Raw genomic sequence first — 56,878 nt, forward strand, 5'->3', positions numbered from 1 at the left:
ACCGGCTGGTGGAGAAGGGCCGCATGACCGCCGCGGAGCGCGACGCGGCACGCGGCCGGCTGGCCGCCGCGTCGGCGATCGAGGACCTGGCGGGCGTGTCGCTGGTCGTCGAGGCGATCCTGGAGGAGCTCGGCGCCAAGCAGCAGCTCTTCACCGCTCTGGAGAGCGTGGTCGCCGAGGACTGCCTGCTGGCCACCAACACCTCCTCCCTGTCGGTCACCGCGGTGGGCGGCGCCTTGCGCCGGCCGGGCCGTCTGGTGGGTCTGCACTTCTTCAACCCCGCTCCGCTGCTCCCCCTGGTGGAGGTGGTCTCCGGCGCCGCCACCGACGAGGCGGCCGCCCGGATCGCGTACGACACCGCCGCGGCGTGGGGCAAGACGCCGGTGCGCTGCACCGACACCCCCGGCTTCATCGTCAACCGTGTCGCGCGCCCCTTCTACGCCGAGGCGTTCCGCCTGTACGAGGAGCGGGCCGCGGACCCGGCCACCATTGACGCGGTGCTGCGGGAGAGCGGCGGCTTCCGCATGGGGCCCTTCGAACTGACCGACCTGATCGGCCAGGACGTGAACGAGGCCGTCACGCGGTCGGTGTGGGATTCCTTCTTCCAGGACCCGAGGTTCACCCCGTCCCTGGCGCAGCGCCGCCTGGTGGAGTCCGGGCGGCTGGGCCGCAAGGCGGGGCACGGCTGGTACGACCACACGCCGGGCGCGACGCCGCCCGCCCCCCACACGGCCGGGCCCGAGAAGCCGCCCTCCAAGGTGACCGTGCGCATCGGCGCGTCCGGGCCGGCCGCTCAGCTGCCCGCACTGATCGCGGAGGCGGGCATCGAGGTGGTGGCCGGCGACTTCTCCGATCCCTTTGACGCCTATGTGGAGCTGCCCGGGGGCGGGCAGCTCTACCTGGCCAACGGCGTCCCGGCCACGCCGGACCACCTGGAGACGGACGACGCCGGCGACTGGGTGCAGTTCGACCTGGCGCTGGACTACCGCGTCGCCACCCGCGTCGCCATCGCTCCGGCCGACACGGCCCGCCCGGAGACGGTGCGGGCCGCGATCGGGCTGTTCCAGGCGCTGGGCAAGACGGTCAGTGTCATCGACGACGCACCGGGCATGATCGTCAGCCGCACCGTGGCGATGCTCGTGGATTTCGCCGCCGAGGCGGTCGCCCGAGGTGTCGCCTCGCCGCAGGACATCGACGCCGCGATGCGGTTGGGCGTGAACTACCCGCGCGGACCGCTGGCGTGGGGGGACGAACTGGGCCTGGGGTGGGTCGCCGAGGTGCTGCACAATCTGCACCAGGCCTGTCCCACCGGCCGTTACGCGCCGTCCCGCCTGCTGAACCGCCGCGCGGCGGCCGAGGGGAGATTGCTCTAATCATGACCATGGCACAGCGCGACACCCCCGCCCCCAAACGGGACACCTACACCCCGGACTCGCTGCTCGCCGTCGCTGTGCAGATCTTCAACGACCGCGGCTACGACGGCACGTCCATGGAGCACCTGTCGCAGGCCGCGGGCATCTCGAAGTCATCGATCTACCACCATGTGCGCGGCAAGGAGGAACTGCTGCAACGGGCCGTCGGACGCGCCCTGGACGGCCTGTTCGGCATCCTTGAGGAGCCGGAGGCGGGGCGGGGGCGCGCTGTCGTGCGGCTGGAGTACGTCACGCGGCGCACCACCGAGGTGCTGATGACGGAGCTTCCCTACGTCACCCTGCTGCTGCGGGTGCGCGGCAACACCAAGACCGAGCGCTGGGCCATGGAGCGCCGCAGGGAGTTCGACCACCGGGTCGCCGATCTGCTGAAGGCCGCGGTGTCGGAGGGCGATCTGCGCGCGGACGTGGCGCCGAGGCTCGCCACCAGGCTGCTCTTCGGGATGATCAACTCCCTTGTCGAGTGGTACCGGCCGCACGTGCCCGGCGCCGGGACCGCGGGAGCCGAGGCGGAGGCGGCGGAGCAGGAGGACGCGGCGGTCGTGGACGCCGTGGTGCGTCTGGCGTTCGACGGGCTGCGGATATCTTGACGTTGGTCTAGTCCAACCCTCACGCTCGGAACCATGTCATTCATGGTCCGTGTCCGTGTGTGCGCCCCGCTGGCCGTCGTCCTGCTGCTCGCGGGGTGCGGGGGCGCAGGGCCCGAGAAGGCCGCCGCCGAGGCCACGCCGCCGGAGGACTTCGGGTGCCTCACCGCGGCCCAGGCGAAGGCCGGGAGCACTTCCTACGACGACACCGAGGGCAATCCGGTGGACGCCTGGCTCGGCGGCAAGGGCGACGCGGCCGTGCTGCTGATGCACCAGTCGGACGGTGACTTGTGCCAGTGGATGCCGCAGGCGGATCTGCTGGCCGCGGACGGCTACCGCGTCCTGGTCGTCGACTCCAACGGGAGCGAGGTACCCGAGGTCGTCGCGGGGGTGAAGCTGCTGCGCGCCAAGGGCGCACGGCACGTACTGCTCATGGGCGCGTCCAAGGGCGGCACGGGCGTCCTGGCGGGCGCCGTGGAGGCGAGCCCGCCGGTCGACGCCGTGGTCTCGCTGTCCGCCCCCGAGTACTACGGGGTGACGGACGCCGGTTCGGCGGTACCCCGGCTGACGGCTCCGGTGCTCTACATGGCCGCGGCGGGCGACACCGAGTTCGCCGAGGCCGGCAAGGCCCTGCACAAGGCGACGAAGAAGGCCCCGGAGAACCGGCTGGAGATCGTCGGCGGTCCCATGCACGGGGTCGGCATGCTGACCGACGACACCAACTGGGCCACCGTGACGGACTTCCTGGCGAAGTACGCGGGCGGGGGCGCCGGCTAGTCGGTCAGCACGCGGTCGGTCTCCTCGAAGACCAGCAGGGTGCGGCTGCTGAGCACCTCGGGCACCGCCTGGATCCGGGTGAGCACCAGCTCCCGCAGGCTGCGGTTGTCCGGGGTGTGCACGAGCATCAGCACGTCGAAGTCCCCGCTGACCAGGGCGATGTGCGCCACCCCCGGCAGCTCCAGCAACTTCTCTCGCACGGTGCGCCACGAGTTCTGGACGATCTTCAAAGTGATGTACGCGGACGCTCCCTGACCTGCCCGCTCGTGGTCGACGCGGGCGGTGAAGCCACGGATGACGCCGTCCTCGATGAGCCGGTTGATGCGGGCGTACGCGTTCGCCCGCGACACGTGGACCCGCTCGGCGACCGACCGTATCGACGCCCGGCCGTCCTCCTGCAGGTAGCGCAGGATCGCGCGGTCGATCGCGTCCAGCGGCCGGACCGCCGCGGCGGGGTCGGACGCCGCGGCCGGCTGGCCTTCGGGGGATGTCCCCCGAGAAATTTGGGAATCCGTCACGCCCCCGAGCCTCCCTAGCATGGACGTACTGGCTCCATCTCAGGCTGTGCAGAACCGTTTGTCCACAGGCGGAACACACCTGTAGCCAAAATGCCTCCGGCGACCGAACAATCGGTAGGGGGAGCGATACCCGTTGCCCCGATACGAACACGCCCACGAGGAGGTGCTCGCGATGACCGTCCTGGACCAGCCTGTCTGGCACCCCCGCACCGATCCGGCGCCGTTGCTGCCCGATGCCGAGCCGTACCGGCTGCTCGGCACCCCGGCGGCCGGCGCCCTCGATGCCGGACTTCTGACGTCGATGTACGGACAGCTGGTGCGCGGCCGCCGGTACAACCGGCAGGCCACCGCGCTGACGAAGCAGGGCCGGCTCGCCGTGTACCCCTCCAGCACCGGCCAGGAAGCCTGCGAGGTCGCGGCCGCGCTCGCCCTGGAGCCGCGGGACTGGCTGTTCCCCAGCTATCGCGACACCCTCGCCGCCGTCGCCCGCGGCGTCGACCCCGTTGAGGCCCTGACGCTGCTGCGCGGCGACTGGCACACCGGTTACGACCCGCACGCGCATCGCGTCGCCCCCCTCAGCACCCCGCTGGCCACCCAGCTCCCGCATGCGGCCGGCCTCGCGCACGCCGCCCGTCTCAAGGGCGACGACGTCGTGGCGCTCGCCATGGTCGGCGACGGCGGCACCAGCGAGGGCGACTTCCACGAGGCGCTCAATTTCGCCGCCGTCTGGCGCGCGCCCGTGGTGTTCTTCGTGCAGAACAACGGCTTCGCCATCTCGGTGCCCCTCGCCAAGCAGAGCGCCGCGCCCTCGCTGGCGCACAAGGCTGTCGGATACGGCATGCCCGGCCGCCTTGTGGACGGAAACGACATAGCCGCCGTGCACTCCGTGCTCGCCGAGGCCGTCGCCCGCGCCCGTGCGGGTGGCGGACCCACCCTGGTGGAGGCCGTCACCTACCGCATCGACGCCCACACCAACGCCGACGACGCCACGCGCTACCGCGAGGACGCCGAGGTCGAGGCCTGGCGCGAGCACGACCCGATCGCCCTGATCGAGCGCGAACTGCGCTCCCGTGACCTGCTCGACGACGCGCTGACCGCCCAGGCGGAGAAGGACGCCGAGGCCATGGCCGCCGATCTGCGAGAGCGCATGAACCAGGACCCGGTCCTGGACCCGATGGATCTGTTCGCCCACGTCTACGCCGAGCCCACCCCGCAGTTGCGGGAGCAGGCCGCGATGCTGCAGGCCGAGCTGGAGGCCGAGGCCCAGTCATGAGCACCGCAACCACGACCCCGGTCGCAGCCGCGCGCAAGCCCGCGACCATGGCGCAGGCCCTCAACCGGGCCCTGCGCGACGCCCTCGCCACGGACCCGGACGTCCATCTCTTCGGCGAGGACATCGGCACCCTCGGCGGCGTCTTCCGCATCACCGACGGCCTTGCCGCGGAGTTCGGTGACACCCGCTGCACCGACACCCCGCTCGCCGAGGCCGGCATCCTCGGCACGGCCGTCGGAATGGCGATGTACGGCATGCGCCCCGTCGTCGAGATGCAGTTCGACGCGTTCGCCTACCCCGCGTTCGAGCAGCTGGTCAGCCATGTCGCGCGGATGCGCAACCGCACGCGCGGCACGATGCCGCTGCCGATCACCATCCGCGTGCCCTACGGCGGCGGTATCGGCGGTGTGGAGCACCACAGCGACTCGTCCGAGGCGTACTACACCCACACACCCGGCCTGCACGTCGTCACCCCGGCCACCGTCGCCGACGCCTACGGCCTGCTGCGTGCGTCGATAGCCTCCGACGACCCGGTGATCTTCCTGGAGCCCAAGCGGCTGTACTGGTCCAAGGCCGACTGGTCGGCGGAGGCACCGGAGGAGGTGGCGCCGATCGGCAGGGCCGTGGTCCGGCGTCCCGGCCGTTCGGCGACGCTCATCACCTACGGTCCCTCGGTGCCGGTCTGCATGGAGGCAGCGGAGGCCGCCGTGCAGGAGGGCTGGGACCTGGAGGTCGTGGACCTGCGCAGCCTGGTGCCCTTCGACGACGAGACGGTGGCCGCGTCGGTGCGGCGCACCGGGCGCGCGGTGGTCGTCCAGGAGGCCTCCGGCTTCGGCGGCATCGGAGCGGAGATCGCCGCCCGGGTCACCGAGCGGTGCTTCCACCACCTGGAGGCCCCGGTCCTTCGGGTCGCCGGGTTCGACATCCCGTATCCGCCGCCGATGCTGGAGCGGCACCACCTGCCCGGTGTCGACCGCATCCTCGACACGGTCGGCCGGCTGCAGTGGGAAGGGGCGTGATGACCGTCGTCCGCGAGTTCCTGCTGCCCGATCTCGGAGAGGGCCTGACCGAGGCCGAGATCGTGCGGTGGATGGTGCGGGTCGGTGACGTCGTCGCCATCGACCAGCCGATCGTCGAGGTCGAGACGGCCAAGGCCGTGGTGGAGGTGCCGTGCCCCTACGGGGGAGTCGTCACCGCCCGCTTCGGCGAGGAGGGGGAGAGCCTCGACGTCGGGCGCCCGCTGATCACCGTCGCCGTGGAGTCCCGGTCCCAGGAGGACGCCGGCTCCGCCGGCGGGGCCCCGGCCGGCGGGGACTCCGGTTCCGGGAACGTCCTGGTCGGGTACGGGACGAGCGGTCCCGCGGCCCGGCGACGCCGGGTCCTCGCGACGGCCGCCCCGCGGTCTGCGCCGGTTGCCGGTCCCATTACCGCCCCCGCCCCCGCCCCGAGCCTTGCGGTGGACGGCCGGGTGACCGGACCGGTGGCGGTCATCTCGCCTCTGGTGCGGCGCATCGCCCGCGAGCACGGGCTCGATCTGCGCGTGTTGAAGGGGACCGGTCCCGACGGGCTGATCCTGCGCGCGGACGTCGAGCGCGCCATCACGGCGCTCGCCTCGGTCGCCGCCGTCTCCCCCGCACCGGTGACCGCGACCGCGGCGCCGGCCGCCGAGGGCACCCGCGTACCGCTCAAGGGCATCCGCGGAGCAGTCGCCGAGAAGCTCAGCCGCAGCCGCCGGGAGATCCCGGACGCCACGTGCTGGGTGGACGCCGACGCCACCGAACTGCTCGCGGCACGGGCCGCGATGAACGCTTCGGGCGGTCCGAAGGTGTCCGTCCTCGCCGTGCTGGCGCGGATCTGCACCGCGGCGCTCGCCCGCCATCCCGACCTCAACGCCACGGTGGACACCGAGCGCGGCGAGATCGTCCGGCTGCCCGCCGTGAACCTGGGCTTCGCCGCCCAGACCGACCGTGGCCTGGTCGTCCCCGTCGTCCGGGACGCGCACACACGCACCACGGACGGGCTCTCGGCGGAGATCGCCCGGCTCACCGAGGCCGCGCGGGCCGGCCGTCTGACCCCGGCCGAACTGACCGGCGGCACCTTCACGCTCAACAACTACGGCGTCTTCGGCGTCGACGGCTCCACGCCGATCATCAACCACCCCGAGGCCGCGATGCTGGGCGTCGGCCGCATAGCTCCCAAGCCGTGGGTGCACCAAGGGGAATTGGCGGTGCGTCAGGTCGTGCAACTGTCGTTCACCTTCGACCACCGGGTCTGCGACGGCGGCACCGCCGGCGGATTCCTGCGCTACGTGGCCGACTGCGTGGAGCAGCCGGCGGTCCTGCTGCGGGGGGTGTGAGCGGGTCTCGTTGGGCCATACTCCGGGCATGAGTTCGCAGCCGGGCGCCGCCGTGCGCCCCGACGGGTCCTTCGACGCGGTCGTCCTCGCCGGCGGTGCCGCACGGCGCCTCGGCGGGGCCGACAAGCCCGGACTGCCAGTCGCGGGGCGGGCGTTGATCGACAGGGTCCTGGACGCGTGCGCCGGTGCGGGCACGACGGTCGTCGTCGGCCCGCGCCGCGCCACCGCCCGCCCGGTCGTCTGGGCCCGTGAGGATCCGCCCGGCGGCGGCCCGTTGCCCGCCCTCGCGGCGGGACTGGGCGCGGGCGTGACCGCCGGCGTGGTGCTGGTGCTCGCCGCCGACCTGCCCTTCCTGTCCCCCGCGACGGTACGGGCGCTGCTCGCGGCGCTCGGCGACCGGGAGTCCGGGCAGGGGCATTACGGCGACCCGGGCGACGCGACGGTGTACGACGGCGTCGTTCTCACCGACCCGGACGGCCGCGACCAGCCGCTGGCGGCGGCGTACCGCACCGAGTCGCTGCGCCGTGAGATCGCTCTGCTCGCCGTGGAGCACGGCGGCCTGTCCGGCCTGCCGCTGCGCCTGCTCACCGCGGAACTGCGGCTGCGGCGGCTGGCCGACCCCACCGGCCTGGCCTCCTTCGACTGCGACACCTGGGACGACCTCTCCACAGCGAGGGCCCGCATCAGGGAGCATGGGACCGTGCTGGACGAATGGATTGCCACTGTCAAGGCGGAACTCGGCATCGACCTCGACGTCGACACCGGAGTGCTGCTGGATCTCGCGCGCGACGCCGCGCACGGAGTGGCCCGCCCCGCGGCGCCCCTCACCACCTTCCTGGTCGGATACGCGGCCGCCGCGGCCGGCGGCGGTGAGCAGGCCGTCGCCGAGGCCGCCCGGCGCGCGGCCGAGCTGGCCGGGCGCTGGGCGAAGGAGGCGGACGCCGGGGAAGCGGAGGCATGAGCGTTCCCGGCGCGCCCGACGGGACCCGCAGGCGGGACGGACGGAACACCCCGGACGGACGGAACACCCCGGGCGGACGGAACACCCCGGGCGGACGGAACACCCCGGACGGACGGGAGACCGCACCGCCGGCCGACCTCGCGGCCGCCGAGGCGGCGGTCGACGACGAGCTGGACCAGGCCCTCGCCCTCGCCAACGCGCGTCGCGGGCCCGTCCGGCACGCCGCGGCGACCCCGCGCCCGGACGCCGCGGCCCCGGCGCCCCACGCCCCCCAGGACACCGACATCCCGCATCCGCCGCACCGTTCCCAGGTCCACCACGACATCTCCTGGCCCGAGGCCCGCCGCATCGCCTCCGCGGCCGGTTCGCCCCTGCGGCGCGTCCTCAAGCCGCTCGGGCAGGCCCTCGGCTGCGCCCTTGCGGAGCCGTTGGCGGCCCTGACCGACCTGCCGTCCTTCGACACCTCCGCGATGGACGGCTGGGCCGTCGCGGGCCCGGGCCCCTGGCGGCCCGAGGGCCGGGTGCTGGCCGGCGAACGCGCCCTCGCCGCACTGCCGGACGGCCACGCGACCGGCATCGCCACCGGCGCGCTGCTCCCGGCAGGGACGACCGCCGTGCTGCGCAGCGAGTACAGCCGCATCGGCCCTGACGGCCTGCTGCACGCCACCCGGGGCGGCCCCGGCCCCGGGCAGGATGTGCGCCCGCGCGGCCAGGAGTGCCGCAGCGGCGACGAGTTGCTGGCCACCGGCGCCCTGGTCACGCCCGCCGTGCTGGGCCTGGCCGCCGCGGCAGGCTATGACGAACTGCCGGTGACGGTCCGCCCGACCGTCGAGATCCTCGTCATAGGCGACGAGTTGCTGGACCGCGGCCTGCCCGGCTCCGGCCGGGTGCGGGACGCGCTGGGCCCGTTCCTGCCCGCGTGGCTGGCCGCGCTGGGTGCCGATGTCATCGCGTCCCGCCGCTTGAAGGACGACGCCGGCCTGCTGCGGGAGGCCGTCACCGGGTCCGCCGCCGATCTGGTGGTCACCACCGGCGGGACGGCGGCCGGCCCGGTCGACTACCTGCACCCCGTGCTTTCGCGCATCGGCGCGCGGCTGCTCGTGGACGGTGTCGCCGTGCGACCGGGCCACCCCATGGTGCTCGCCGAACTTCCCGGCGAGGGAGGCCATTTGGTGGGCCTCCCGGGCAATCCGCTGGCGGCCGTCTCCGGGGTCCTCACGCTGATCGTGCCCCTGGTGCGCAGGCTGGCGGGCAGGCCGGCGCCGGTGCCCTCCGCGGCCCGCCTCACCGGCGACGTCCCCGGCCACCCCACGGGCACCCGGCTGGTGCCGGTGATCCTGGACGAGGAGTCGCAGGCGGTCCCGCTGCGCTTCAGCGGCCCGGCCATGCTGCGCGGCATCGCCACCGCCGACGGGATGGCCGTGATCCCGCCGGGCGGGGCCGCCAAGGGCGACACCACCGCCGTGCTGGAGACCGGCTGGGGACGCCTGTGAGGCCGGAGCCGGGCGGTTCGGGCCGCCTGCCCCGGCAGGCCGGGCCGGGACGGCAGGGCGTGCAGGGCCAGGACGGGGCGCAGTCCCTCCGGCTGCCGCACAGTGCCCCCCGCAGCCCGCTGAGGCAGGTCGCGCAGCGTCTCGTGTACGCGCTGGCCTGCCTGTTCGCCACCGTGGGCATCGTCTACGCCGACCGCGGCGGCTATCACGACAACGCGGGCGGCGCGATGTCGTTCCTCGACTGCCTGTACTACGCCACCGTCACCCTCTCGACCACCGGCTACGGCGACATCGTCCCCTACAGTGCGGGCGCCCGGCTGACCAATGTGCTGCTGGTGACGCCGCTGCGCGTGCTCTTCCTGATCATCCTGGTCGGCACCACGCTCGAAGTGCTCACCGAACGCACCCGTGAGCAGTACCGCCAACAGCGCTGGAGGTCCTCGGTGCGCGACCACACCGTCATCGTCGGATACGGCACCAAGGGCCGGTCCGCCGCCAGGACGCTGACCGGCCACGGCGTGCCCGCCAAGAACATCGTGGTCGTCGACCCCGAGCCCAAGGCGGTGGACGCCGCGGTGGCCGCCGGCTTCGTCGGCGTGACCGGCGACGGCACGCGCAACGGCGTCCTGATGCGGGCGGAGATCCAGCGCGCCAAGGAGCTCATCATCGCCGCGCAGCGCGACGACACCGCCGTCCTGGTCGCCCTGACGGCGCGTCAGCTCAATCCGCGGATAACCATCGTCGCCTCCGTGCGCGAGGAGGAGAACGCCCCGCTGCTGCGGCAGTCGGGGGCGGACGCCGTCGTCACCAGTTCCGCTGCGGCGGGGCGGCTGCTCGGAATGTCGATGCTCAGCCCCAGCGCCGGCGAGGTGATGGAGGAGCTGATCACCTACGGCAGCGGCCTGGACCTCATCGAGCGCCCTGTCACCAAGGCCGAGGCCGGGCGTTCCCCGCGGGAGATCGGCGACTTGGTGGTGGCCGTCAAGCGCGGCCACCGGCTGCTCGACCACGACGACTCCGAGGCGGCCGTGCTCCAGCTGACCGACCGGGTCATCGTTATCCACAGGGTGGACCGGCGGGACCCGATTCCGCCGGGTCAGCGGTAGCGTCGGCTTTATGCATGCGATCACGATCCCCGAACCCGGCGGCCCGGAAGCGCTTGTCTGGGCCGAGGTCCCCGATCCCGTACCGGCCGAGAACGAGGTGCTGGTCGAGGTGGCCGCCGGCGCCGTCAACCGCGCCGACCTGCTGCAACGGCAGGGCTTCTACGACCCGCCGCCCGGCGCGTCCCCCTATCCCGGCCTGGAGTGCTCGGGCCGGGTCGCCGCGCTCGGCCCCGGCGTCACCGGCTGGGCCGTGGGCGACGAGGTCTGCGCGCTGCTGGCCGGCGGCGGCTATGCCGAGAAGGTCGCCGTGCCGGTGGGCCAGCTGCTGCCCGTCCCCAAGGGGGTGTCGCTCGTGGCCGCGGCCGCCCTGCCGGAGGTCGTGTGCACGGTGTGGTCGAACGTCTTCATGGTGGCCCACCTGCGTCCGGGCGAGACGCTGCTCGTGCACGGCGGCTCCAGCGGCATCGGCACCATGGCGATCCAGCTGGCCAAGGCCGTGGGCGCCAAGGTCGCCGTCACGGCCGGAAGCGCGGGGAAGCTGGAACGCTGCCGTGAGCTGGGCGCGGACCTGGGAATCGACTACCACGACCAGGATTTCGTGCCGGCCGTCCGGGACATGTTCGGCGGCGCGGACGTCATCCTCGACATCATGGGCGCCAAGTACCTCGACCGGAACATCGACGCCCTCGCGGTGAACGGCCGGCTTGCCGTCATCGGCCTGCAGGGCGGCGCCCAGGGGCAGCTCAACCTCGGCAAGCTGCTCGCCAAGCGGGCCGCGGTCACGGCGACCTCGCTGCGCGGGCGCCCGCTGGAGGAGAAGACGGCGATCGTCGCCGCCGTCCGCGAGCACGTGTGGCCGCTGCTGGAGGCGGGCACGGTGGTTCCGGTCGTGGACCGCAGCTACCCCATGGAGCAGGCCGCGCAGGCGCACCGCGTGGTCGAGGAGAGCTCCCACGTGGGCAAGGTCCTTCTGACGGTCTAGGCAACCGGTCCACGGGGTGCCCGGCCCCATCCCCCGTGTGACGCTGGGCGCATGGACTGGCGACGTGCGGTGGCGGCCGCCTCCGCGGTCGTGGCAGGGCTCGGCGTCACCGGGGCCGCGGCGCCCGGCCCCGGGCACGGGCCGAGCGCCTCGCCCACGGCAGGGCCGGCCGGGAGCGTGCCCGGCGAGGGTCGGCGGCATCCCGGCCGCCCGGAGGGGCCGCCGGCCGAGCCGACCGAGCAGCCGGTGTCGCAGGGGCCGCGGCAGGTCTTCGACGACGGGCAGCCCTCGGGTCCCGAGGCGGTGCCGAGCCCCTCGGGGCGGGTGCTGGAGGTGCTGCCGCTGGGCGCAGGACTGCTCCTGATCGGCCTGGGCCTGGGCTTCCTCGGGTGGCGGCTGCGGCGCGGCGGCTGAGTTCCGCCGTCGCCCTTCCGGCTTTGGTGCCTCCCGCTGGGGTAACGCGTGCTTTCAGGGGGGAGAAAACCTTCGCAAGCGCCGGTGCGCGACAATGGCGGCATGGAGATGCCGATGAACGAACGGTCGCAGGAGAGCCCGCAGGTCCTGGTCGTCGGCCCGGACGGAATGGCCCTCGGCGGCGGACACGCCGGACGCGCCGGAGAAGGCGACGAGCAGCGCGAGGTCCCTGTGACGGAGATGGTCGAACAGCCCGCGAAGGTCATGCGGATCGGCAGCATGATCAAGCAGCTTCTGGAGGAGGTCAAGGCGGCGCCGCTGGACGAGGCCAGCCGGGCCCGCCTGAAGGAGATCCACCACAGCTCCGTCAAGGAGCTGGAGGCGGGGCTGGCCCCCGAGCTGGTCGAGGAACTGGAGCGGCTGTCGCTGCCCTTCGCCGAGGACGGTATCCCGAGCGACGCCGAGCTGCGGATCGCGCAGGCGCAGCTGGTGGGCTGGCTGGAGGGCCTCTTCCACGGCATCCAGACGGCACTGTTCGCGCAGCAGATGGCGGCCCGCGCCCAGCTGGAGCAGATGCGTCGCGCGCTGCCGCCCGGTGCCGTCCACGAGGGCGACGAGGACGGGCACCTGCCCGGCGGCGCCCGCTCGGGTCCGTACCTGTAGGGAGCACGGCCGGTGCGCGGGCGGCCGTCCGCGCCCTGCCGGCCGAGCCACCTCCGTACCGGTAGGTACAGGGCGGCGGGTACCGGAGGCCGCGTTCCCCCGCCCGGTCCGGCGTCGCCGGGGGGTCGTGCCGGGGGTCGTGCCCGCAGCCGCCCGGCTCAGCCGCTCTCGCCGGTCGAGACCCAGATGGTGACGGTGTCCCCGGCATTGAGCGGGTCGTAGCGCTTGGGCTCCTGGTCGATGACCGCGCCCTTGCCGTAGACCTGCTCGTTGCGGTACTTGACCTGGTACTTCCAGCCCGCTTCCGTCATGCAGGCCTTCACCGAGTCCACGTACTTGGTGAAGAAGTCCGGCATGATCACCGAGTTGTCGTCCTGGTAGTTCTTGGTGGCCTCGGTGCAGCGCGCGGCGTCGATGGTCCGGCTCTGGTCGGCCTGGCTGACGCCCGGCGCGGGCTGGTCGTCGCCGGAGGACCCGGAGGACCCGGAGGACCGCGAGGGATCCCGCCCGCCGGCCAGGTCCGTCGGAGGTGCGCTCGTCCGGGAGTCGGACGTCGGTGTGCGGCCCTCGGCGCCGGTGGTGGTGCCGTCGTCGTTGCCCTTGTTCAGCGACAAGGCGATGGCCACGACCACGACGATCGCGATGACCGCGACCGTTGCGCCGATCGCGACGACCGCCGTCGACCCCCCGCCGCCCCGGCGGCCGCCCCCGGAGGACTGGTTCGGCTGCAGCGGGTACGGGGTGGTGGAGTGCTGGGCGGGGTGCGGGTGCCCACCGTTCTGCGGGTAGCCGTACGCGGGCCGGGCGCCGGGCGGCGGGGTCTGTGCCGCCTGGCCCCAGCCGCCCTGCGCCTGCCGCGGTGCCGCGTACGGCGCGGGCGGGTTCTGGGGGTGCTGCGACGGGTACGGCTGGTGCACGGGGGGCTGCGGGGTCCGCAGATCACCCTGGACCGGCGGGAAGACCGCCTGCGAGACCGCCTCGCCGCGGCCGCGGGCCCGCGGGCCCTCTCCTATGATCAGCGGCGTCGTGCCGGCGCCCCGCTCGGGCGCGGCCACGCGGTCCGCCTCGGCCTTCATCGCGTCGGCGGTGGGGAAGCGCTCTGCCGGGTTCTTCCGCAGGGCGCGGGCGACGAGCGCGTCCACGCCGGGCCGCACCGCCCGGTTGAGGCCGGAAGGGGCCGGCGGCATCTCCTGGACGTGCTGGTAGGCGATGGACAGCGGGGAGTCCCCGTCGAAGGGCAGCCGCCCGGTGAGCAGTTCGAAGAGCATGCAGCCCACCGAGTACAGGTCGGAGCGCTCGTCCACGCCCCGGCCCAGCGCCTGCTCGGGCGACAGGTACTGCGGGGTGCCGACGACCATGCCGGTCTGCGTCATCGACGTGACGCCGGACTGCATCGCACGGGCGATGCCGAAGTCCATCACCTTGACGACGCCGCGGCGGGTCAGCATCACGTTGCCCGGCTTGATGTCGCGGTGCACCAGGCCCACGCTGTGGCTCTCCGAGAGCGCCGCCAGCACGTCGGAGACGATCTTCAGGGCCTTCTCCGTCGGCATCGCGCCGAACTGCGCGATGTCCTCGTCGAGCACCGTGCGCAGCGGCTTTCCCTCGACGTACTCCATGACGATGTACGGCACCACGGCGCCGTCGACGATGTCCTCGCCGGAGTCGAAGACCGAGACGATGTTGGTGTGGTTGAGCTTCGCGACGGCCTGGGCCTCGCGCCGGAACCGCTCCCGGAAGGACTGCTCGCGGCCGAGGTCGGTGTGCAGGGTCTTGACGGCCACGGGGCGGTCGAGCACGGTGTCATGGGCCAGGTGCACTGAGGCCATTCCCCCCTGGCCCAGCAGGTCGCGCAGCACGTAGCGGCCACCGCCGACCGAACGCCCCGCATGAGTGCCCTGCGCGCCGTCCCCGCCCATACGTACCCGTCCCCTTGAACGTTCCCCCCGAGCGCACCAGGCGCACAGGAAACTTGTCCCGACCCTGACCGCCCAGTCTGCCCGACCCCCTACTCAGGTCAAGTTCGTTGACCTGTTCGTCACCGGATGCGTATGAATCCCTTCATGAGTGGCTCAGCCACACGGCCGCGGCGGAACGCGGTAGCGTGGTGCGCCGGAGGACCCTGTACGGCGACGATCGACGGCGAGGACTGATGGCACAGACGACAGCCGCCGGCGGCACCGACGAGCCCTCTGCCGGTGGTGCGGGTGTGCCCGACTCACCGGAGCAGTGGGGCGCCTCGGGGCTGGTGGGTGACGGCCGTTACCGGCTGACCCGGCGGCTGGGCCGCGGCGGCATGGCGGAGGTCTTCGCCGCCGAGGACGTACGGCTCGGGCGGACGGTGGCGGTGAAGCTGCTGCGCCCGGACCTGGCGGAGGACCCGGTCTCCAAGGCCCGCTTCACGCGCGAGGCGCAGTCCGTCGCGGGGCTCAACCACCACGCGGTGGTGGCGGTCTACGACACCGGCGAGGACGTCACGCCGAGCGGCGCCGTCCCGTACATCGTCATGGAGCTGGTCGAGGGCAAGACCATCCGCGACCTGCTGATCGGCTCGGACGAGCCGCCGCCGGTGGACCAGGCGTTGATCATCGTCTCGGGCGTGCTGGAGGCGCTGGCCTACAGCCACGCGCACGGCATCGTGCACCGGGACATCAAGCCCGCGAACGTGATCATCGCCAGCACCGGCGCGGTGAAGGTGATGGACTTCGGCATCGCGCGGGCGCTGCACGGCGCCTCCACCACGATGACGCAGACCGGCATGGTCATGGGTACCCCGCAGTACCTGTCGCCTGAGCAGGCGCTCGGCAAGACCGTCGACGCGCGCTCCGACCTGTACGCGACGGGCTGCCTGCTGTACGAACTCCTCGCGCTGCGCCCGCCGTTCACCGGTGAGACCCCGCTGTCGGTGGTCTACCAGCATGTGCAGGACGAGGCGCGTCCGCCGTCGCAGGCCAGCGACCGCGTGCCGCCGGAGCTGGACGGCCTGGTGCTGCACGCGCTCGCCAAGCATCCCGACGACCGTTTCCAGACCGCCGAGGAGATGCGCGGCGTCGTCCAGTACGCACTGGGCATGATCCACGAGCGCGGCGGCCACACGGGCACCTGGGACACCGGTTTCGTGCCGGCGCACAACGGGGGTTCGACGCCGGCGATGGGCATGCCGGGCCAGTACGCCCAGCCGCACCCGGAGCACACCATCGCCGAGTTCCAGCCCCCGCTGCTGCTCGGCCCGCCCGGGGGCGACGGCGGCGATCACGGCGACCACTCCTACGGCGACCCCCGGCCGCCCGGCGGGGGCGACGACAACCGCTGGGTGAAACCCGCCCTGTTCGTGATCGCGGCCGTGCTCGCGGTCGCGCTCGGCATCTACTTCGCGGTCTCCCACTCCGGTGGCGGGGGCAAGCTCCCGTCCCACGACGTGACACCGACGCAGTCGCAGACCACGCAGCAGTCCTCGCAGCCGACCGAGAAGACCACGCAGGGCGGCAGCACGCAGGACACCACCGGCACGATCTCCGGCCGGCCGACGGAGAGTTCGAAGCCGGCGCACTCCTCGACGCCGTCGTACCAGCCCACGCCGACCCAGCCGACCACGACCGTGCCCACCGCCCCGGCCACCTCGGCGCCGCCCAGCACGACGCCCAGCGCGCCCGCCACGGGCGACACCAGCGAGGGCGGCAACGGCGAAACGACCGGTGGCGATGGCGGTACCGCAGGCAACGGCGGCACCGGCAGCAATGCCGGTACCGGTGTGGCCGCGGGCGCCGAGACCGGCGGCGTCACTCCGTGAAGGCGTCCATGACGGCCTCGTACGCCCCGGTCCACCAGACGACCAGGGCGGACGAGGCCGGGAAGAGCGGGTCGGCGCGCCGGTCGTCGCGCAGGTAGCGCCAGCTCAGCATCCAGAAGTCGTTGAGCCGTTCCCACCACACGCGGTGCACGGCGGCGGCGAGTTCGGCCTCCGGGACGGCGGCGGCGCGGCGGTAGGCGCGCGCGTAGGCGCGGATCTTGTCCAGTTCCAGGGTGCCGCCGGGCGTGACGAAGAAGATGGCCGCGGCCCGTACGGCCTCCTCCGCGCGAGGCTGCACGCCGAGCCGGTCCCAGTCGACGATGGCGACGGGTTCGTCCTCGCGGTAGAGCAGGTTCAGCGGGTGGAAGTCGCCGTGCACCCAGCCGGTGACGGGTTCGGCCGCGTCGGGTTCCGGCGGGCGCCGGTGGGCGTGCCGGTCGAGCATCGCGCGCCGTTCCACCAACCGGTACTCGGCGAGTTCGTCGAAGGCCTCGCGCGGCGCCTGTTCGCGCACCCGCCGCAGCAGCGTCCCGATGAGGGCGTAGGTGTCCTGCGGGTCGGCGCCCGCGTGGCCGCCCGGCGGGCGGCCGGGCTCCTCGCCGGGGGCGGGCTGCACCTGTGCGAGCAGGGTGTGGACGAGGCCGAGCAGTGCGCCGAGGCGCCGGGACTCGGCGGTGGTCAGTTCGCTGCCCTCGCGGTGCCGGCCCTCGACCCAGGGGTAGAGGGCGAAGCGGCGTCCGTCGAGTTCGGCGACGGTGCGGCCGTCGGAGTCGGGCAGCGGCGGGGCGACGGGCAGGCCGAGCGCGCCGAGGCGCTGGGTGGCGCGGTGCTGGCGGGCGATGACCGCGGAGTCGGCGGTGGCGGGTTCGACGTACAGCTTGAGGAAGAAGCTGCCGCGGGTGGTGGCCAGCCGGAATCCCCTGTTGAGCAGGCCCTGGGCCACGGGTTCGCAGGACAGCGGATCGCCGGCGTCGGCGTATCGGCGCAGCAGGGCGTGCAGGGTCCCGCCGGAGGGCGGCGCCGTCGCCGTACTCCCGATCACCAGGCAGATGCTAGATCATTTCGGTGGTGGACTCGCGGGTCGAGGCGTACGTACACATAGCCCGGTGACGGGGTTGTATCGTTTCGAGTTTCTGTGCCGAACAGCGCCCGCTGCTCCTCCGAGGGCTCGAAGGCCCGTGCCGTCCCGAGGAACTGCACCGCCCACCCGGCCTCCACGTCGTCCGCCTGGTAGGCGACGACGGTGCCGTCCACGCCCCAGGCGCGGCGGGTGCGGATCAGCACGGCGCCGTCGTGGACGACGTGCCGTGCGACGGCGATGTACGGCAACGCCCGGCGGGTCAGCGCCAGCCGCCCGTACCGGGCCTTTCCCAGCAAGGCCAGCGCGGCGTGCCCCTCGAACTCCATGGCTCCCACCTTGCCGGGGCGGTGGGCCGTGAGCGCAGAGCACTCCGCCCCGAGCTGCGGGGCCGATGGTCCCTTACCGGTCGGAATCGGGCGAGGGGATGCCCGTCATGCCGGGAATGCCGAGTACGCGGTCGCGCAGTACCGGGAAGTCGGCGCGGGTCTTGGCGACGAGGCCGGGGTCGAGGTCGACGGTGAGTACTTCCTCGGCCGCGCCCGCCTCGGCGAGGACGGTGCCCCAGGGGTCGACGACCAGGCTGTGTGCGGCGAGCTCGACGCCCGCGTGCGTTCCGGCGGTGCCGCAGGCCAGGACGTAGGCCTGCGACTCCACGGCCCGGGCCCGGGCGAGCAGGGTCCAGTGCTCGCGGCGCCGCGCGGGCCAGCCGGCGGGCAGCACGAGGAGTTCCGCGCCCGCGTCGACCAGCAGCCGGAACTGCTCGGGGAAGCGCAGGTCGTAGCAGGTGGCGAGGCCCACACCCACGCCCTGGACCCCGGTGGTCACGATCCGGTCGCCGCCGCTCATGAGCACGGCTTCGCCGCGGTCGAAGCCGAAGCGGTGGATCTTGCGGTACGTCGCCCGCAGTTCGCCGTCCGGGGAGAAGAGCAGGGAGGTGTTGTAGAGGGAGCCGTCGGTCGTCCGTTCGACGATCGAGCCCGCGTGCAGCCAGACGCCCGCGTCGAGCGCGGCGGCGCTCATGACCTCGGAGGTGGGCCCGTCCAGCGGTTCGGCCTCGGCCTCGAAGAGGTCGGCGGCGAAGGCGCCGACCGGCCAGAGTTCGGGCAGCACGACGAGGTCGGAGCCGGCCCGGTCCCGGACGAGCGCGGCGGCGCGTTCGCGCCGGGCGTGCACCTGTTCCGCCGGGTCGACGTCGATCTGGATCAGGGAAACGCGCACCGTACCACCGCCCATGAGTCGGGACATCCTGCCGGGCCTACGATCGTCACACGAAAGCACTCCCGTGGTGTCACTGCGCAGCGTAATTTAAGGCGCACACCACGACCGCGCACCGACCGTCGAGGGGTCCCGTGACCGGCACCGTCCACAGCCAGCTCCAGCCGTACATCGACGCCTGGACCCACTCCATAGAATCCATCGCCGAGTTGGTCCGCCCCGTTCCGGCGGGTGCATGGAACCGGCCGACCGAGTGCCCCTACTGGTCCGTCCGTGACGTTGTGTCACACGTGATCGGTTTTGAATGCGAACTGCTCGGCGATCCTCGCCCGATCCACACACTTCCGAGCGATCTGCGTCACATGACGTCAGAGTACGCCCGCTATGTGGAGGTGCCGGTCGACAAGCGTCGCCACCACACCCCGCCCGAGGTGTTCGGGGAGCTCGACTACACGATCATCCGCCGGGCCCGCCAGTTGCGGAACGAGACCCGCGGCTTGCAGAACACCGTCCGCGGTCCGATGGGCAAGGAGATGACCCTCGAAGAGCTGCTGAAGTGGCGGATCTTCGACGTCTGGGTGCACGAGCAGGACCTGCGCCGCGCGCTGGGCGAGCCGGGCAACCTGGACTCGCCCGCCGCGGCCTACGCCCGCGACTGGATCCTGGCCGAACTGCCGCGGGTCGTCGCCGAGCGGGCGGCCGCCCCGGCCGGTTCCGCGGTCGTCTTCGACGTCCACGGGGAGCAGGAGTTCATGCGCACCGTCCGGGTCGGCGCCGACGGCACGGGCTCGATCGACGGCAGCGTCTCCCTGGGACCCGCGGTCACACTGACCCTGGACTGGGAGACCTTCGTCCGGCTGACCTGCGGCCGTACCCGGGCGAAGGCGGTCGAGGACCGGATGAAGATCGAGGGCGACCAAGAGCTGGCCGAGGCGATCCTCGCCAACATCGCGGTCACGCAGTGAGCCGGTAGGGAGCGTTCATGTCCCGGCCGGGACGTGGACGCTCTCGACGCGGCTGACCGCGATGCGCTGCCGTTCCAGCCGCGCCGCCCGGCCGCGCAGCCGCAGGATCTGGACCACGCCGAGCGCCTGGAGGACGAAGACGCTGCTCCAGGCGATCCGGTAGTTGCCACCGCTCGCGTCCAGCAGGACGCCGATGGCCAGCAGCGTGACCATCGAGGCGGTGAAGCCGCCGATGTTCACGATGCCGGACGCCGTGCCGAGACGCTCCGGGGGGTTGGCCGGGCGGGCGAAGTCGAAGCCGATCATCGACGCCGGCCCGCACGTCCCCAGGACGACGCAGAGCAGCGCCAGCAGCCACAGCGGGGCGCGCTCGGCGGGCCACGCCAGGACCACCGCCCACATCACGGCGGTGGCACCGACGACGCCCAGGGTGAGCGGCATCCGGGCGCCGTGGTGGCGGCCGATGATCTGCCCGAAGAGCATCCCGAAGACCATGTTGGCCACGACCACCACCGTCAGCAGGGTGCCGGCCGTCTCGCGGGACAGCCCCTGCGCCTCGACGAGATAGGGCAGCCCCCACAGCAGCAGGAACACCATGCCGGAGAACTGCGTGGTGAAGTGCGTCCACATCCCCAGCCGGGTGCCCGGCTCCCGCCAGGCCGCGGCGATCTGCCGTTTCACATAGCCGCGCCCGGGGTGCTCGGCGGGGGCGGGCTCGAAGCCCTCGGGATGGTCCTTCATGAAGAGCAGGACGAGGATGAGGACGAGCGCGCCGCCCAGGGCCGTGCCGACGAAGGTCGGCGTCCAACCGGCGGAGTGCAGCAGCCGCGCCAGCAGGACGGTGCTGAGCAGGTTGCCCGCGACGCCGAACAGTGCCGCGCCCTGCGCGATCATCGGCCCCCTGCGGGCCGGGAACCACCGCGAGCCCAGCCGCAGCACGCTCACGAACGTCATCGCGTCGCCGCAGCCCAGTACCGCCCGGGCGGCGAGCGCCATGCCGTACGAGTGCGACAGGGCGAAGCCGAGCTGGCCCGCGGTGAAGAGCACGACGCCGATGGTCAGCACCCGCTTGGTGCCGAGCCGGTCGACCATCAGGCCGACGGGTATCTGCATGCCGGCGTAGACCAGCACCTGGAGGATCGAGAACGTGGACAGCGCGGACGCGCCTATGTGGAAGCGGTCGGCGGCGTCGATGCCGGCTACGCCGAGGCTGGTGCGGTGCACGACCGCGACCATGTAGACGAGGGTGCCGATGCCCCAGACCCCGACGGCCTTCACGCCGCCGGGTGGTTCACCGGTGGTGGTGCCGATCGTCCCCATTTACTCCCCCCGGGCCAGGTGGTTCACCCAGCTGACGTGGCGTTCGACCAGAGCGGCGGCCACGCCGGCGTCCCCGGCGCGCAAGGCGTCGAGGATCTCGGTGTGTTCGGTGATGTTCTTGGCGATGCGGCCGGGGTCGGCGTGCATGGTCGCCACTCCCATCCGCAGCTGACGGTCCCTCAACTGGTCGTACAGATGGGACATGATGCGGTTGCCGGCGGCGCGCACGATTTCGGCGTGAAAGCTGCGGTCCGCCATGGCGAAGGCGGCCAGGTCGCCGGTGGCCGCGTGGACGCGCTGCTCGTCCAGCAGCTCCTCGAGCCGGGACAGCAGGTGCGCCGGCGCGGGCTCCAGTTTCATCACCGCGTGCCGTTCCACCAGCAGCCGGGTCTCCACGACGTCGGCGATCTCCTGCGCGGAGACCGGCAGCACCAGCGCGCCCTTCTTCGGGTACAGCTTCAGCAGCCCCTCGGCCTCCAGCCGCAGCAGCGCCTCCCGTACGGGGGTCCGCGACACGCCCACGGCCTCGGCGAGCTCGCCCTCGCTGAGGAGGGTGCCGCCCTCGTAGCTGCGGTCCAGGACGGCCCGCTTGACGTGGGTGTAGACCCGCTCGGCGGCGGGTGGCTGCTTGGCGGCCGGCTCGGCGGCGGTCACGACAGGGCTGCGGTTCATGATGCGCACATCATAGATACAACAGGTATGCGGGAGTGGCTCACGTCCGCGATACGGACGGACACGGGGGGTGACCCGTCAGGTTCCGGTCAGGTTCCGGCCGTCCCCGACGGGCCGGGGCCCCCGGGGCGGTCAGGGCGCTCGGGGTGCTCCGGGCGTTCGGGGTGCAGCCGGGCGACATAGGCCGCGGCCTGGGTGCGGCGCTGCATGCCGAGCTTGGCCAGCAGCGAGGAGACGTAGTTCTTGACCGTCTTCTCGGCCAGGTGCAGCCGCTCGCCTATCTGCCGGTTGGTGAGCCCCTCGCCGATCAGGTCGAGGATGCGTTTCTCCTGGTCGGTGAGGTCGGACAGGCGGTCCTCCGCGCGCTCGGCGCCGCCCCCGCGCAGCCGTTCCATGACCCGGGCCGTCGCGGCGGGGTCCAGCAGCGACCTCCCGGCGGCGACGTCGCGCACGGCGCCCACCAGGTCGCTGGCGCGGATGTCCTTGAGCACGTAGCCGGCCGCACCGGCCATGATCGCGTCGAAGAGCGCCTCGTCGTCCGCGTACGAGGTGAGCATCAGGCACTTGGTCTCCGGCTGCCGGGAGCGGACCTCCCGGCACACCTCGACCCCGCTGCCGTCGGGCAGCCGGACGTCCAGCAGCGCGACGTCGGGCCGTACCGCGGGCAGTCGCGCCAGTGCCTCGGCGGCCGTGCCGGCCTCGCCGACGACCTCGATGTCGGGCTCCGCGGAGAGCAATTCGTGCACTCCCCGCCGGACGACTTCGTGATCGTCGAGCAGAAATACCGCGATTATCGACTTTTCGGGCACAACTTCAGCGTTGCACACCCGACCACAGCCGACCTCTTACGCAGATTCGATCCGCGGGATACCGTGCCGTTGTCCCGGTGGCCTGCGAGAACGTTCATTTACTAGGAAATCCAACCAAAACCGCAGGTAGAACCCTCTTCGCGCGAAAGCGGGCGGTGTGGGTAACGTTCACTTCGCAGGGCTGCCTGCCGGGTCCATCAATACTCCCGGCTCGGCCGTGCCGCACACACCCCGTGCGCCGCGACGAGACGGTAGGAGCCGCACTGGCCGCCGGCGGATCCCGGGGGCCGGACAGACGGAGGAGCAAGCGTGAGCGTGAAAAGCACTGCCGCGAAGCCCCGTACGCCCCGTACGGGCACCCGCGGTGGCGCGAAGCGCCGTGAGGCCGAGCCGGAGCTGGTGCAGCTCCTGACTCCCGAGGGCGATCGCGTCGAGCACAGTGAGTATTCCATCGACCTGAGCCCCGAAGAGCTGCGCGGTCTGTACCGGGACATGGTCCTGACCCGCCGTTTCGACGCGGAGGCCACGTCCCTGCAGCGACAGGGCGAGCTGGGTCTGTGGGCCTCGCTGCTCGGTCAGGAGGCCGCGCAGATCGGCTCGGGCCGGGCGACCCGGTCGGACGACTACGTCTTCCCCACCTATCGCGAGCACGGCGTCGCCTGGTGCCGCGGGGTGGACCCGGTCAATCTGCTGGGCATGTTCCGCGGGGTCAACCACGGCGGCTGGGACCCCAACGAGAACAACTTCCACCTGTACACGATCGTCATCGGCTCCCAGACGCTGCACGCCACCGGCTACGCGATGGGCATCACCAAGGACGGCGCGGACTCCGCCGTCATCGCCTACTTCGGCGACGGTGCCTCCAGCCAGGGCGACGTCGCGGAGGCCTTCACCTTCGCCGCCGTCTACAACGCGCCCGTGGTCTTCTTCTGCCAGAACAACCAGTGGGCGATCTCCGAGCCCACCGAGAAGCAGACCCGCGTCCCGCTCTACCAGCGCGCCGCCGGCTACGGCTTCCCGGGCGTGCGGGTGGACGGCAACGACGTCCTCGCGGTGCTCGCGGTCACCCGCGCCGCCCTGGAGCACGCCCGCTCCGGCCAGGGCCCGATGCTGGTCGAGGCCTTCACGTACCGCATGGGTGCCCACACCACCTCCGACGACCCCACCCGCTACCGCCTCGACGAGGAGCGCGAGCAGTGGGAGAGCAAGGACCCGATCCTGCGGCTGCGGGCCTACCTGGAGAAGCAGGGCATCGCGGACGAGGCGTTCCTCGCCGGGATCGAGGAGGAGAGCCTGGCGCTCGGCAAGCGGGTCCGCGAGGCCGTGCGCGCCATGCCCGACCCCGACCCGATGTCGATCTTCGAGAACGTCTACGCCGACGGACACGCGCTGGTCGACGAGGAGCGCGCCCAGTTCGCCGAGTACCTCGCCACCTTCGAGGAGGGCCACTGACATGGCAACGATGACCATCGCCAAGGCCCTCAACGAGGCGCTGCGCAAGGCCCTGGACACCGACCCCAAGGTCGTCCTCATGGGCGAGGACATCGGCAAGCTCGGCGGTGTCTTCCGGATCACCGACGGCCTGCAGAAGGACTTCGGCGAGGAGCGGGTCATCGACACCCCGCTCGCCGAGTCCGGCATCGTCGGCACCGCGATCGGCCTGGCCCTGCGCGGCTACCGCCCGGTCGTCGAGATCCAGTTCGACGGCTTCGTCTACCCCGCGTACGACCAGATCGTCACCCAGCTCGCCAAGATGCACGCGCGCGCCCTGGGCAAGATCAAGCTGCCGGTCGTCATCCGCATCCCCTTCGGCGGCGGCATCGGCGCCGTGGAGCACCACAGCGAGTCGCCCGAGGCGTACTTCGCGCACACCGCAGGACTCAAGGTCGTCACCCCGTCGACCCCGCAGGACGCCTACTGGATGCTCCAGCAGGCGATCGAGTCCGACGACCCGGTGATCTTCCAGGAGCCCAAGCGGCGCTACTGGGACAAGGGCGAGGTCGACACCGAGGCCATCCCCGCGCCGCTGCACAAGGCCCGTACGGTCCTGGAGGGCACCGACCTCACGCTGGTCGCCTACGGCCCGATGGTGAAGGTCTGCCTGGAGGCCGCCGCCGCGGCCGCCGAGGAGGGCCGTAGCCTTGAGGTGGTGGACCTCCGGTCCCTGTCGCCGATGGACTTCGACGCGATCCAGGCGTCGGTCGAGAAGACCCGCCGCCTGGTCGTCGTGCACGAGGCCCCCGTACAGCTGGGCACCGGCGCGGAGATCGCGGCCAGGATCACCGAGCGGTGCTTCTACCACCTCGAGGCACCCGTGCTGCGGGTCGGCGGCTTCCACGCGCCGTACCCCCCGGCCCGGGTCGAGGAGGAGTACCTGCCGGGCCTGGACCGCGTACTCGACGTGGTCGACCGCGCACTGGCGTACTGAGGAGAGGGTTGTGACGACAGTGGCAGCACCGCAGCGCTTCCGCGAGTTCAAGATGCCGGATGTCGGCGAGGGACTCACGGAGGCGGAAATCCTCAAGTGGTACGTCAAGCCCGGTGACACCGTCACCGACGGCCAGGTGGTCTGCGAGGTCGAGACCGCCAAGGCCGCCGTCGAGCTGCCGATCCCCTTCGACGGGATCGTGCACGAACTGCGCTTCCCCGAGGGCGAGACGGTCGACGTCGGCACGGTGATCATCGCCGTGGACACCGGCCACGGCGAGGCGGAGGAGGCACCGGCCCCCGAGGCCGTTCCCGCACAGGCCCCGGCCGCCGCGGCCGAGCCCGAGCAGAAGCGCCAGCCCGTGCTGGTCGGTTACGGCGTCGCCGTCTCCTCGACCAAGCGCCGCCCGCGCAAGCAGGCGGCCGTACCGGCCCAGGGTGCCGCCGCGGGCGCGCTCCAGGCCGAGCTCAACGGACACGCCCCGGCCGTGCCGGCCGTGCCCGCGGCTCCGGCCGCTACCGCCGCGGCGGGTTTCGCACCGGCCGAGGTGCGCCCGCTGGCCAAGCCGCCCGTGCGTAAGCTCGCCAAGGACCTCGGCGTGGACCTCGCGGGGATCGTCCCGACCGGTCCGCAGGGCACCATCACCCGCGAGGACGTCCAGAACGCGGTCGCTCCGGCGGTCCCGGCCGTCCCCGCGACCGCAGCCTCCGCCGCGGCCCCGGCGGCCGTCCAGACCGCTCCCGTGGCGGCTGCGACGGCGACGGCGCCCCTGGAGACCCGCGTCCCGATCAAGGGCGTCCGCAAGGCCACGGCCGCCGCGATGGTGGCCAGCGCCTTCACCGCTCCGCACGTGACCGAGTTCGTCACCTTCGACATCACCCGCACCATGCGGCTGGTCCAGGAGCTCAAGACCGACCCGGCCTTCGTCGGTCTCAAGGTCGGCCCGCTCCTGCTCGTCGCCAAGGCCCTGCTCCTGGCGATCCGGCGCAACCCGGAGGTCAACGCCGCCTGGGACGAGGCGAACCAGGAGATCGTCCACAAGGGATACGTCAACCTCGGCATCGCCGCGGCCACCCCGCGCGGCCTGATCGTCCCCAACATCAAGGACGCCCAGGCCAGGACACTGCCCGAACTGGCCGCCGCCCTCGGCGAACTGGTCGCCACGGCACGTGAGGGCAAGACCTCGCCGGCCGCCATGCAGGGCGGCACGGTCACCATCACCAACGTCGGTGTCTTCGGCATCGACACCGGCACGCCCATCCTCAACCCCGGGGAGTCCGCGATCCTCGCCTTCGGCGCGGTCAAGGACATGCCCTGGGTCCACAAGGGCAAGGTCAAGCCCCGCCAAGTCACCACGCTCGCGCTCTCCTTCGACCACCGTCTGGTGGACGGCGAGCTCGGCTCCAAGGTCCTCGCCGATGTCGCGGCGATCCTGGAGTACCCCAAGCGCCTGATGACCTGGGCCTGATCACCCCGTCACACCATCGAGAAGGGCCCGGACGTGTGTGCGTCCGGGCCCTTCTCGGGCGTGTCGCCCCCCATGCGGGCCGTATCTGTGACGTCATACGGCCATGGCGGTATCCATCTCGCTGATCCTGCTGCTGGCAGTCCTCACGCTGGTGCTCCTGCGCGCCAAGTCGCTGAAGATCTCCCACGCACTGCTCTGCATGCTCCTCGGCTTCTGCCTCGCGAGCTCCAGCCTGGCCCCCACCATCCACTCCGGCCTCATCGCCACCACCGACGTCGTGGGCGACCTACGACCCTGAGCCACCGCTTCGTCGGACCGCTCCGGCACACCGCGCCGGTATGGACATCCGACAGTTCTGGCGGCTCATCGAGGACGCCCGCGGCCAAGTCCCCGACCCCACGGACCCCGAGGCGGTCGCCGACCGGGCTTCCGCGCTGCTCGCGGAACAGCCCCGGGAGCGCATCGTCGCCGCCCAGCAGGTCCTGTGGGATCTCGTGGCGGCTTCCTGTCGCGCGCCCCTGTGGGCCGCCGCCTATCTGATCAACGGCGGTTGCTCGGACGACGGATTCGACTACTTCCGCGGCTGGTTGATCACCCAGGGCCGCGAGGTCTTCGACCGCGCCGTCGCCGATCCCGACTCCCTCGCCGGTCTCCCCGCCGTCCGTGCGGCGTGCACCGGCGCCGGCCCGGACCTCGATGGCGAGGCGACGCTCGCCATCGCCTGGGACGCGCATCTGACGGCGACCGGCGAGGAGCTTCCCGCCGACGCCTTCACCATCCGCTACCAGGACCTCGACCCGGCCTGGCGCTTCGACTTCGGCGACACGGCCGAGGTGGCCCGGCGCCTGCCCGCCCTGGCCGCGCTCTGGCCCAAAGCCGCAGTAGGCAGGGGCCGGTGAGGCCCCTGTGAAACAGAAGATCACTCTCAAGATGACCGCGGTACCCACCGGGCACTCAGGCCCTTTGCATCATGAACGATGCCATCCCCGCCTCTCCCATTGCCCGTGTCCGCGGCCTCGAGCTGATCGGCCAGGGTGGCTGGCTGAACACGGACGCCAAGTAACTGACCCTCTCGGAACTACGGGATACATAGAAATACTCGATCTGGTGTTCCACGCGGTGACGGATGTACTCGTCCGGATGCGACCGAGCTATCGCCACCGCCATGTCCACCAGGTCGTGCATCTCCGGCGAGTAGGCCGACTTGCGAAGGGCGGACCCGGCAGGATGCAGCGCCGGACGTCCAGGTGCTCGTTGGTCACGAACGCGCGCAGAGCGGCCTCGTTCCATTCGGCCACCACGGACGAGCCATCATCGGTCTCGGTCACGTCGCCCGCGCCAGGGTCTTGCGCCCTCACCAGGGGCATCCGCAAGGGCAGGGCCGACCAGTACCAGGCCCGCGCGGCGCCCGCCCGTTCAAGGTCCGTGCCTGTTCGCAGGTACTCGAGCAGCGCGAATTGGACGCGCCCGTGCCCGAATGCGTTCAGGGCAGGCTCGATGAACTGTCGGTTGAAGCTCGGGTCGGGATCGTGGACGGCTGTCTTGAGTAGCACGCCGAAGGACTCTTCGGAGAGGCCATGCCCCGGCGGCATGCGTCGGGCAGCGCTCCCCGGGCGCGATGCTCCCAGGTCCGGAGATCACTGCGCTCCGATTCGGAGGCGACGTCGAGCCCGAGGCTCCGCACGACATCTGCCAGGCACGCCTGGAACGCGCCCTTCCGGTCCTCCGTCCTCTCTGGCAGTGTCAGAACACCTGTGCTTTCGGTGCTGTCCCGCCAGCAGTCGTCCCGTTCCCGCCCGCAGCCATCCGCCGCCCCCTGCGCCGTGTCCCTTGCGCCTGAACAGGTGTCCGGGCCCGGATGGCATCCTTGCAGTATGAACGACGCCGCTCCCGCCTCCCGCCGTGCCCGTGTCCGTGCCCCCGAATTGATTGGCAAGGGCGGATGGCTCAACACCGGAGGCAAAGAGATCACCCTTGCCGAACTCCGAGGTAAGTGCGTTCTCGTGGACTTTTGGACGTTCTGCTGCATCAACTGCCTGCACGTCCTGGACGAGCTGCGCGAGCTGGAGGAGAAGCACCGCGACACCGTGGTGATCGTCGGCGTGCACTCGCCGAAGTTCGTGCACGAGGCGGAGCACCAGGCGGTCGTGGACGCCGTGGAGCGGTACGGGGTGCACCACCCCGTGCTGGACGATCCCGAGCTGGCGACGTGGAAGCAGTACGCCGTACGGGCCTGGCCCACGCTCACCGTGATCGACCCCGAGGGCTACATCGTCGCCCAGCACTCCGGGGAGGGCCACGCGCACGCGCTGGAGGCGCTGGTCACGGAGCTGGAGGAGGAGCACGCGGCGAAGGGCACGCTGCGGCGCGGGGACGGGCCGTACGTGCCGCCGGAGCCCGTGGCGACGCACCTGCGGTTCCCGGGGAAGGCGCTGCGGCTGCCGTCGGGGAATCTGCTGGTGTCGGACTCCGCGCGGCACCAGCTGGTGGAGACCGCGCCGGACACCGAGACCGTGGTGCGCCGGATCGGGGAGCCGGGCGACTTCAACGAGCCGCAGGGCCTGGCGCTGCTGCCGGACGGCACGGTGGTCGTCGCGGACACCGTGAACCACCGGCTGCGCACGTTCGACCCGGACAGCGGCGCCCTGGAGACGGTGGCCGGGACGGGCCGGCAGTGGTGGCAGGGGTCGGCGACCTCGGGCCCGGCCCTGGAGGTGGACCTGTCCTCGCCGTGGGACGTGGCCTGGTGGGACGGCAAGGTGTGGATCGCCATGGCCGGCGTCCACCAGCTGTGGACGTACGACCCGCAGGACGGCAGCGTGCGGGTCGCGGCCGGCACGACCAACGAGGGCCTGCTGGACGGCGCGGCGGACGAGGCCTGGTTCGCGCAGCCGTCAGGCCTGGCGGCCGCGGAGGACCGGCTGTGGGTCGCCGACTCCGAGACCAGCGCGCTGCGCTGGGTGGAGCGGAACGGCGACGGCGGCGACGGCTACGCGGTGCGCACCGCGGTCGGCACGGGACTGTTCGACTTCGGCCACCGCGACGGCCCCGCGGAGCAGGCGCTGCTCCAGCACCCGCTGGGCGTGACGGCGCTGCCCGACGGCTCGGTCGCGGTCAGCGACACGTACAACCACGCTCTGCGCCGTTTCGACCCGGCCTCGGGTGAGGTGACCACCCTCGCGACCGATCTGCGCGAGCCCTCCGGGGCCGTGCTGGACGGCGACGAGGTGGTGGTCGTGGAGTCGGCGCGGCACCGCCTGACGCGGCTGCGGCTGCCCGAGGAGGCGGTGCGGGTGGAGGCCGCGGCGCACCGCACGCAGCGTCCCGCCACGGAGGTGGCGCCGGGGGCGCTGCGGCTGGACGTGGTCTTCACCGCGCCGGCCGGCCAGAAGCTGGACCAGCGCTACGGGCCGTCGACCCGGCTGCTGGTGAGTTCGACGCCGCCCGGACTGCTGCTGGAGGGCGAGGGGAAGGGAACGGACCTCTTCCGGGACCTCGTGCTCAACGCCGAGGTGGCGGAAGGGGTGCTGCACGTGTCGGCGATGGCCGCCTCGTGCGACGACGACCCGGACAACGAGTTCCCGGCCTGCCATGTGCACCAGCAGGACTGGGGTGTCCCCGTGCGGCTGAGCGGCGACGGGGACACCCGCCTGGCCCTGGTGCTGGCGGGCATGGACGCCTGAGGCGCCGTCATGCCGGTCAGATGCGCGGGTAGTGACGGTCCCGTTCCTCGACGACCGGCACCGGCTCCACGATCCGGCGCCGCTTGAAGATGCTGACGTACGCGGCCACGCCGATGACGCCGACCGCCATCATGATGAGGCCGACCAGGTCCAGGTTGACCCCGGCCATGTGCCAGTCGGTCGCGAAGGTGAGGATGGCCCCCACCGCGATGAGACCGATGCAACCGCCGATGCCCATGATGTCCGCCTCCGAACTGCTCTGGCCCTAGGGGCTGGTAGAGCTTCGCCTACCCGGAGGCGGACATCTCATGACCGGAGTCCGGCGGTCAGTGCTCGAGAAAGGCCTTGAGCGCGCTCGCGAGCAGGAACGGGTCGTCGGCGCCGCACAGTTCGCGCGCGGAGTGCATCGACAGGATCGGCACGCCGACGTCGACGGTCGCGATGCCGTGCCGGGCGGCGGTGATGGGGCCGATGGTGGTGCCGCAGGGCATGGCGTTGTTGGAGACGAAGGACTGCCAGGGCACGCCGGCCCGCTCGCAGGCGGCGGCGAAGATGCCGCGGCCGGTGCCGTCGGTGGCGTAGCGCTGGCTGACGTTGACCTTGAGGATCGGGCCGCCGTTGGGCAGCGGGCGGTGCGTCGGGTCGTGCTTCTCGGTGTAGTTGGGGTGGACGGCGTGGCCGGTGTCGGCGGAGGCGCACACGGTGCCGGCGAAGGCGCGGGCGCGGTCCTCGTAGCTGCCGCCGCGGGCGAAGACGCTGCGCTCCAGGACGTTGCCGAGCAGCGGCCCGGCGGCGCCGGTGTCGGACTCGCTGCCGGTCTCCTCGTGGTCGAAGGCGGCCAGCACCGGGATGTACGGCAGACCGGCGCCGGCGCCGGCGACGGCGGCCAGGGCGGCGGTCCCGGCGTGCACGGAGAGCAGGTTGTCCAGCCGGCCGGCGGCCAGGAACTCGCGGTCGCGGCCGAGGTAGGCGGGCGGCTGGACGTCGTGCGTCATGAGGTCCCAGCCGACGATGTCGGCGGCGGTGACGCCGGTCTCCTCCGCGAGGAAGGCCATCAGCGCGCCCTCGTCGGTCTCGCCGAGGCCCCAGACCGGCTGCATGTGCCGCTGCTTGTCGAGCTTGAGGCCGCTCTCGTTGACGCCGCGGTCCAGGTGGACGGCGAGCTGCGGCACCCGCAGCAGCGGCCGGTCGATGTGGACCAGGGGCGTGCTGCCGTCGCGGAGCACCAGGCGGCCGGACAGGCCGAGGTCGCGGTCGAGCCAGGTGTTCAGCAGGGCGCCGCCGTAGATCTCGACGGCGATCTGGCGCCATCCGAAGGAGCCGGAGTCGGGCCGGGGCTTGACGCGCAGGTTGGTGGAGTCGGTGTGCGCCCCGACGATCCGGAAGGGGGTCGCGGGGTCCGCGCCCTCGGGTACGTACCAGGCGACGATCGCGCCGCCCCTCAGCACGTACCTGCCGCCCGCCTCGCCGTTCCAGGGCTCGGTCTCGGCGACCTGCCGGAAACCGGCCTTCTCCAGGCGCTCGGCGGCACCGGCGACCGCGTGGTACTGCGACGGGCCGGCCGCGATGAAGGCGGCGAGGTCATCGGTGTGGCTGCGGTCGAAGTGGGGCTGAGGGTTCATGGTTCAAGGATAGGGACGCACAGCGGCCCGCTCCTCTTCGCAGGAGCGGGCCGCCGTAGCCGCAATCGGTCCCGGCCGGAATTGGTCCAACCTGATCAGAAGGCCTCTTCGGGCAGCTCCATCACATCGAGGGTCACGCTCTCGGCGGCGGAGCGCGCCACGGAGACCTGCGGCAGGACGTCGGCGGCGAAGTGCCGGGCCGCCGCGATCTTGCCGGTGTAGAAGGCGGTGTCCTTGGCGGAGGCGCCGGCGGCCAGCTTCCGGGCCGCCACGGCCGCGCCCTTGAGCAGCAGGTAGCCGACGACCACGTCGCCCGAGGCGAGCAGCAGACGGGTGGTGTTGAGACCGACCTTGTAGATGGACTTGACGTCCTTCTCGGTGGCGGCGAGGTCGGTCAGCATCTTGCCGACGATCGCCTCCAGGTCCACGGCGGCCTTGGCGAGCTGCTCGCGGGCGGCCGCCAGCTCCTCGCCGCCGGTGCCCTCGGCGAGGAACTTCTTGATCTCCTCGGAGAGGGTGGTCAGTGCCGCGCCCTGGTTGCGGACGATCTTCCGGAAGAAGTAGTCCTGGCCCTGGATCGCGGTGGTGCCCTCGTAGAGGGTGTCGATCTTGGCGTCCCGGATGTACTGCTCGATCGGGTACTCCTGCAGGAAGCCGGAGCCGCCGAAGACCTGCAGGGACTGCGCCAGCTGCTCGTAGCCCTTCTCGGAGCCGTAGCCCTTGACGATGGGCAGCAGCAGGTCGTTGAACGCCTCCAGCTCCGTGACGTCCTCGCCGGTGACCTCGGCCGCGGCGATCGCGTCCTGGATGGAGGCGGTGAACAGGACCAGGGCGCGCATGCCCTCGGCGTAGGCCTTCTGCGTCAGCAGCGAGCGGCGCACGTCGGGGTGGTGGGTGATGGTGACCTTGGGGGCGCTCTTGTCCATGAACTGCGCCAGGTCCGGGCCCTGCACGCGCTCCTTGGCGTACTCCAGCGCGTTCAGGTAGCCGGTGGAGAGCGTGGAGATCGCCTTCGTGCCGACCATCATGCGGGCGAACTCGATGATGCGGAACATCTGGCGGATGCCGTCGTGCTTGTCGCCGATCAGCCAGCCCTTGGCGGGGTGCTTGTCGCCGAAGGTCATCTCGCAGGTGTTGGACGCCTTGAGGCCCATCTTGTGCTCGACGTTGGTGGCGTAGACGCCGTTGCGCTCGCCCAGCTCGCCGGTCTCGAAGTCGAAGAGGTACTTCGGGACGAGGAAGAGGGACAGGCCCTTGGTGCCGGGGCCGGCGCCCTCGGGGCGGGCGAGGACGTAGTGGAGGATGTTCTCCTCCATGTCGTGCTCACCGGAGGTGATGAAGCGCTTGACGCCCTCGATGTGCCAGGAGCCGTCCTCCTGCTCGACGGCCTTGGTGCGGCCGGCGCCCACGTCCGAGCCGGCGTCCGGCTCGGTGAGGACCATGGTGGAGCCCCAGGTCTTCTCGACGGCCATCGCGGCGATCTTCTTCTGGACCTCGTTGCCCTCCTCGAAGAGGATGCGGGCGAAGGCCGGGCCGGAGGTGTACATCCAGATGGCCGGGTTCGCGCCGAGGACCAGCTCCGCGTACGACCAGATCAGGGACGGCGGGGCGGTCGTGCCGCCGATCTCCTCGGGCAGGCCCAGGCGCCAGTACTCGGCGGCCATGAAGGCCTTGTAGCTCTTCTTGAAGCTGTCCGGGACCGGCGCCGTGTTGGTCTTGGGGTCGAAGACCGGCGGGTTGCGGTCGGCGTCGGCGAAGGAGTCGGCCAGCTCGTTCTCCGCGAGGCGCGTGATCTCACCCAGGATGTCCTTGGCGGTCTCGACGTCCATCTCGGCGAACGGGCCGGTGCCGTAGATCTTGTCGCGCCCGAGGACCTCGAAGAGGTTGAACTCGATGTCGCGAAGGTTTGACTTGTAGTGGCCCATGGCGACGGCTCCGTCGGGGTCGGTCGGACGGCGGGATGCTCGCAGTCCTCGCAGCTTTATCACTTACCAGTCGGTAATGATGCTACCCGTCGGTAATAAAAACAACCCCTATCCGGCCGGATGTGACACGGGTCCCTCGACTTCTGGAGGAACACCCCCGCCGCGGCGCCGCAGTTCGTCCACGGCTCCAAAGGCCGCGGCCGCGATCGGCACCGCCAGCAGCATCCCGAGGATGCCCGCCAGACTCGCCCCCGCGGTGATCGCGAGCAGCACCACCGCCGGGTGCATGTGGACGGTGCGGCTCTGGATCATCGGCTGCAACACGTGCCCCTCCAGCACCTGCACGGCCAGCACCACACCCAGCGCCCACAGCGCCACCAGCCATCCCCGGTCCGCCAGCGCCACGAGGACCGCCACCGTGCCGGAGATGAACGCCCCCAAATAGGGAATGTAGGCCCCGACGAAGACGAGCGCGCCCAGTCCCACCGCCCCGGGCACCCGCAGGATCAGCAGCCCGACGGTGATGCACACGGCGTCGATCAGCGCGATCAGCGTGGTCCCCCGCATGAAGCCCTGCACCGCGGCGAAAGCGCGATGGGCGATCCGCTCCAGCAGGGGGCCGATGCCGTGCGGCGCCAGCTCGCGCAGCAGGACCGGGAAGCGGCCACCGTCGCGCAGGAAGAAGAAGGTCAGCAGCAGTGCGAGCACGGCGGTCGCGATGATCTGACCCACGATGCTGATGCCGGACACGACCCCGGAGGCGGCCCGGACGCCGTACTTGGTGGCGAAGGACTTCAGGCTGTCGACGGTGTTGTCCAGGGAGGGTCCCGACACGCCCAGCTCCGGCATCACCTTGTGGGCCACGTCCTTCAGCGAGGCCACGATCTGGTCCCCGGAGTGCATGAGGCTCTGCACCACGATGAACGCGGCGCCCGCGGCGAACACCAGAAGGGCCAGGCACGTCAGCGCCGCGGCGAGCGACCGCTGCACCCGCACCGTCCGCAGCCATCGGTACAACGGCCCCAGCAGTGCGCTGCCCAGCAGCGCCAGCAGGACGGGAGTCGCGACCGCCGCGAAGGTGACGACGAGCCAGACCACCAGTGCGCCCACGCCGGCGAGGAGCAGCACGACGGCGCACCACGCGCCCGTCCGACGCGCGGCGGCCGGCAGAAGGGGAGCATCCACCCGCCCACCGGATCACGGTCCCGTGATGTCCGCATGCCGGGCACGGCGAACGGGTGGCACTACGCGGTCGGATACGCTATTGACGGTCCGTAGAGGAAATCCTCACCCACAGTAGCGACTTGGGAGCAGCCGGCAATGGCTCGACACCTCATCACCAGCGCCCTTCCGTACATCAACGGGATCAAGCACCTGGGCAACATGGTGGGGTCCATGCTCCCGGCCGACGTCTACTCCCGCTACCTGCGCCAGCGCGGCCACGACGTCCTCTACATCTGCGCCACCGACGAGCACGGCACCCCGGCCGAGCTCGCCGCGCAGGAGGCCGGCCTGCCGGTCGACGTGTTCTGCGCCCAGCAGCACGACGCGCAGAAGGCGATCTACGACGGCTTCGCGCTCTCGTTCGACTACTTCGGCCGCAGCTCCTCGCAGCAGAACCGGGAGATCACCCAGGCCATCGCGCGGGAGCTCAAGGAGAACGGCTTCATCGAGGAGCGCGCCATCCGCCAGGTCTACTCCCTGGACGACGAGCGCTTCCTGCCCGACCGCTACATCGTCGGCACCTGCCCGCACTGCGGCTACGACAAGGCGCGCGGCGATCAGTGCGAGAACTGCACCCGCGTCCTGGACCCGACGGACCTCATCGAGCCGCGCTCCGCGATCAGCGGCAGCAGCCGGCTGGAGGTCCGCGAGACCAAGCACCTCTTCCTGCTCCAGTCCAAGCTCTCCCACGAGGTTGAGGCCTGGGTCGACGAGCACGGCAAGGACTGGCCGACGCTGGCCTCCTCCATCGCCCGCAAGTGGCTCACCGAGGGCCTCCAGGACCGCGCGATCACCCGCGACCTCGACTGGGGCGTCCCGGTCCCGGCCGACACCTGGCCGGAACTCGCGGCCGAGGGCAAGGTCTTCTACGTCTGGTTCGACGCGCCGATCGAGTACATCGGCGCCACCAAGGAGTGGGCGGACGCCGCGGGCGAGGGCGAGACCCGCGACTGGCGCTCCTGGTGGTACGACGTCGGCACCGAGGTCCGCTACACCGAGTTCATGGCCAAGGACAACGTCCCCTTCCACACCGTGATGTTCCCGGCGACGCTGCTGGGCACCCGCGACAAGTGGAAGAAGGTCGACTACGTCAAGGCCTTCAACTGGCTGACGTACTACGGCGGCAAGTTCTCCACCTCGCAGCGCCGCGGCATCTTCACCGACGCCGCCCTGGAGATCCTGCCCGCCGACTACTGGCGGTACTTCCTCATCGCCAACGCCCCGGAGTCCGACGACACCTCCTTCACCTGGGAGCACTTCGCGGCCTCGGTCAACAAGGACCTCGCCGACACCCTCGGCAACTTCGTCAACCGGGTGCTGTCCTTCTCCCGCAAGCGCTTCGGCGACGAGGTGCCCGCGGGCTCCGCGGCGGGCGAGGCCGAGCAGCGCCTCGGCGCGCAGATCGCCGAGCTCCTCGCGGAGTACGAACGGCACATGGAGGACCTCCAGTTCCGCAAGGCCGCGCAGGCGCTGCGCGCACTGTGGAGCGCCGGCAACTCCTACCTGGAGGAGAAGGCGCCCTGGCTGGAGATCAAGACCGATCCGGATGGCGCCGCGCTCACCCTGCGCACCGCGATGAACCTCATCCACCTGTACGCGGTGGTCTCCGAGCCCTTCATCCCGGCCTCCGCCGCGGCCATGCGCGGTGCCTTCGCGCTGGCGGACGACACCGCGGTCTGGGTCACCGCCGACGAGGCCCGCGCGTTGTCCGCGGTCCCGGCGGGCACCGCCTTCACCGTCCCGCCCGTGCTCTTCGCCAAGATCACCGACGAGGACCTCGACGCCTACCGCGAGCGCTTCGGCGGCCAGCCGGAAGCCGCCTGATGAGCACGCCGGAGCCCGCCCAGGGCAAGTCCCCGTTCCTGCTCCTGCTGTCGGTCGGCCTGACGCTGGCGCTGGTGGTCGCGGCCGTCATCGTCGCCGTCTCGCTGACCGGCGGGCACGACGCCCGCACAGGCGCCGCCCCGGACGCCGGCGGCGCCTGCCGCGGCAGCAACGTCACCCTGGACAAGGCCGCCCAGCGCTTCCGGCTGAAGCTCCCGGACGACGCGAAGGACGTGCACTACCTGGCGCAGTCCGGCGGCATGTCCGGCAATTACGACCTGGAGATGCGCTTCCGCACCACGGCGGCCGGCCTCCAGCACTTCCTCGCCGGCTCCGGTTTCCCGAAGCTCAGCGGCGACGAGCACGTCCTGCGCGCCGGACAGCCCGACGCCGACCCCTGCCGCCACGACTCCGAGGGTCTGCCGCACGCCCGCTACGCGGGCGACCAGGTCGCGGCCGACGGGGCGGCCCGCGGTGCCTACGTCCGGGGCGTCGCCGTCGACGACTCGGACCGCGCCCGCCCGGTCGTCGCCCTCATCGCCATGGACACCTGACCCTCCCGGGGATCCGCCGCCCGTCTGCCTCGTTTTCCGTACATGTCCCGGTGTTACGATCCGCGCCGCACATGTGTACGGAGGGCGTGACCGCCCTCCCCGGGGAGGGAACCTCACGTGGGTCGTCATGGCCTCGGCCGCGGGCGTAGCGCTGCGGCAATATCCATCGCTTCCATGGTCGTCGCGGGCATCGCGGCGCTGCCGATGGCCGTCGCCGGGTCGGCGGTCGCGGCTTCGGCAGCCCCCTGGACGGGCACCGCCACCCCCGTGACCGACACAGGCACGGACACAGAGGCCTCTGTGGAGGACCTCGTCGTCACCGCGGACGGCTCGGCGGTGTCGCTCTGGGACGAGATCCCCACAGGGGGATTCACCCGCTCGCTGTATGCCGCGGTGCGTCCGGCGGGCAGCGACACCTGGGGCGAGCCGCATCTGCTCGCCACGACGCCGACCGAGGAGGGCGACGTCAAGCTCCTGGCGTCGGCGGACGGCGGTGTCACCGCCCTGTGGACCGACTTCCCCAACCTGACCGGGCCGGGTGCGGGGTCCCGTGAGCTCCGCCTCGTCAGCGCCGTGCTCTCGGCTGACGGATCGTGGTCGGAACCCGTGGAGATCGCCGGGACCGACGAGGGTGTGACATCCGGTGGTATCGACTTGGCCGAGGGACCGGACGGCACGGTCACGGCGGTCTGGTCCACCCAGGCCACGTGGGACGCGAAGCGCGAGGTCCGCGTGGCCGACAGGGTCGATGGGACATGGTCCGCACCGCGCCAGGTCAGCACCGTCGCCAAGGACGGCGCGGCGGGCGCGATCCAGCCGCAGGTGGCCGTGGACACCCATGGTGGGACAGTGATCGCCTACCTGCAGCAGGACGGGGAGGGCCGCCCGACCGTCCGCACGGTGACCCGCCCGGCGCCGACCGGTACGTGGGGCGCGCCCGTCGTCGTGACGGGAGCAGCGGAGTCCGCGTCATCACCCCGGCTGTCGGCCGCGCGGGACGGGTCGGTCACGATGGTCTGGGCGTCGTTCGGCGCATCGGGGTCCGACTCGGCGACCATCTACGCCTCCCGGCGCGCCAGTTCGGCGGCGGGATGGGGTACCGCCGAGCCTGTCTCCAGTACGGACGACCTCGTCGAAACGCCCGAGCCGCTGGTGGGGCCGAACGGCGATGTCACGCTTGTGTGGGTCGACCGTCCGACGACCTTCAGCACCAGGACCGCCACCCGGAGTGCGGCGAAGGGGACCTGGTCCGCGCCCCGGACGCTGTCGACCGGGTACGTGTCGGAGCAGTACGACGCTTCGGTGGGCGCTGACGGCACGGTGCGTGCGATCTGGACCCAGGCCAACGCGAAGGACACCCAGCGAGCGCTGCTGGAGTCCTCCCTGAGCGGCGGCGTCTGGAGCAAGGCCGGGCAACTGCCGGGTTCGCCGGCCGAGTTCGTGAACGGACAGGTCGCGGCATCCGCCGACGGCAACGCCTCCGCCGTGTGGTCGGGCTCCAACGGGAACGTCACGAAGCTGTTCGGATCCCGCACCCGGTGGCCGGCGCTCGCCGTCAGCGGCTCCACTGTGCCGTCGACCGCTGCCCTCAAGGGCACGACGTCCTCCAGCAAGGCGTGGAAGCCCTCCTGGAAGCTGAACCGTCCGGTCTCCTCGTGGTCGGTCACGCTCACCGATCCGGCCGGCCGGACCGTGCGCACGCTGTCAGGCACCACCGCCGGTGACACGGCGGCGGCGACGTGGAACGGGCGGACGGCATCCGGGGCGTACGCGCCGAACGGCAGGCTGAAGTGGACGTTCAAGGCCACGGCGAGCGGAGCGAAGAGCGCCACCTCGCTCGGTTCGGGAACCGTCGGCGTGACCGGCGGCGCCGCCGTCCAGCACGACTTCGGCGGCACTTCCGCGACGCCGGACGGCATCGGGGACCTGCTGTCACTCAGTTCCACCGGACAGCTGAGCTACCGCTACGGCAAGGGCTCCACCGGAGCCTTCTCCGGCACGGTGACCGGCTCCGGCTGGGCCACCACCATCAAGGCCGTCCCCGTCGGGGACATGAGCGGTGACCGCTGCAACGATCTGATCGTGCGGCTGAGCAGCGGGTCGCTCCAGCTGTACAAGCCGGCATGCGGCAAGGCGGTCACGCCGTCGACCGCGTACACCTCGCTGGGGACCGGCTGGAACCAGTACAACCTGCTCACCTCGCCCGGTGACATCTCCGGGGACGGGCGCCCCGACCTGCTGGCCCGCAAGGCGTCCGACGGGGACATCTACCTCTACAAGGGCACCAGCACCGGGAAGTTGTCGTCGCGCGTGAAGCTCTACGACAACTGGAAGGGCTACAAGAAGATCGTCGGCGTCGGCGACCTGAACGGCGACGGCCGGGGCGACATCATCCAGCAGGACTCGTCGAACGAGCTGTGGCGCCGCAACGGCACCGGCAAGGGCACCTTCGGCGCGCGGGTGAAGCTCGCCGACAACTGGGGAGCGTCGTACAACGTGCTCGTGGGCGTCGGAGACGTCACCGGGGACGGCAGGGCGGACCTGGTGGCCCGCGACACCTCGGGCGGCCTGTGGCGCTACAACGGCGACGGCACCGGGAAGTTCGGCGGCCGGACGAAGATCGGCACGGGGTACCAGGGCTACAAGGGCCTGTTCTGACGGGAACGCCAGACGCGAACGCCGAGGGGCCCGGAACCAGATGGTTCCGGGCCCCTCGGCGTCACAGCGGGCTGGGGCCGTCAGGCCTTCTTCTCGGGCGGCAGCCGCAGCGCGAGGTGCAGCTCGCGCAGCCGCGCCTCGTCGACCTCGCTCGGGGCGCCCATGAGCAGGTCCTGGGCGTTCTGGTTGAGCGGGAAGGCGATCGTCTCGCGGATGTTGGGCTCGTCCGCGAGCAGCATGACCATGCGGTCGACGCCCGGGGCGATGCCGCCGTGCGGCGGGGCGCCGAAGTGGAAGGCGCGGAGCATGCCGCCGAACTCGTGCTCGACGGTCTCGCGGGTGTAGCCGGCGATCTCGAACGCCTTGTACATGACGTCCGGTTCGTGGTTCCGGATCGCGCCCGAGGAGAGCTCGACGCCGTTGCAGACGATGTCGTACTGCCACGCCAGGATGTCCAGCGGGTCCTTGGTCTCCAGCGCCTCCAGGCCGCCCTGCGGCATGGAGAACGGGTTGTGGGAGAACTCGATCTGACCGGTGTCCTCGTTCTTCTCGAACATCGGGAAGTCGACGATCCAGCAGAAGCGGAACACGTCCTCCTCGAACTGCCCGGCCCGCTTGGCGGCTTCGACGCGGACCGCACTCATGATCTTGGAGACCTCGTCGAACTCGCCGGCGCCGAAGAAGATCGCGTGGCCCGGCTTGGCGTCGACGGCGGCGAGCAGCGCCTTGACGTCGTCCTCGGTGAGGAACTTGGCGATCGGGCCGGTGAGGGCGAGGTCGTCGCCGACCCGCACCCAGGCCAGGCCCTTGGCGCCCTGCTCGACGGCGTAGTCGCCGAGGTTGTCGAAGAACTTGCGCGGCTGGTCGGCGGTGTCCGGCACCGGGAGGGCGCGGACGTGCTTGCCGGCGAAGGCCTTGAAGCCGGAGTCGGCGAAGAGGTCGGAGACGTCGACCAGTTCGAGCTTGGCGCGCAGGTCGGGCTTGTCGTTGCCGTACTTCACCAGCGACTCGCGGAACGGGATCCGCGGGAACGGCGAGGTGACGTGGCGGTCGCCGCCGAACTCCTGGAAGAGGTCGGTCATGACCTTCTCGATGACCGCGAAGACGTCCTCCTGCTCGACGAAGCTCATCTCGACGTCGAGCTGGTAGAACTCGCCGGGCGAGCGGTCGGCGCGGCTGTCCTCGTCGCGGAAGCAGGGCGCGATCTGGAAGTAGCGGTCGAAGCCCGCGATCATCAGCAGCTGCTTGAACTGCTGCGGGGCCTGCGGGAGCGCGTAGAACTTGCCGGCGTGCACGCGGGAGGGCACCAGGAAGTCGCGCGCGCCCTCGGGGGAGGTCGCGGACAGGATCGGGGTGGCCAGCTCGTTGAAGCCGAGCGCGGTCATCTCGCGGCGCAGGAAGCTGATGACCTGGGTGCGCAGCATGATGTTGCGGTGCATGCGGGCGCGGCGCAGGTCGAGGAAGCGGTTGGTGAGCCGCATCTCCTCGTTCGCGTTGTCCTCCGGGAAGACCGGGAAGGGCAGCTGGTCGGCGGCGCCCAGCACCTCGAGCTCGGTGACATCGACCTCGACCGCGCCGGTGGGCAGGTCGGGGTTGACGTTCTCCGCGGTACGGGCGAGCACACGGCCGTCGACGCGGAGCACGGACTCCTTGGACTGGTGGCTCAGGGCCTCGTACGCGGGCGAGCCCGGCCGGGCGACGAGCTGCACCACGCCGTAGTGGTCGCGGAGATCGACGAAGAGGATGCCGCCCAGATCCCGGCGATTGTGCAGCCATCCGCTGAGGCGCACTTCCGCGTCTACGTCGGTGGCGCGCAGCTCACCGCAGGTGTGGGACCGGTACCGATGCATCGTTCATCCAAGTCGTCTGATTGCGGGATGAGGCGCCCCCAGTCTACGGGCCCGCGCACCCACGACCCCATTCGTATCTAGGGGGCGAACAAAACTAAACCAGGACAATGCTGCCAATGCGCATCGAGGACGTGCTGTCCGCGCTCGGCACCGGTGTGTGGCGCTGGGACGGCACCACCGACGTGGTGGAACTCGACGCGGTCAGCGCCGGCCTGATGGGGCTGGCGCGCCGGCCGCAGAAGGTGCACTCGGGGACGGTCCGCGCCTGCTACGACGCCTCCGACTACGTGGACATGTCGGCGGCGGTGGCCCTGGCGAGTGCCGAGGGCACGCCTTCCGAGTCGTTTCTGCGGGTGGTCGGCCAGGACGGGAGCATCATCCGGACGGTGGCCATGCGGAGCTGCGGTGTCCACTGCGGCGCCGGCGGACAGCCGGGCGAGATGGCCGGCACCCTGCACGAGGAGCCCGCCGCCGGCGCGGCGGCGCCAGCGCCCGCCGACCGGCGGAGGGCCCGCGAGGCCTTTCTTCTGGACGCGGGCCGCGCGCTGGCCGAGGCCGACAGTACGCAGGAGGTGCTGCGGGTCGCCGCGCACCTGTCCATGCCCGGCTTCTCCCCGGACGGCCTGGCGGTCTTCGGTCTGCACGGCGACCATCTGTCGGTCATCGGGCACCACGGGCAGCAGCCCGGCGCCGAGACGCCCTTCGTGGAGATGCCGCACCTGCGCACGCCCGGGGAGATGGCCTCCTCCGGGCGCGGGCTGCTGCTCGTCCAGGGGCTGGCGGACGCGTGGGGTGTCGATCCGCTGGGCGACGGGAAGTCGATCTGGTTCGAGCTGTACGAGGCGCCCACAGCGCCCACAGCGGGCTAGCGGCCCGATACGCTTGCCCCCGTGTACGGCTACGACCAGAACGCGATGGCGGGTGCCGCGCCCCCGATGGGCGGGGCGCCCATGGGTGGTGCGCCGATGGGCGGGGGGTACCCCGAACCGTCGCCACCGTCGCTCGCGGACGCGGTGCGGGCGTTCACGACCGGCTCGATGTCGGCGGAGGACTTCCAGGCCGTCTTCGCCACCTCCAAGGTGTACTGCCCGCGCGGTGACAACCCGGGCTTCCTGGCGCTGCACGACACGCAGCAGCCGGTGATCCCGATGTTCTCCTCGCTCAAGCAGCTGCGCCGGTACGCGGGCAAGGAGTCCAAGTACTTCGTCATCACCGGTGCCGAGGTACTGGACCTGCTGCCGACCGGCTACGGCTTCGTGCTGGACATGGAGGGCGAGCACCGGATGGTGTTCGACGCCAAGGCCGTGGAGCAGATGGTGGAGTTCACGATGCGCCGGATGTACGGCTGACACCCGTCCGGCAGCCGGGCGGGTTGCCCCCGCGGGGGCAGTAACCGGACAAACACCCAGGGAATGCTTGCGGGAAGTTCAGGCTTCAACTATGTTGAACGTTGAACTAACCGAGGAGGATCCGGACCATGCCCGCAGTGACCGTCGAGAACCCGTTGACCCTGCCGCGTGTCACCGCTCCGGCGGGCGCGAACGCGCGTCGTGCGCTGCAGGTGGCGACCGCCCCCAGCGGCTTCGAAGGTGAGGGGTTCCCGGTCCGCCGGGCCTTCGCCGGGGTCGACTACAAGAACCTCGACCCGTTCATCATGATGGACCAGATGGGCGAGGTGGAGTACGCGCCGGGCGAGCCCAAGGGCACCCCCTGGCACCCGCACCGCGGCTTCGAGACCGTCACCTACATCATGGACGGCGCCTTCATCCACCAGGACTCGCACGGCGGCGGCGGCACCATCAGTGACGGTGACACGCAGTGGATGACGGCGGGCAGCGGTCTGCTGCACATCGAGACGCCGCCGGAGTCGCTGGTCATGAGCGGCGGTCTCTTCCACGGTCTGCAGCTGTGGGTGAACCTGCCGGCCAAGGACAAGATGCTCGCGCCGAAGTACCAGGACATCCGCGGCGGCAACGTCAAGCTGCTGGCCTCCGAGGACGGCGGCGCCCTCATCCGGATCATCGCCGGCGACATCGACGGCCACCAGGGCCCGGGCGCCACGCACACCCCGATCACCATGCTGCACGTCTCGGTGAACCCCGGTGCCCGGGTGACGCTGCCCTGGCGCGCGGACTTCAACGCCCTGGCGTACGGTCTGGCCGGCCGCGGTACCGCCGGCCCCGAGAACCGGCCCTTCCGGATGGGGCAGGCCGTGGTCTTCGGTCGCGGCGACTCGCTCACCATCGCCGCCGACGAGAGCCAGGAATCGCGCAGCCCCAACTTCGAGGTCGTGCTTCTCGGCGGGCTCCCGATCCGCGAGCCGATGATGCAGTACGGCCCGTTCGTGATGAACACGCACGCCGAACTCGCCCAGGCCTTCGAGGACTTCCAGGCCGGCCGGCTCGGCAGGATCCCCGCCGGTCAGGAGTGATCCGGCGCCGCCGCGGCGGCACTTCGCACAACGCGGCCCCGGCCGGGAATCCGATTCCCGTCCGGGGCCGTCGCATACGGTGGGGACAGTTCCGCGCGGCGGGTCGTTGCGGTCTTCGTTGGCCGATGCATTCACCGTGAGTGACCGCACGTGCACTTGCACGTGCAGATGCACGTGACTTCGATCTCTGGCTATCATCTCCCCTGTCCTGCACGGTACTTACCTGGAGAGAAGCATGCGCCACACGTACAACGGCATGGCCGCGTCCGATCTCTCCGGAGTGGTCTGGCAGAAGAGCCGGCACAGCAATGCCAACGGACAGTGCGTGGAACTGGCGGCACTGCCCGGTGGTGATGTGGCCGTCCGTAATTCGCGTTTTCCGGACGGACCGGCGCTGATATACACGAGGGAAGAGATCGAATCCCTCATCCTCGGTATGAAGGACGGGGAGTTCGATCACTTTGTGGCGAACTGACCGCAGGCACCACTTAAAGTGACGCCGCGTCGCCTTCCGGCTCCGGCAGCGTGAACAGCGCCCAGACGACCTTGCCCGCCCCGCTCAGCGGGTGCCAGCCCCAGGTCTCGCTGAAGGACTCCACCAGGTGGAGCCCCCGGCCGGATTCCGCCACGAAGTCCGGCGCCTTGGTGACGGGCCCATGACTGCTGGGGTCGCGGACCGCGCAGACTACGCGCGTTGACCATCGGACCAGGCTGAGCCGGACGCACCCGTCGGTGGCGTCCTGGGGGAGCGCATAGCGCAGCGCGTTGGTGACCAGTTCCGAGGCGACGAGTTCCATGCCGTCCTGGAGTGCGTCCAGATCCCACGCGCGCAGGATGGACCGGGTGAACCGGCGGGCGTCACCGACGGCCTCGTACCGCGGCGGAAGCGGGCAGGACGTGGCGCTCGACGACGCAAGACGCTCGGGGATCAGCCCATTCCATAAGGGCTGCAGTCCCGTCGAGCTATCGGTCCACATGCGCACCACCCGGTATCGGCACGTACGTCATCGTCCCGTACGGCCGCTGGACGATGCAAGGGGCGGATGCACGTGCATTTGCATGCTGCGGTACAGGTGGGACGGACGTGGCGATCGAGAGTGACCGATCGCGTACTCAATGCAGCGCAAAGGTGGCAGACTGCTGGATGCCACGGGGAGAAGGTAGGCGCACATGACCACAGTTCAGTCGGGAAGCGGATCGATGGTGCGCCGCATCCTTCTGGGCTCGCAGCTGCGCAGGCTGCGCGAATCCAAGGGCATCACCCGTGAGGCCGCCGGCTACTCCATCCGTGCGTCCGAGTCGAAGATCAGCCGGATGGAGCTCGGGCGCGTGAGCTTCAAGGAGCGCGACGTCGCCGATCTGCTCACCCTCTACGGGATCTCCGACGACGCCGAGCGCTCGACGCTGCTCGGTCTGGTCCGCGAGGCCAACGTCGCCGGCTGGTGGCACGGCTTCGGCGACGTCCTGCCGTCCTGGTTCCAGACCTACGTGGGCCTGGAGGAGTCGGCCTCGGTCATCCGCAGTTACGAGAGCCAGTTCGTGCACGGCCTGCTCCAGGCCGACGAGTACAGCCGCGCCGTCATCGAGCTGGGCCGCCCGGACGCCCCCGCCGAGGAGATCGAGCGCCGTCTGGACCTGCGCCACAAGCGGCAGAAGCTGCTCGCCGGCGAGAACGCCCCGCAGATCGTCGCGGTGATGGACGAGGCGGTGGTGCGGCGCGGCTTCGGTGGCGCCGAGGTGATGCGCGCCCAGGTGCGGCACCTCGTGGAGGTCTCCCAGCAGCCGAATGTCACGGTGCAGCTGTTGCCGCTGGAGTTCACCGGCTATTCGGCGGGCGCGAGCGGCACCTTCACACAGCTGACGTTCCCGGAATCCGATGTCTCCGATGTTGTCTATGTCGAGCAATTGACCGGTGCCATGTACATCGACAAGCGGGACGAAGTGGACCAGTACCACGTCGTCATGGAGAAGCTGTGCGCGGACAGCCTCTCGCCCGCCGCCACCCGGGACCGGCTTTACGACCTTCTCCGCACGATGTGACGGTGTCCTCGGCCCGCGGGCTGAGGACCGCATTCCGCTTCCCATGCGGGGCCGCATTTCACGGGTTTTCTCGTCGTTCACCCGATCGAGTGAAGCGGCTTTGACATGCCGGTCAGGTCATCGGCCCGGTGATCTCATGCTCCGGTGGACCGGTACCTGCGCACCTACGAACGCAACGGGTGCCTCGTGGTGGAGTTCCACGGGGAGATCGACGTCGAAGCGGCGATGACGATCACCCCGCTCCTCGACGATCTCACCCAGGCTCCCGGCCCGTCCCTGGTGATCGACCTGCGCCCGGTGCGCTTCATCGACTGCTCGGGGCTCTCGGTGCTCTGCCGGGCCCGCCGGCGCGTCCTGTCCCACGGCGGGACCGTCCAGCTCGTCTGCGACCGCCCCATGACGTTGCGCCTCCTGCGCGCGGCCGGGCTCATGACCGCCTTCCGGCCGGTCGCCGACCTCGACGCGGCGCTGGCCGACGGTCCTGAGGGACGGGGACCGCAGCCCCCGGTCCCTGGGTCCAGCGACTAGTCGGCGCAGATCGCCGTGACGAACTCGGCGACGCGTTCCTTCCCGAGATGGCGGGCGATGTCCGCCTCGCTGATCATGCCGATCAGCCGGTGCGCGGGGTGGTCGATCACCGGCAGCCTGCGGACCCTGGCCTCCTCCATCACCTCGAGGATCCGGTCCACCCCCTCGTCGCCCTCGACGATCTCCGGCCGTCCCTGGGCGAGTTCGCCGCAGGTCACCTCGGCCGGATCGCGTCCCTCCGCGACGCACTTCAGCACGATGTCCCGGTCGGTGACGATGCCGACCAGCACGTCGTCGTCCCCGCAGATCGGCAGGGCCCCGACGCACTGCTCGCTCATGATCCGGGCCGCGTCGGCCAGGTTCTCCCGCTCACCGATGCACATGGCGCCGGGGTGCATGATGTCCAGAGCCGTGGTCATGACGGCGCCTCCTCCATGGAGTGGATCGCCTCTTCCCAGCCTCCATCGTCACCCTGGTGGAGCAGTTCCGCGAGAGGGCGCACTCTGGAAGGGACACCCGGGGACCGCAGGAGGTGCACGTCATGCAGACCCTCGTCGGATGGCACATCGAGATGGACTTCCATGAGGAAGGGTCCAGGACCAAGGCCGCGGCACTGCTCCGCCTTCCGGACGGCACGGAGGTCAGGTCGCACGGCCACGCCAACCGGCATCCCGCCGACCCCTCCCAGGACCGGGTCGGCGAGGAACTCGCCGCCGCGCGGGCGCTCAACGACCTCGCCCGTCAGCTGCTGGGCAAGGCCGCGCACGAGATCGAGGAGGTCACGCACCTCTCGGCGCACCCGCGGATCTGACCGCCCGCCCACCGCCGTCAGAGCCAGCCGCGCCGCTTGAAGACCAGGTAGAGGCTGACGCAGACCACGCCCATCAGCACGATCGCGAAGGGGTAGCCGAGCAGCCAGTGCAGCTCGGGAATGTGGTCGAAGTTCATGCCGTAGATCGTGCCCACAAGAGTGGGCGCGAAGAGGATGGCTGCCCACGCGGAGATCTTCTTGATCTCCTCGTTCTGCTCGAAGCCCGCCTCCGCCAGCGCCCGCATCTCCGCGTTCTGCTGCTGGGCGACGAGCGTGGCGTTGAGCGTCAGCAGGTCGCCGAGCGCCTGGCGGAAGCCGTCGACGCGCTCGATGGTGTGGGTGACGTGGTCGGCGACATCGCGCAGGTAGCGCTGGAGCTCCTCGTCGGTGCCGTACTTCGCGAAGCCCGCCTGGAGACCCTCCAGCATGGGGGAGAGCGGCCGGGTCGCGCGCTGGAACTCCAGCACCTCCTGGGAGAGCTCGTAGATCCGGCGGGAGACTTGCGGGTCCCCGCCGAAGACCTGGATCTCGCTCTCCTCCATGTCCTTCTCGACGCCCGCCACGACCGGCGCGTAGCCGTCGACGACCGTGTCGAGCACCGCGTAGAGCACCGCCTCCGGGCCGAGCTTGAGCAGCTCGGGGTTGCTCTCCATACGGCGGCGCACCGCGGACAGGTCGGGCGCCGTACCGTGCCGTACGGTCAGCACGAAGCCGGGGCCGACGAAGATGTGCAGCTCCGCGAAGTCGACCTCTTCGGGCAGGTCCAGATAGCGCGCCGCACGCAGCACGACGAAAAGGGTGTCCCCGTACCGCTCCAGCTTGGGGCGCTGGTGGGCCTGGATGGCGTCCTCCAGCGCGAGCGGGTGCAGGTCGAACTCCTTGGCCAGCGACACCAGCTCGGCCTCGGTCGGCCGGAACAGCCCGATCCACGCCATCGCGCCCGGTTCGGCGCGCAGTTGCGCGTACGCCTCGGCGAGGGAGGACGGGGTCGCGATGCGGCGGCCGTCGCGGTAGAGGCCCGCGTCCATGACGCTGCTGACCGTCACGCCACCGGCGTCGGGCGACTCCGCCTCCGGGGGCCCGTGCTCCTCACCGGAGGGCGTCGGGGCCGGCGGGGCGGGACGGGCGTGCTTCGCCGTCCTCGCTCTCTCCTTCGCCGCGTTCCTCAGTGCGCGCAGGGTACGCAGGCGACGTCCTGACACCGGCAACACCCCCTCTCACGGGACACCTGTGCAGCCTAGGCCCTGCCTCCGCGGTTCCGTGCCCTGCCGTGCCGGGCGGCCGACCGCACGCCGGGGAGGGCCGAACGGGTGACGAGGTGCCCCGCGACGTATCGGCTTCCCGGGACGTCTCGTTGGACAGAGCCCATCCGTGATCACTGATTGGAACCACGCTCGTGAACCGTATCGCCAAGGCCGCCGCTCTCACCGCCGCTGCCAGTGCCGCCGTCGTCGGCAGCGCCGGTGGCGCCCTCGCCCTCGACGGCCACGGGCAGGGGGGCGGCTCTCACGCCCAGGGCAAGGCCATCGGCTCCCCCGGTGTCGTCAGCGGCAACGTCATCCAGGTTCCGGTGAACATCCCGGTCAACGTGTGCGGCAACTCCGTGAACCTCATCATCTCCCTGGTCAACCCGACCCTGGGCAACGTCTGCATCAACCGCTGAACCCGGCAGTCCGGCGCCGGATCCCCGGCGCCGGCCTGGCCGCGGACACCGGGGGCACGCGAAGTGCCCCCATTCGTCCGCACCCCCGCGGCGGCCTTCGGGCCGCCGTTCTGCATGTCGGGCCCCGCCCGGGCAGGCTCCGCACGCGGCGGGCGGCGACCGGGACCCGCGAGTAACCTGAGTCGCGGGGCCGCGACAGCCGATCTCCCAGAGACGTGGCGGACCTGCGTGCGAGCGCCGGATCCGACTCCGGCCCCTTCGACACCGGCCCGTTCCTTCCCGCCCTTCCCGTCCCGTGACTCCGCGATCCCGTGTCCTGTGGGCGGCCCTCGCCGAGTGGGAAGAACGGTGGACGGAGCGTAACGTTGCGGGCGGATACGGAGTGGCTGGCCATGGGGACACCCGAGGAACACACGGTCACCGGCGTGGCGGATGCCGTCACGCTGGTGCTCGATGCCCGGGGCCTCGTACTGGGCTGGCCGCCGGCGGCGCGGCGGCTGCTCGGGCTCGCCGACGACGAGGTCGTCGGCCGGCCCGCGCAGGACCTGCTGGCCCCGCAGGACACGTCGCGGCTCCCGGAGATCCGGGCCCGCTGCCGGTCCGAGGGCGGCTGGACCGGGGCGCTGCGGTTGCTCCACGCCGACGGCTCCGTGCGGACGCTGGGCGTGCGGGTGGCCGCCCTGCCCGCCGAAGCCACCGGCTCCCGGGCCCGCTGGCTGGTCCTGGCCGCAGAGTCCTCGCACACGGCGCGCTCGGCCGCCTCGGGGCTGACCACGACGATGCTGGAGCGGATCGTGGGCCAGACGCCGATCGGGCTGGCCGTGGTCGACACCGAACTGCGGTGCGTGTGGTCGAACGCGGCGCTGGAGCGGTTCGGCGCTGGACCCGGCCAGGAGCGGATCGGGCGCCGGCTGGCGGAGATCCAGCCCGGTCTGAACGCCACGGTCCTGGAGGCACAGATGCGCCAGGTCCTGGAGACCGGTGTGCCGGTGATCGACTACGAGCACGTCGGCCGCTTTCGTACCGCCCCGCGCCGGGAGCAGGCGCACTCGATGTCCTTCGTCCGGCTGGAGGACGAGCGCGGTGTCCCGGTCGGGGTCTGCTATTCCGTGATCGACATCAGCGACCGCTGGCGGGCCCGCCAGCGGCTGTCCCTGCTGGACCGCGCGAGTGAGCAGATCGGCCGCACGCTGGACGTCATGCACACCGCGCAGGACCTGGCCGACGTGGTGGTGCCGGATCTGGCCGACTACGTGACCGTGGAACTGCTGGAGTCGGTCATCAAGGGTGCCGAGCCGCAGCCGGGCCCGATCGACGACCCGCTCGGCACGACGCTGCGCCGCGCGGGCATGCGGGCCGCACGACAGGGCGAGCCGGAACCGGCTTTCGGCTTCGGGGCGGTCACCGCCTACACGCCCGACTCACCGCCGATCCGGGCGCTGACCGACGGCCGGTCGTGGTTCACGCCCCGGCTGGACCCGCTGAGTTTCGAGTGGTCCGCGGGCGTGCCCGGGGGACGGACGCAGCGCTTCGGCGAACTCGGCCTGCACACCGCCATGGTGGTGCCGATCCGCGCCCGGGGGGTCACCCTCGGCGTGACCCTGTTCTTCCGGGTCCGCAGGGCCGAGCCCTTCGACGCGGAGGACCTGCGGCTGGCCGAGGAGGTGATGGCGCGCGCCGCCGTGTGCGTCGACAACGCCCGCCGCTACACGCGGGAACGGGACGCCGCGCTGGTGCTCCAGCGCAGTCTGCTGCCGCATGTCTTCCCCCCGCAGGACGCCGTGGACGTGGCCACCTACTACCGTCCGGCCGACGAGCTGTCGGGGGTGGGCGGGGACTGGTTCGACGTCGTGCCGCTGTCCGGGGCGCGGGTCGCCCTGGTGGTGGGCGAGGTGGTGGGCCACGGTATCGACGCGGCCGCGACCATGGGGCAGTTGCGCACGGCGGTGCGGACGCTGGCCGATCTCGACCTGCCGCCCGAGGAGCTGATGGCGCACCTGGACGACCTGGTGGTGCAGGTGGCCAGGGAGCAGCGGGACGCCCTGCCGTCGGGCGTCGACGGCGGGGTGCTCGGGTCGAGCTGCCTGTACGTGACGTACGACCCGGTGAGCCGGCAGTGCGTGATGGCCAGCGCCGGGCATCTGCCGCCCGCGGTGCTGTCGCCGGGACGGGACGCGGTGTGCTTTCCGGACGTGCCGATCGGGCCCTCGCTCGGGCTGGGCGGACTCCCCTTCGAGGCGACCGAGTTGACGCTCGAGGAGGGCAGCGTGCTGGCCCTCTACACCGACGGCCTGCTCGCCTCCCCGGGCAACCCGAACGCCATGATCCTGCAGGACACCGGGCGCGACCGGCTGCGTGCGGCCCTGGAGGGCGGCGACCTCCCGCTGGACGGCCTGTGCCGCAGCGTGGTCGACGAACTCGCCCCGGCGCGGCCGACGGACGACGTGGCGCTGCTGCTCGCCAGGACGCACAGCCTCGACACGGGCCGCGTCGCCTCCTGGGAGCTGGCCACCGATCCCGCGGTGGTCGGCCGGGCCCGTGAGATGTCCACCCGGCAGCTCGACGTGTGGGGGCTGCCGGGCCTCGTGTTCACCACCGAGCTCGTGGTGAGCGAACTGGTCACCAACGCCATCCGGCACGCCTCCGGTCCCATCCGGCTGCGGCTGATCCTGGAACGGGCGCTGATCTGCGAGGTCTCGGACGCCAGCAGCACCTCGCCGCATCTGCGGCATCCCCGCACCCTGGACGAGGGCGGCCGGGGGCTCTTCCTGATCTCGCAGTTCGCCCAGCGCTGGGGTACCCGCTACACGGGCGAGGGGAAGATCATCTGGGCGGAGCAGTTCCTGGACGGCCAGGACCCGGGCGCCGGTGCCGGCATGGATCCGGGCGGGATCCCGGTGCGCGAACGGGTCTGACGTATCCCGTTTCCGATGGTCCAGACCTCTTGACCGGCTGGTCCAGACCTTTCTACGCTCTGCGAGTGAACTGTGGTGGGCATGACATCGCGTCAACGGCCCGCCAGGCGGCAAGGTTTCCCCGTCGGCCCCCCACTCGAGGAGTACCCCTTGAGCACTGGAGACACCCCACGCACCTCACGGACCAGACGCCTCAGGGCCTCGGCGGTAGCGGGCTTCACCGCGCTGCTGCTGCCCGTCGCGGCACTCGTCGGTCTGGCCACCCCGGCGCACGCCGCGGGCACCACCGCCACGTACACCAAGACCCAGGACTGGGGAACGGGGTTCGAGGGCAAGTGGACGATCACCAACAGCGGTACCACCGGCATCAGTAGCTGGACCGTCGAGTGGGACTACCCCGCCGGCACCTCCGTGACGTCGGCGTGGGACGCCGACGTCACCAGCTCCGGCACCCACTGGACCGCGAAGAACAAGAGCTGGAACGGCACCCTGGCCCCGGGTGCCAGCGTCAGCTTCGGCTTCAACGGCGCGGGCAGCGGCAGCCCCAGCGGCTGCAAGCTCAACGGCGGCTCCTGCACCGGCGGCGGTGGCGGCGACCCGACCCCGACGCCCACGCCCACGCCCACACCGACCCCCACCCCGACCCCGACCCCGACGCCGACCCCCACCGGTCCGGCGGGCAACAAGATCCGTCTGGGCTACTTCGCCGAGTGGGGCGTCTACGGCCGCAACTACCACGTCAAGAACCTGGTGACCTCCGGCACGGCGAGCAAGCTGACCCACATCAACTACGCCTTCGGCAACGTCACCAACGGCCAGTGCGCCATCGGCGACTCCTACGCCGACTACGACAAGGCCTACACCGCGGACCAGAGCGTCGACGGCGTCGCCGACACCTGGGACACCGGCGCGCTGCGCGGCAGCTTCAACCAGCTGCGCAAGCTGAAGAAGCAGTACCCGAACATCAAGATCCTGTGGTCGTTCGGCGGCTGGACCTGGTCCGGCGGCTTCGCCCAGGCGGCCGCAAACCCGACCGCCTTCGCCAACTCCTGCTACAGCCTGGTCGAGGACCCGCGCTGGGCCGATGTCTTCGACGGCATCGACATCGACTGGGAGTACCCCAACGCCTGCGGTCTGTCCTGTGACACCAGCGGGGCCTCGTCCTTCAAGACCCTGATGTCCGCGCTGCGGACCAAATTCGGCTCCGGCAACCTGGTCACCGCGGCCATCACCGCCGACGGCACCAACGGCGGCAAGATCGACGCGGCCGACTACGCGGGCGCCGCGAGTTACGTCAACTACTACAACGTGATGACGTACGACTACTTCGGCTCCTTCGACGCGGACGGCCCGACCGCCCCGCACTCACCGCTCACCTCCTACAGCGGCATCCCGATCGCCGGGTTCTACTCCGACGCGGCGATCCAGAAGCTGAAGAGCAAGGGCATCCCGTCGAACAAGCTCAACCTGGGCATCGGTTTCTACGGGCGCGGCTGGACCGGCGTCACGCAGGACGCGCCGGGCGGTTCGGCGACCGGCGCCGCGCCGGGCACGTACGAGGCGGGCAACGAGGACTACAAGGTCCTCAAGAACACCTGCCCGGCCACCGGGACCGTCGCGGGCACCGCGTACGCCCACTGCGGCAGCAACTGGTGGAGCTACGACACCCCGGCGACCATCGCGGGCAAGATGGCCTACGTGAAGAACCAGGGCCTCGGCGGCGCGTTCTTCTGGGAGTTCAGCGGCGACACCAGCAACGGTGAGCTGGTCACCGCGATCAACAACGGCCTGAGCTAGTCCGGCCGGAGCGAGGCCGGGGAGGCGGTCCTGCCGCCTTCCCGGCCTTCTCCGTGCTCAGGCCGTGCAGCGGGAGCCGTCGAGGGAGAAGGACGGGGGCACGGCGTTGCCTGCGTACCGGGCGCCGATGAAGCCGAAGGTGGCCGAACCGCCCATGGCCGGCGTGCGGTTCCAGCCCTTCCCGCGGACGGTGACCGAGGCGCCCGACTGCGTGAAGTCCGCGTCCCACATCTGCGTCACGCGCTGTCCGTCGGGGAACGCCCAGTCCAACCGCCAGTCCGACACCGGCGTGCGGGTCGTGACGGTCACCGCCGCCTGGAAGCCGCTGTTCCACTGGTCGACCAGGGTGTACGTGACGGAACAGGTCGCCGCGGGGGCGGAGGACGAGCGGTGCGCGGGCCGCGCCGGCGGGGCGTCGTCCGCCGCGCGGCGGTCCGGCGCGGCGGGGATCGTGTGCTCCGCGGCGGACGGCTCGGCGTCGCCGGGGAAGGACCCCGTGTCGGAGGAGCCGGAGGGGTCCTGCGTCCCGCCGGGTGCGGGGACGCCGGTCGTGGCGGGTCCGGGCAGCGGGGACAGTCCGTGGTCGGTGCCGCCCTGCGCGGTGGGCGCGGCGGACGCGGCCCGCGGCGCGGAGTCGTCGGCGGTCACCAGGACGGTCAGCCCGACCACGGCCGCCAGCAGGCAGGCGGCGGCCACGACGGCCACCCGGCCGCCGGGCACGCGGACCGGTGTCGCCGATCGAGCCCGAGATGGCCAAGGGCTCGATCCTCGCCGCCCGCGGACCCGCCCGGCCGGGCGCCGGATCCGGCGCGGTGGCCTGCGGTCGGCGCGCGGTAACGGCGGCTGGGTCCCGCCTGCGCGGGCCGCCTGCCGACGGGCCTCCAGATACGGCTGGCCGGCCCAGCCCAGCACGCCCTCGGCGAGCGCCTGCGCCAGGCCGTCGCCGTGCGGGGCCAGGCAGACCATCGCCTTCGTGCACTCCGGGCACCGGTCGAGGTGCCGGCGCACGTCCTCCGGCACGGCCTCCAGCGGTGTGCGCGTCGCCGCTTCCAGCAGCCCGGCGTAACCGGCGCACTCGGGCGTCGGGGGCTCGGCCGTGTGCGCGCGCAGACAGCGCTCGCGGAAGATCTCGCGCGCGTGGCCGGCCTGCTGGGGGACGGCCGGCGGACGGGACTCCACCTTCGCGTACCAGAGCGTCTCCGCGGCCCGCTCCGGCATCGCCCGCAGTCCGCGCAACGCGAGGGGTTCGGGGCGCCGCGCTCCGGTGCGGGCCCGGCGGGCGGCGCGCTCGGCGTTCAGCCAGATCCGCAACTCGGGCTGCAGGCTGTCGCCGTCGCCTGTGGCCGCCCAGTGCGCGGTGGTGTCCCGGACGGCCGTCAGCAGGAACGGCAGGCACGGCAGTCCCGCGCCACCGGCGCCGGGTGCGTACGGCTCCTTGGCCGCCGCCAGTCCGCGGTCGAACGCGTCGGCGGCCAGCCGGCCGCCGGCCTCGGGGGTGAGGGTGCACAACTGCGCGAAGCAGAGCACTTCCCCCCAGTACTCGGACAGCAGGACGGCCTCGGGGGCCAGGGCTGTGGGAGTCATGAAGTGGGGGACCACCCTTCGGCGTCGGGGAGGCTGCGCCTTTGTGGTGCGCGGAGCCTTTCACGCTTCCTGCACAAGTCGCAAGGCGCGATGTCCTTTGCACGGAAGGGGTGTTGGTGCGGTTTCGGTGTGATCTGCGACGTCCCTTTGTGTGCGGAACGGACCGTCGGGCGACCTGGGTGCGGCGGCGGCTCGCGGCAGGGCGGCGCGGACGACCCGGAGGGGCAGGACCGCGGCCACGGCGTCGGAGCGGACCGGTACAGGTCGGGTGGCGGCGCGACTTGCCGCGGGGTGGGCTTCTGGCCTTGCCGTCACGCTGCTTGGTCGGTGGGGGTGCCGGTTGTCTGCGGCAGGGCGGCAGGGCGGCGGGACGGCAGGGGTTAGGGGCGCGGCCACGGCGCCGGGTGGCCGGACGGCGCCGGTGGGCTTCGGGTCCTGTCGTCACGCGACCTGGTCGGTGGTGGCTCGCGGCAGGGCGGCACGGATGGCCGGGAGGGTCAGGACCGCGGTCACCGCGGCGAGTTGCCAGACGGCGCCGAAGCCGAGGACGCCGGAGGCGCCCAGGAGTACCGACAGCGGCCCGGCGGCGGCGAGGCCGACCGGCCCCAGGGCGAACGCGCCGAAGGCGCCGTACGCGCTGACCCGGGCGATGGCGCCGGGCGGCACCTGGGACTGGGTGACGGTCGCGTAGAGGGTGCCGCAGACGGACGAGCCCACGCCCGCGGCGAGCGCCCCGGCGCAGACCCACGGCAGCGGCCACCCGCTCGCGAGGGCGGCCGAGGGCAGGGCCCAGCCCACGGTGGCGGCCGTGGCGACGAACAGCGGCCGGCGCGGCCGGCGGCCCAGCATGGCCGCGCCGCCGGCGACCGCGCCCGCCCCGTACAGCGCCATGACCAGGCCCCACGAGGTCGCCCCGCCGAGCCGGCGCTGGGCGACGAGGGGGCCGAGGACCAGGAACGGCGCCCACACCAGGAGGTTGAACAGGCAGACGTGCAGGGAGGTGACCCACAGCCAGGTCCGGGAGCGGAACTCCGACCAGCCCTCCCGCAGGTCGGTGAGGAAGGACGTCGCGGGGCCCGCGGGCGCGGACGTCCGGGGCAGCAGGAGCAGCGCCGCGACGCTGACGCCGTAACTGGCGGCGTCCACCGCGAACACCGCCGCCGCGCCCGCGGTCGCGGTCAGTACGCCGGCGAGCGCGGGCCCGGCGACCGACGCCGCCGAACGCGCCACCCCCAGCAGCGCGTTGCCGTCCGTCAGCGCGTCACCCCGCACGATGCGCGGGACGAGCGCGTCGAGCGCCGGGGTGAACAGTGCTTCGGCGGCGCCCCAGACCATGACCAGCGCCATCAGCGTCCCCAGATGCGGTGCGCCGCCCAGCAGGGCCAGCGCCAGGCCGGCCTGGGTGAGGCAGCGTGTGACGTCGGCGGTGAGCATCACCCGCCGGCTGCCCCAGCGGTCGCT

The 56,878-nt window shown here is 71.7% G+C and carries 52 protein-coding genes (2 of these 52 running past the window's edge); 33 read left to right on the plus strand and 19 right to left on the minus strand.

Annotated features, from left to right (window positions below; all coding sequences use genetic code 11):
* The 3 genes in view from RV983_RS18830 to RV983_RS18840 are tightly spaced (at most 42 nt apart) and all read left to right on the plus strand, a layout consistent with a single transcriptional unit that may run on beyond the window.
* Positions 1-1,373, plus strand: the 3' portion of a protein-coding gene (locus RV983_RS18830) for a 3-hydroxyacyl-CoA dehydrogenase (RefSeq protein ID WP_475986924.1). It extends 163 nt beyond the left edge of the window; only the last 1,373 of its 1,536 coding nucleotides appear in the window; its start codon lies off the left edge, out of view; the stop codon is at positions 1,371-1,373.
* A gap of 2 nt (positions 1,374-1,375) precedes the next feature.
* Entirely contained in the window at positions 1,376-2,020 is a 645-nt protein-coding gene (locus RV983_RS18835; RefSeq protein WP_475986925.1) for a TetR/AcrR family transcriptional regulator, read from the plus strand.
* Positions 2,021-2,062: 42 nt separating this feature from the next.
* Entirely contained in the window at positions 2,063-2,794 is a 732-nt protein-coding gene (locus RV983_RS18840; protein WP_475986926.1) for an alpha/beta hydrolase family protein, read from the plus strand.
* On the opposite strand, the gene RV983_RS18845 is transcribed toward RV983_RS18840, so the two are convergent.
* Positions 2,791-3,333, minus strand: coding sequence for an Lrp/AsnC family transcriptional regulator (locus tag RV983_RS18845; RefSeq protein WP_475986927.1), 543 nt, complete (start codon positions 3,331-3,333; stop codon positions 2,791-2,793). The two genes, RV983_RS18840 and RV983_RS18845, sit on opposite strands and share 4 nt — an antisense overlap.
* A 151-nt stretch (positions 3,334-3,484) precedes the next feature.
* On the opposite strand from RV983_RS18845, the gene pdhA (RV983_RS18850) reads away from it, so the two are divergent.
* The 9 genes from pdhA (RV983_RS18850) (at position 3,485) to RV983_RS18890 (ending at position 12,560) form a co-directional block, all read left to right on the plus strand.
* Entirely contained in the window at positions 3,485-4,585 is a 1,101-nt protein-coding gene (gene pdhA / locus RV983_RS18850) for a pyruvate dehydrogenase (acetyl-transferring) E1 component subunit alpha (protein WP_475990373.1), read from the plus strand.
* Complete coding sequence (locus tag RV983_RS18855; protein WP_475986928.1) at positions 4,582-5,604, plus strand: alpha-ketoacid dehydrogenase subunit beta; 1,023 nt, start codon at positions 4,582-4,584, stop codon at positions 5,602-5,604. Before pdhA (RV983_RS18850) ends, RV983_RS18855 begins: the two co-directional genes overlap by 4 nt.
* Complete coding sequence (locus RV983_RS18860) at positions 5,604-6,941, plus strand: dihydrolipoamide acetyltransferase family protein (RefSeq protein ID WP_475986929.1); 1,338 nt, start codon at positions 5,604-5,606, stop codon at positions 6,939-6,941. Before RV983_RS18855 ends, RV983_RS18860 begins: the two co-directional genes overlap by 1 nt.
* A gap of 28 nt (positions 6,942-6,969) precedes the next feature.
* Positions 6,970-7,902, plus strand: a complete 933-nt coding sequence (locus RV983_RS18865; protein WP_475986930.1) for an NTP transferase domain-containing protein — start codon at positions 6,970-6,972, stop codon at positions 7,900-7,902.
* Positions 7,899-9,395: a molybdopterin molybdotransferase MoeA gene (locus tag RV983_RS18870; protein ID WP_475986931.1), complete on the plus strand. Its 1,497-nt coding sequence runs from the start codon at positions 7,899-7,901 to the stop codon at positions 9,393-9,395. Before RV983_RS18865 ends, RV983_RS18870 begins: the two co-directional genes overlap by 4 nt.
* A 59-nt stretch (positions 9,396-9,454) precedes the next feature.
* Positions 9,455-10,501: a potassium channel family protein gene (locus RV983_RS18875; protein WP_475990374.1), complete on the plus strand. Its 1,047-nt coding sequence runs from the start codon at positions 9,455-9,457 to the stop codon at positions 10,499-10,501.
* Between the two features lie 10 nt (positions 10,502-10,511).
* On the plus strand, positions 10,512-11,483 hold the full coding sequence (locus tag RV983_RS18880) for an NAD(P)H-quinone oxidoreductase (protein ID WP_475986932.1): 972 nt from the start codon (positions 10,512-10,514) through the stop codon (positions 11,481-11,483).
* Positions 11,484-11,534: 51 nt separating this feature from the next.
* Positions 11,535-11,897, plus strand: a complete 363-nt coding sequence (locus tag RV983_RS18885) for a hypothetical protein (protein ID WP_475986933.1) — start codon at positions 11,535-11,537, stop codon at positions 11,895-11,897.
* Between the two features lie 102 nt (positions 11,898-11,999).
* Positions 12,000-12,560 (plus strand): bacterial proteasome activator family protein, encoded by a 561-nt coding sequence (locus RV983_RS18890; RefSeq protein WP_475986934.1) that lies wholly within the window; start codon positions 12,000-12,002, stop codon positions 12,558-12,560.
* Positions 12,561-12,718: 158 nt separating this feature from the next.
* On the opposite strand, the gene RV983_RS18895 is transcribed toward RV983_RS18890, so the two are convergent.
* Positions 12,719-14,479, minus strand: coding sequence for a Stk1 family PASTA domain-containing Ser/Thr kinase (locus RV983_RS18895; RefSeq protein ID WP_475986935.1), 1,761 nt, complete (start codon positions 14,477-14,479; stop codon positions 12,719-12,721).
* 233 nt (positions 14,480-14,712) lie between these two features.
* Between RV983_RS18895 and RV983_RS18900 the strand changes: the two genes are divergently transcribed.
* Positions 14,713-16,350: a protein kinase domain-containing protein gene (locus RV983_RS18900; RefSeq protein WP_475986936.1), complete on the plus strand. Its 1,638-nt coding sequence runs from the start codon at positions 14,713-14,715 to the stop codon at positions 16,348-16,350.
* Here the strand turns inward: RV983_RS18900 and RV983_RS18905 are convergent.
* The 3 genes from RV983_RS18905 to RV983_RS18915 all read right to left on the minus strand — a co-directional run bounded on the left by RV983_RS18905 (position 16,340) and on the right by RV983_RS18915 (position 18,649).
* Positions 16,340-17,395, minus strand: coding sequence for a phosphotransferase (locus tag RV983_RS18905; protein WP_475990375.1), 1,056 nt, complete (start codon positions 17,393-17,395; stop codon positions 16,340-16,342). The genes RV983_RS18900 and RV983_RS18905 overlap by 11 nt on opposite strands.
* Positions 17,389-17,757 carry a pyridoxamine 5'-phosphate oxidase family protein gene (locus tag RV983_RS18910; RefSeq protein ID WP_475986937.1) on the minus strand — a complete coding sequence of 123 codons (369 nt, stop codon included), beginning with the start codon at positions 17,755-17,757 and terminating at the stop codon, positions 17,389-17,391. The genes RV983_RS18905 and RV983_RS18910 overlap by 7 nt, the downstream gene beginning before the upstream one ends.
* 73 nt (positions 17,758-17,830) lie before the next feature.
* Entirely contained in the window at positions 17,831-18,649 is an 819-nt protein-coding gene (locus RV983_RS18915) for a carbon-nitrogen family hydrolase (RefSeq protein WP_475990376.1), read from the minus strand.
* Between the two features lie 131 nt (positions 18,650-18,780).
* Between RV983_RS18915 and RV983_RS18920 the strand changes: the two genes are divergently transcribed.
* A complete protein-coding gene (locus tag RV983_RS18920) occupies positions 18,781-19,611 on the plus strand; it encodes a maleylpyruvate isomerase family mycothiol-dependent enzyme (protein ID WP_475986938.1) in 831 nt (276 codons plus the stop codon).
* 15 nt (positions 19,612-19,626) lie between these two features.
* Here the strand turns inward: RV983_RS18920 and RV983_RS18925 are convergent, their stop codons facing one another.
* The 3 genes from RV983_RS18925 to RV983_RS18935 form a co-directional block, all read right to left on the minus strand.
* Entirely contained in the window at positions 19,627-20,931 is a 1,305-nt protein-coding gene (locus tag RV983_RS18925; RefSeq protein ID WP_475986939.1) for an MFS transporter, read from the minus strand.
* Complete coding sequence (locus RV983_RS18930; RefSeq protein WP_475986940.1) at positions 20,932-21,603, minus strand: GntR family transcriptional regulator; 672 nt, start codon at positions 21,601-21,603, stop codon at positions 20,932-20,934.
* 89 nt (positions 21,604-21,692) lie between these two features.
* Entirely contained in the window at positions 21,693-22,412 is a 720-nt protein-coding gene (locus tag RV983_RS18935; RefSeq protein WP_475986941.1) for a response regulator, read from the minus strand.
* Positions 22,413-22,721: 309 nt separating this feature from the next.
* On the opposite strand from RV983_RS18935, the gene pdhA (RV983_RS18940) reads away from it, so the two are divergent.
* The 5 genes from pdhA (RV983_RS18940) to RV983_RS18960 all read left to right on the plus strand — a co-directional run bounded on the left by pdhA (RV983_RS18940) (position 22,722) and on the right by RV983_RS18960 (position 27,207).
* The gene (gene pdhA, locus RV983_RS18940) at positions 22,722-23,864 is read left to right on the plus strand and encodes a pyruvate dehydrogenase (acetyl-transferring) E1 component subunit alpha (protein ID WP_475986942.1); all 1,143 of its coding nucleotides are present in this window, start codon (positions 22,722-22,724) and stop codon (positions 23,862-23,864) included.
* A 1-nt stretch (position 23,865) separates the two neighbouring features.
* Complete coding sequence (locus RV983_RS18945) at positions 23,866-24,840, plus strand: alpha-ketoacid dehydrogenase subunit beta (RefSeq protein ID WP_475986943.1); 975 nt, start codon at positions 23,866-23,868, stop codon at positions 24,838-24,840.
* Positions 24,841-24,892: 52 nt separating this feature from the next.
* Positions 24,893-26,308: a dihydrolipoamide acetyltransferase family protein gene (locus tag RV983_RS18950; RefSeq protein WP_475990377.1), complete on the plus strand. Its 1,416-nt coding sequence runs from the start codon at positions 24,893-24,895 to the stop codon at positions 26,306-26,308.
* Positions 26,309-26,411: 103 nt separating this feature from the next.
* Positions 26,412-26,606 carry a hypothetical protein gene (locus RV983_RS18955; RefSeq protein ID WP_475986944.1) on the plus strand — a complete coding sequence of 65 codons (195 nt, stop codon included), beginning with the start codon at positions 26,412-26,414 and terminating at the stop codon, positions 26,604-26,606.
* Between the two features lie 40 nt (positions 26,607-26,646).
* A complete protein-coding gene (locus tag RV983_RS18960; protein WP_475986945.1) occupies positions 26,647-27,207 on the plus strand; it encodes a DUF4240 domain-containing protein in 561 nt (186 codons plus the stop codon).
* 252 nt (positions 27,208-27,459) lie between these two features.
* Here RV983_RS18960 and RV983_RS18965 read toward each other — a convergent pair whose 3' ends face one another.
* Positions 27,460-27,900 (minus strand): hypothetical protein, encoded by a 441-nt coding sequence (locus tag RV983_RS18965; protein ID WP_475986946.1) that lies wholly within the window; start codon positions 27,898-27,900, stop codon positions 27,460-27,462.
* Between the two features lie 282 nt (positions 27,901-28,182).
* On the opposite strand from RV983_RS18965, the gene RV983_RS18970 reads away from it, so the two are divergent.
* A complete protein-coding gene (locus tag RV983_RS18970) occupies positions 28,183-29,991 on the plus strand; it encodes an NHL domain-containing thioredoxin family protein (RefSeq protein WP_475986947.1) in 1,809 nt (602 codons plus the stop codon).
* Positions 29,992-30,007: 16 nt separating this feature from the next.
* Here RV983_RS18970 and RV983_RS18975 read toward each other — a convergent pair whose 3' ends face one another.
* From RV983_RS18975 to RV983_RS18990, 4 genes are all read right to left on the minus strand, one after another.
* Entirely contained in the window at positions 30,008-30,229 is a 222-nt protein-coding gene (locus tag RV983_RS18975) for a hypothetical protein (RefSeq protein WP_475986948.1), read from the minus strand.
* Positions 30,230-30,317: 88 nt separating this feature from the next.
* On the minus strand, positions 30,318-31,613 hold the full coding sequence (locus RV983_RS18980; RefSeq protein ID WP_475986949.1) for a M18 family aminopeptidase: 1,296 nt from the start codon (positions 31,611-31,613) through the stop codon (positions 30,318-30,320).
* Between the two features lie 95 nt (positions 31,614-31,708).
* Positions 31,709-33,538, minus strand: a complete 1,830-nt coding sequence (locus RV983_RS18985) for an acyl-CoA dehydrogenase (protein ID WP_475990378.1) — start codon at positions 33,536-33,538, stop codon at positions 31,709-31,711.
* 108 nt (positions 33,539-33,646) lie between these two features.
* Complete coding sequence (locus tag RV983_RS18990; RefSeq protein WP_475986950.1) at positions 33,647-34,723, minus strand: AI-2E family transporter; 1,077 nt, start codon at positions 34,721-34,723, stop codon at positions 33,647-33,649.
* Positions 34,724-34,858: 135 nt separating this feature from the next.
* Between RV983_RS18990 and metG the strand changes: the two genes are divergently transcribed.
* From metG to RV983_RS19005, 3 genes are all read left to right on the plus strand, one after another.
* Positions 34,859-36,586, plus strand: coding sequence for a methionine--tRNA ligase (metG, locus tag RV983_RS18995; protein ID WP_475986951.1), 1,728 nt, complete (start codon positions 34,859-34,861; stop codon positions 36,584-36,586).
* On the plus strand, positions 36,586-37,140 hold the full coding sequence (locus RV983_RS19000; protein WP_475986952.1) for a hypothetical protein: 555 nt from the start codon (positions 36,586-36,588) through the stop codon (positions 37,138-37,140). Before metG ends, RV983_RS19000 begins: the two co-directional genes overlap by 1 nt.
* Before the next feature lie 174 nt (positions 37,141-37,314).
* Positions 37,315-39,798, plus strand: a complete 2,484-nt coding sequence (locus RV983_RS19005) for an FG-GAP-like repeat-containing protein (RefSeq protein ID WP_475986953.1) — start codon at positions 37,315-37,317, stop codon at positions 39,796-39,798.
* A gap of 80 nt (positions 39,799-39,878) precedes the next feature.
* Here RV983_RS19005 and aspS read toward each other — a convergent pair whose 3' ends face one another.
* Positions 39,879-41,648 (minus strand): aspartate--tRNA ligase, encoded by a 1,770-nt coding sequence (gene aspS / locus RV983_RS19010; RefSeq protein WP_475986954.1) that lies wholly within the window; start codon positions 41,646-41,648, stop codon positions 39,879-39,881.
* 116 nt (positions 41,649-41,764) lie between these two features.
* Between aspS and RV983_RS19015 the strand changes: the two genes are divergently transcribed.
* From RV983_RS19015 to RV983_RS19030, 4 genes are all read left to right on the plus strand, one after another.
* A complete protein-coding gene (locus tag RV983_RS19015; RefSeq protein WP_475986955.1) occupies positions 41,765-42,517 on the plus strand; it encodes an ATP-binding protein in 753 nt (250 codons plus the stop codon).
* Between the two features lie 21 nt (positions 42,518-42,538).
* A complete protein-coding gene (locus RV983_RS19020) occupies positions 42,539-42,997 on the plus strand; it encodes an SseB family protein (protein ID WP_401588525.1) in 459 nt (152 codons plus the stop codon).
* A 128-nt stretch (positions 42,998-43,125) separates the two neighbouring features.
* The gene (locus RV983_RS19025) at positions 43,126-44,079 is read left to right on the plus strand and encodes a pirin family protein (protein ID WP_475986956.1); all 954 of its coding nucleotides are present in this window, start codon (positions 43,126-43,128) and stop codon (positions 44,077-44,079) included.
* A gap of 235 nt (positions 44,080-44,314) precedes the next feature.
* Positions 44,315-44,554: a DUF397 domain-containing protein gene (locus tag RV983_RS19030; RefSeq protein ID WP_475986957.1), complete on the plus strand. Its 240-nt coding sequence runs from the start codon at positions 44,315-44,317 to the stop codon at positions 44,552-44,554.
* 13 nt (positions 44,555-44,567) lie between these two features.
* Here RV983_RS19030 and RV983_RS19035 read toward each other — a convergent pair whose 3' ends face one another.
* Positions 44,568-45,056, minus strand: coding sequence for an ATP-binding protein (locus RV983_RS19035; RefSeq protein WP_475986958.1), 489 nt, complete (start codon positions 45,054-45,056; stop codon positions 44,568-44,570).
* A gap of 193 nt (positions 45,057-45,249) precedes the next feature.
* Here RV983_RS19035 and RV983_RS19040 point away from each other — a divergent pair, with 193 nt between their 5' ends.
* Together RV983_RS19040 and RV983_RS19045 are read left to right on the plus strand one after the other, a co-directional pair.
* Entirely contained in the window at positions 45,250-46,119 is an 870-nt protein-coding gene (locus RV983_RS19040) for a helix-turn-helix domain-containing protein (protein ID WP_475986959.1), read from the plus strand.
* Between the two features lie 144 nt (positions 46,120-46,263).
* A complete protein-coding gene (locus tag RV983_RS19045; RefSeq protein WP_475986960.1) occupies positions 46,264-46,647 on the plus strand; it encodes an STAS domain-containing protein in 384 nt (127 codons plus the stop codon).
* Here the strand turns inward: RV983_RS19045 and RV983_RS19050 are convergent.
* Complete coding sequence (locus RV983_RS19050; RefSeq protein ID WP_475986961.1) at positions 46,644-47,066, minus strand: CBS domain-containing protein; 423 nt, start codon at positions 47,064-47,066, stop codon at positions 46,644-46,646. The two genes, RV983_RS19045 and RV983_RS19050, sit on opposite strands and share 4 nt — an antisense overlap.
* A 122-nt stretch (positions 47,067-47,188) precedes the next feature.
* Here RV983_RS19050 and RV983_RS19055 point away from each other — a divergent pair, with 122 nt between their 5' ends.
* Positions 47,189-47,458, plus strand: a complete 270-nt coding sequence (locus RV983_RS19055; protein ID WP_475986962.1) for a DUF1876 domain-containing protein — start codon at positions 47,189-47,191, stop codon at positions 47,456-47,458.
* Positions 47,459-47,475: 17 nt separating this feature from the next.
* Here the strand turns inward: RV983_RS19055 and RV983_RS19060 are convergent, their stop codons facing one another.
* Positions 47,476-48,660, minus strand: coding sequence for a magnesium and cobalt transport protein CorA (locus RV983_RS19060; protein ID WP_475986963.1), 1,185 nt, complete (start codon positions 48,658-48,660; stop codon positions 47,476-47,478).
* 194 nt (positions 48,661-48,854) lie between these two features.
* Between RV983_RS19060 and RV983_RS19065 the strand changes: the two genes are divergently transcribed.
* The 3 genes from RV983_RS19065 (at position 48,855) to RV983_RS19075 (ending at position 53,833) form a co-directional block, all read left to right on the plus strand.
* On the plus strand, positions 48,855-49,121 hold the full coding sequence (locus RV983_RS19065; protein WP_475986964.1) for a chaplin: 267 nt from the start codon (positions 48,855-48,857) through the stop codon (positions 49,119-49,121).
* A 392-nt stretch (positions 49,122-49,513) separates the two neighbouring features.
* Positions 49,514-52,036, plus strand: coding sequence for a SpoIIE family protein phosphatase (locus RV983_RS19070; RefSeq protein WP_475986965.1), 2,523 nt, complete (start codon positions 49,514-49,516; stop codon positions 52,034-52,036).
* Positions 52,037-52,186: 150 nt separating this feature from the next.
* Entirely contained in the window at positions 52,187-53,833 is a 1,647-nt protein-coding gene (locus tag RV983_RS19075; RefSeq protein WP_475986966.1) for a glycosyl hydrolase family 18 protein, read from the plus strand.
* Between the two features lie 57 nt (positions 53,834-53,890).
* Here RV983_RS19075 and RV983_RS19080 read toward each other — a convergent pair whose 3' ends face one another.
* On the minus strand, positions 53,891-55,417 hold the full coding sequence (locus RV983_RS19080; protein ID WP_475986967.1) for a cellulose binding domain-containing protein: 1,527 nt from the start codon (positions 55,415-55,417) through the stop codon (positions 53,891-53,893).
* 441 nt (positions 55,418-55,858) lie between these two features.
* Positions 55,859-56,878: the 3' portion of an MFS transporter gene (locus RV983_RS19085; RefSeq protein ID WP_475986968.1), read on the minus strand. Its footprint extends 213 nt past the window's final position; 1,020 of the gene's 1,233 nt are visible here — the last part of the coding sequence; the start codon falls outside the window, past its right edge — the gene reads right to left on this strand; it ends in the stop codon at positions 55,859-55,861.

The organism is Streptomyces sp. RLA123 (assembly GCF_056270165.1).

Bases quoted from the DNA above. Each gene is read 5' to 3' on its own strand.
- RV983_RS18930 (WP_475986940.1), bottom strand. From the start codon at position 21,603: ATGAACCGCAGCCCTGTCGTGACCGCCGCCGAGCCGGCCGCCAAGCAG.
- RV983_RS18965 (WP_475986946.1), bottom strand. From the start codon at position 27,900: ATGCCGCCGGGGCATGGCCTCTCCGAAGAGTCCTTCGGCGTGCTACTC.
- RV983_RS18925 (WP_475986939.1), bottom strand. From the start codon at position 20,931: ATGGGGACGATCGGCACCACCACCGGTGAACCACCCGGCGGCGTGAAG.
- RV983_RS18855 (WP_475986928.1), top strand. From the start codon at position 4,582: ATGAGCACCGCAACCACGACCCCGGTCGCAGCCGCGCGCAAGCCCGCG.
- RV983_RS19040 (WP_475986959.1), top strand. From the start codon at position 45,250: ATGACCACAGTTCAGTCGGGAAGCGGATCGATGGTGCGCCGCATCCTT.
- pdhA (WP_475990373.1), top strand. From the start codon at position 3,485: ATGACCGTCCTGGACCAGCCTGTCTGGCACCCCCGCACCGATCCGGCG.
- RV983_RS19005 (WP_475986953.1), top strand. From the start codon at position 37,315: ATGGTCGTCGCGGGCATCGCGGCGCTGCCGATGGCCGTCGCCGGGTCG.
- RV983_RS18835 (WP_475986925.1), top strand. From the start codon at position 1,376: ATGACCATGGCACAGCGCGACACCCCCGCCCCCAAACGGGACACCTAC.
- RV983_RS19070 (WP_475986965.1), top strand. From the start codon at position 49,514: ATGGGGACACCCGAGGAACACACGGTCACCGGCGTGGCGGATGCCGTC.
- RV983_RS18865 (WP_475986930.1), top strand. From the start codon at position 6,970: ATGAGTTCGCAGCCGGGCGCCGCCGTGCGCCCCGACGGGTCCTTCGAC.
- RV983_RS18870 (WP_475986931.1), top strand. From the start codon at position 7,899: ATGAGCGTTCCCGGCGCGCCCGACGGGACCCGCAGGCGGGACGGACGG.
- RV983_RS19080 (WP_475986967.1), bottom strand. From the start codon at position 55,417: ATGACTCCCACAGCCCTGGCCCCCGAGGCCGTCCTGCTGTCCGAGTAC.
- RV983_RS18975 (WP_475986948.1), bottom strand. From the start codon at position 30,229: ATGGGCATCGGCGGTTGCATCGGTCTCATCGCGGTGGGGGCCATCCTC.
- RV983_RS19035 (WP_475986958.1), bottom strand. From the start codon at position 45,056: ATGTGGACCGATAGCTCGACGGGACTGCAGCCCTTATGGAATGGGCTG.
- RV983_RS18840 (WP_475986926.1), top strand. From the start codon at position 2,063: ATGGTCCGTGTCCGTGTGTGCGCCCCGCTGGCCGTCGTCCTGCTGCTC.
- RV983_RS18890 (WP_475986934.1), top strand. From the start codon at position 12,000: ATGGAGATGCCGATGAACGAACGGTCGCAGGAGAGCCCGCAGGTCCTG.
- RV983_RS19015 (WP_475986955.1), top strand. From the start codon at position 41,765: ATGCGCATCGAGGACGTGCTGTCCGCGCTCGGCACCGGTGTGTGGCGC.
- RV983_RS18950 (WP_475990377.1), top strand. From the start codon at position 24,893: ATGCCGGATGTCGGCGAGGGACTCACGGAGGCGGAAATCCTCAAGTGG.
- RV983_RS18910 (WP_475986937.1), bottom strand. From the start codon at position 17,757: ATGGAGTTCGAGGGGCACGCCGCGCTGGCCTTGCTGGGAAAGGCCCGG.
- RV983_RS18970 (WP_475986947.1), top strand. From the start codon at position 28,183: ATGAACGACGCCGCTCCCGCCTCCCGCCGTGCCCGTGTCCGTGCCCCC.
- RV983_RS18880 (WP_475986932.1), top strand. From the start codon at position 10,512: ATGCATGCGATCACGATCCCCGAACCCGGCGGCCCGGAAGCGCTTGTC.
- metG (WP_475986951.1), top strand. From the start codon at position 34,859: ATGGCTCGACACCTCATCACCAGCGCCCTTCCGTACATCAACGGGATC.
- RV983_RS19050 (WP_475986961.1), bottom strand. From the start codon at position 47,066: ATGACCACGGCTCTGGACATCATGCACCCCGGCGCCATGTGCATCGGT.
- RV983_RS18985 (WP_475990378.1), bottom strand. From the start codon at position 33,538: ATGGGCCACTACAAGTCAAACCTTCGCGACATCGAGTTCAACCTCTTC.
- RV983_RS19030 (WP_475986957.1), top strand. From the start codon at position 44,315: ATGCGCCACACGTACAACGGCATGGCCGCGTCCGATCTCTCCGGAGTG.
- RV983_RS19000 (WP_475986952.1), top strand. From the start codon at position 36,586: ATGAGCACGCCGGAGCCCGCCCAGGGCAAGTCCCCGTTCCTGCTCCTG.
- RV983_RS18845 (WP_475986927.1), bottom strand. From the start codon at position 3,333: ATGCTAGGGAGGCTCGGGGGCGTGACGGATTCCCAAATTTCTCGGGGG.
- RV983_RS19025 (WP_475986956.1), top strand. From the start codon at position 43,126: ATGCCCGCAGTGACCGTCGAGAACCCGTTGACCCTGCCGCGTGTCACC.
- aspS (WP_475986954.1), bottom strand. From the start codon at position 41,648: ATGCATCGGTACCGGTCCCACACCTGCGGTGAGCTGCGCGCCACCGAC.
- RV983_RS18895 (WP_475986935.1), bottom strand. From the start codon at position 14,479: ATGGGCGGGGACGGCGCGCAGGGCACTCATGCGGGGCGTTCGGTCGGC.
- RV983_RS18945 (WP_475986943.1), top strand. From the start codon at position 23,866: ATGGCAACGATGACCATCGCCAAGGCCCTCAACGAGGCGCTGCGCAAG.
- RV983_RS18960 (WP_475986945.1), top strand. From the start codon at position 26,647: ATGGACATCCGACAGTTCTGGCGGCTCATCGAGGACGCCCGCGGCCAA.
- RV983_RS18860 (WP_475986929.1), top strand. From the start codon at position 5,604: ATGACCGTCGTCCGCGAGTTCCTGCTGCCCGATCTCGGAGAGGGCCTG.
- RV983_RS18955 (WP_475986944.1), top strand. From the start codon at position 26,412: ATGGCGGTATCCATCTCGCTGATCCTGCTGCTGGCAGTCCTCACGCTG.
- RV983_RS18885 (WP_475986933.1), top strand. From the start codon at position 11,535: ATGGACTGGCGACGTGCGGTGGCGGCCGCCTCCGCGGTCGTGGCAGGG.
- RV983_RS18980 (WP_475986949.1), bottom strand. From the start codon at position 31,613: ATGAACCCTCAGCCCCACTTCGACCGCAGCCACACCGATGACCTCGCC.
- RV983_RS18900 (WP_475986936.1), top strand. From the start codon at position 14,713: ATGGCACAGACGACAGCCGCCGGCGGCACCGACGAGCCCTCTGCCGGT.
- RV983_RS19055 (WP_475986962.1), top strand. From the start codon at position 47,189: ATGCAGACCCTCGTCGGATGGCACATCGAGATGGACTTCCATGAGGAA.